The organism is Vibrio sp. Y29_XK_CS5, from assembly GCF_024181835.1.
In the GTDB taxonomy this organism is placed as follows: domain Bacteria; phylum Pseudomonadota; class Gammaproteobacteria; order Enterobacterales; family Vibrionaceae; genus Vibrio; species Vibrio harveyi.
The window spans coordinates 115,344-173,014 of the sequence record NZ_JAMZAM010000006.1; the positions used below are offsets into that span (position 1 = coordinate 115,344).

General features: G+C 44.4%; 48 protein-coding genes (2 of these 48 cut by a window edge). 20 read left to right on the forward strand and 28 right to left on the reverse strand.

Annotated elements, in window-relative coordinates; genetic code table 11:
- A protein-coding gene (gene glpD, locus NL647_RS21205) for a glycerol-3-phosphate dehydrogenase (protein ID WP_050908452.1) crosses the window boundary here: on the forward strand, positions 1-713 show its end. It extends 847 nt beyond the left edge of the window; only the last 713 of its 1,560 coding nucleotides appear in the window; the start codon falls outside the window, past its left edge; it ends in the stop codon at positions 711-713.
- 175 nt (positions 714-888) lie between these two features.
- Positions 889-2,001, forward strand: coding sequence for a membrane-bound lytic murein transglycosylase MltC (mltC, locus tag NL647_RS21210; protein WP_017189193.1), 1,113 nt, complete (start codon positions 889-891; stop codon positions 1,999-2,001).
- Positions 2,002-2,318: 317 nt separating this feature from the next.
- Here mltC and NL647_RS21215 read toward each other — a convergent pair whose 3' ends face one another.
- On the reverse strand, positions 2,319-3,503 hold the full coding sequence (locus NL647_RS21215) for an NnrS family protein (protein ID WP_114320528.1): 1,185 nt from the start codon (positions 3,501-3,503) through the stop codon (positions 2,319-2,321).
- A gap of 249 nt (positions 3,504-3,752) precedes the next feature.
- Between NL647_RS21215 and NL647_RS21220 the strand changes: the two genes are divergently transcribed.
- Positions 3,753-4,304 carry a gamma-glutamylcyclotransferase family protein gene (locus NL647_RS21220; RefSeq protein ID WP_005450884.1) on the forward strand — a complete coding sequence of 184 codons (552 nt, stop codon included), beginning with the start codon at positions 3,753-3,755 and terminating at the stop codon, positions 4,302-4,304.
- A 38-nt stretch (positions 4,305-4,342) separates the two neighbouring features.
- On the opposite strand, the gene NL647_RS21225 is transcribed toward NL647_RS21220, so the two are convergent.
- Both NL647_RS21225 and NL647_RS21230 read right to left on the reverse strand, forming a co-directional pair.
- The gene (locus NL647_RS21225) at positions 4,343-4,957 is read right to left on the reverse strand and encodes an outer membrane beta-barrel protein (protein WP_005450882.1); all 615 of its coding nucleotides are present in this window, start codon (positions 4,955-4,957) and stop codon (positions 4,343-4,345) included.
- A gap of 143 nt (positions 4,958-5,100) precedes the next feature.
- Positions 5,101-5,433 carry a tRNA-binding protein gene (locus NL647_RS21230; RefSeq protein WP_009698684.1) on the reverse strand — a complete coding sequence of 111 codons (333 nt, stop codon included), beginning with the start codon at positions 5,431-5,433 and terminating at the stop codon, positions 5,101-5,103.
- 176 nt (positions 5,434-5,609) lie between these two features.
- Between NL647_RS21230 and NL647_RS21235 the strand changes: the two genes are divergently transcribed.
- The gene (locus NL647_RS21235) at positions 5,610-6,608 is read left to right on the forward strand and encodes a substrate-binding domain-containing protein (protein WP_009698687.1); all 999 of its coding nucleotides are present in this window, start codon (positions 5,610-5,612) and stop codon (positions 6,606-6,608) included.
- 144 nt (positions 6,609-6,752) lie between these two features.
- Here NL647_RS21235 and galM read toward each other — a convergent pair whose 3' ends face one another.
- The 4 genes from galM to galE form a co-directional block, all read right to left on the reverse strand.
- The gene (gene galM, locus NL647_RS21240; RefSeq protein WP_253650658.1) at positions 6,753-7,811 is read right to left on the reverse strand and encodes a galactose-1-epimerase; all 1,059 of its coding nucleotides are present in this window, start codon (positions 7,809-7,811) and stop codon (positions 6,753-6,755) included.
- Between the two features lie 29 nt (positions 7,812-7,840).
- On the reverse strand, positions 7,841-9,001 hold the full coding sequence (gene galK, locus NL647_RS21245) for a galactokinase (RefSeq protein ID WP_253650659.1): 1,161 nt from the start codon (positions 8,999-9,001) through the stop codon (positions 7,841-7,843).
- A gap of 263 nt (positions 9,002-9,264) precedes the next feature.
- The gene (locus tag NL647_RS21250) at positions 9,265-10,317 is read right to left on the reverse strand and encodes a UDP-glucose--hexose-1-phosphate uridylyltransferase (RefSeq protein ID WP_253650660.1); all 1,053 of its coding nucleotides are present in this window, start codon (positions 10,315-10,317) and stop codon (positions 9,265-9,267) included.
- 150 nt (positions 10,318-10,467) lie between these two features.
- Positions 10,468-11,487 carry a UDP-glucose 4-epimerase GalE gene (gene galE / locus NL647_RS21255; RefSeq protein ID WP_050921731.1) on the reverse strand — a complete coding sequence of 340 codons (1,020 nt, stop codon included), beginning with the start codon at positions 11,485-11,487 and terminating at the stop codon, positions 10,468-10,470.
- 456 nt (positions 11,488-11,943) lie between these two features.
- On the opposite strand from galE, the gene mrdA reads away from it, so the two are divergent.
- The 6 genes from mrdA to NL647_RS21285 all read left to right on the forward strand — a co-directional run bounded on the left by mrdA (position 11,944) and on the right by NL647_RS21285 (position 22,750).
- Positions 11,944-13,848 carry a penicillin-binding protein 2 gene (gene mrdA, locus NL647_RS21260; RefSeq protein ID WP_085319946.1) on the forward strand — a complete coding sequence of 635 codons (1,905 nt, stop codon included), beginning with the start codon at positions 11,944-11,946 and terminating at the stop codon, positions 13,846-13,848.
- A 370-nt stretch (positions 13,849-14,218) separates the two neighbouring features.
- Positions 14,219-16,111 carry an enterotoxin gene (locus NL647_RS21265; protein ID WP_253650661.1) on the forward strand — a complete coding sequence of 631 codons (1,893 nt, stop codon included), beginning with the start codon at positions 14,219-14,221 and terminating at the stop codon, positions 16,109-16,111.
- A gap of 234 nt (positions 16,112-16,345) precedes the next feature.
- Positions 16,346-17,332 carry a transcriptional regulator EbgR gene (gene ebgR / locus NL647_RS21270; protein ID WP_005449063.1) on the forward strand — a complete coding sequence of 329 codons (987 nt, stop codon included), beginning with the start codon at positions 16,346-16,348 and terminating at the stop codon, positions 17,330-17,332.
- Positions 17,333-17,675: 343 nt separating this feature from the next.
- Positions 17,676-20,774 carry a beta-galactosidase subunit alpha gene (ebgA, locus tag NL647_RS21275; RefSeq protein ID WP_253650662.1) on the forward strand — a complete coding sequence of 1,033 codons (3,099 nt, stop codon included), beginning with the start codon at positions 17,676-17,678 and terminating at the stop codon, positions 20,772-20,774.
- Positions 20,775-20,777: 3 nt separating this feature from the next.
- Positions 20,778-21,227, forward strand: a complete 450-nt coding sequence (locus NL647_RS21280; RefSeq protein WP_009698695.1) for a beta-galactosidase subunit beta — start codon at positions 20,778-20,780, stop codon at positions 21,225-21,227.
- An 89-nt stretch (positions 21,228-21,316) separates the two neighbouring features.
- Positions 21,317-22,750, forward strand: coding sequence for an amino acid permease (locus tag NL647_RS21285; RefSeq protein WP_005449069.1), 1,434 nt, complete (start codon positions 21,317-21,319; stop codon positions 22,748-22,750).
- Between the two features lie 100 nt (positions 22,751-22,850).
- Here the strand turns inward: NL647_RS21285 and NL647_RS21290 are convergent, their stop codons facing one another.
- On the reverse strand, positions 22,851-23,777 hold the full coding sequence (locus NL647_RS21290) for a LysR family transcriptional regulator (RefSeq protein WP_050902524.1): 927 nt from the start codon (positions 23,775-23,777) through the stop codon (positions 22,851-22,853).
- Between the two features lie 112 nt (positions 23,778-23,889).
- Here NL647_RS21290 and chrA point away from each other — a divergent pair, with 112 nt between their 5' ends.
- The 5 genes from chrA (at position 23,890) to NL647_RS21315 (ending at position 29,021) form a co-directional block, all read left to right on the forward strand.
- Positions 23,890-25,029: a chromate efflux transporter gene (chrA, locus tag NL647_RS21295; protein WP_253650663.1), complete on the forward strand. Its 1,140-nt coding sequence runs from the start codon at positions 23,890-23,892 to the stop codon at positions 25,027-25,029.
- A gap of 209 nt (positions 25,030-25,238) precedes the next feature.
- Positions 25,239-26,330, forward strand: coding sequence for a phosphatase PAP2 family protein (locus NL647_RS21300; protein WP_253650664.1), 1,092 nt, complete (start codon positions 25,239-25,241; stop codon positions 26,328-26,330).
- Positions 26,331-26,571: 241 nt separating this feature from the next.
- Positions 26,572-27,027, forward strand: a complete 456-nt coding sequence (locus NL647_RS21305; RefSeq protein WP_033001634.1) for a TadE/TadG family type IV pilus assembly protein — start codon at positions 26,572-26,574, stop codon at positions 27,025-27,027.
- Between the two features lie 49 nt (positions 27,028-27,076).
- Complete coding sequence (locus NL647_RS21310) at positions 27,077-27,622, forward strand: TadE/TadG family type IV pilus assembly protein (RefSeq protein ID WP_029790398.1); 546 nt, start codon at positions 27,077-27,079, stop codon at positions 27,620-27,622.
- 10 nt (positions 27,623-27,632) lie between these two features.
- Positions 27,633-29,021, forward strand: a complete 1,389-nt coding sequence (locus NL647_RS21315) for a vWA domain-containing protein (protein ID WP_029790397.1) — start codon at positions 27,633-27,635, stop codon at positions 29,019-29,021.
- 153 nt (positions 29,022-29,174) lie between these two features.
- Here NL647_RS21315 and NL647_RS21320 read toward each other — a convergent pair whose 3' ends face one another.
- The 11 genes from NL647_RS21320 to NL647_RS21370 all read right to left on the reverse strand — a co-directional run bounded on the left by NL647_RS21320 (position 29,175) and on the right by NL647_RS21370 (position 39,703).
- On the reverse strand, positions 29,175-30,188 hold the full coding sequence (locus tag NL647_RS21320) for a lipopolysaccharide assembly protein LapB (RefSeq protein WP_050582053.1): 1,014 nt from the start codon (positions 30,186-30,188) through the stop codon (positions 29,175-29,177).
- A complete protein-coding gene (locus tag NL647_RS21325) occupies positions 30,185-31,159 on the reverse strand; it encodes a type II secretion system F family protein (RefSeq protein ID WP_029790394.1) in 975 nt (324 codons plus the stop codon). The genes NL647_RS21320 and NL647_RS21325 overlap by 4 nt, the downstream gene beginning before the upstream one ends.
- 3 nt (positions 31,160-31,162) lie before the next feature.
- Positions 31,163-32,125: a type II secretion system F family protein gene (locus NL647_RS21330; protein ID WP_029790393.1), complete on the reverse strand. Its 963-nt coding sequence runs from the start codon at positions 32,123-32,125 to the stop codon at positions 31,163-31,165.
- A 12-nt stretch (positions 32,126-32,137) separates the two neighbouring features.
- Positions 32,138-33,583, reverse strand: a complete 1,446-nt coding sequence (locus NL647_RS21335) for a CpaF family protein (protein ID WP_029790392.1) — start codon at positions 33,581-33,583, stop codon at positions 32,138-32,140.
- Positions 33,584-33,601: 18 nt separating this feature from the next.
- On the reverse strand, positions 33,602-34,819 hold the full coding sequence (locus NL647_RS21340) for an AAA family ATPase (protein ID WP_029790391.1): 1,218 nt from the start codon (positions 34,817-34,819) through the stop codon (positions 33,602-33,604).
- A gap of 96 nt (positions 34,820-34,915) precedes the next feature.
- A complete protein-coding gene (locus tag NL647_RS21345; protein WP_110415370.1) occupies positions 34,916-35,185 on the reverse strand; it encodes a hypothetical protein in 270 nt (89 codons plus the stop codon).
- Positions 35,175-36,629 carry a type II and III secretion system protein family protein gene (locus tag NL647_RS21350; protein WP_029790389.1) on the reverse strand — a complete coding sequence of 485 codons (1,455 nt, stop codon included), beginning with the start codon at positions 36,627-36,629 and terminating at the stop codon, positions 35,175-35,177. The genes NL647_RS21345 and NL647_RS21350 overlap by 11 nt, the downstream gene beginning before the upstream one ends.
- Before the next feature lie 7 nt (positions 36,630-36,636).
- Complete coding sequence (cpaB, locus tag NL647_RS21355) at positions 36,637-37,383, reverse strand: Flp pilus assembly protein CpaB (protein WP_029790388.1); 747 nt, start codon at positions 37,381-37,383, stop codon at positions 36,637-36,639.
- Between the two features lie 15 nt (positions 37,384-37,398).
- On the reverse strand, positions 37,399-38,724 hold the full coding sequence (locus NL647_RS21360; protein WP_069687445.1) for an AAA family ATPase: 1,326 nt from the start codon (positions 38,722-38,724) through the stop codon (positions 37,399-37,401).
- 43 nt (positions 38,725-38,767) lie between these two features.
- The gene (locus NL647_RS21365; protein ID WP_038898347.1) at positions 38,768-39,310 is read right to left on the reverse strand and encodes a prepilin peptidase; all 543 of its coding nucleotides are present in this window, start codon (positions 39,308-39,310) and stop codon (positions 38,768-38,770) included.
- Between the two features lie 204 nt (positions 39,311-39,514).
- Complete coding sequence (locus NL647_RS21370; protein ID WP_038898346.1) at positions 39,515-39,703, reverse strand: Flp family type IVb pilin; 189 nt, start codon at positions 39,701-39,703, stop codon at positions 39,515-39,517.
- A gap of 314 nt (positions 39,704-40,017) precedes the next feature.
- Between NL647_RS21370 and NL647_RS21375 the strand changes: the two genes are divergently transcribed.
- Both NL647_RS21375 and NL647_RS21380 read left to right on the forward strand, forming a co-directional pair.
- On the forward strand, positions 40,018-40,743 hold the full coding sequence (locus tag NL647_RS21375; RefSeq protein WP_029790384.1) for an AraC family transcriptional regulator: 726 nt from the start codon (positions 40,018-40,020) through the stop codon (positions 40,741-40,743).
- 153 nt (positions 40,744-40,896) lie between these two features.
- Positions 40,897-42,588: an AMP-binding protein gene (locus NL647_RS21380; RefSeq protein ID WP_253650665.1), complete on the forward strand. Its 1,692-nt coding sequence runs from the start codon at positions 40,897-40,899 to the stop codon at positions 42,586-42,588.
- Between the two features lie 74 nt (positions 42,589-42,662).
- Here the strand turns inward: NL647_RS21380 and NL647_RS21385 are convergent, their stop codons facing one another.
- On the reverse strand, positions 42,663-42,872 hold the full coding sequence (locus NL647_RS21385; protein WP_009698710.1) for a DUF1127 domain-containing protein: 210 nt from the start codon (positions 42,870-42,872) through the stop codon (positions 42,663-42,665).
- 99 nt (positions 42,873-42,971) lie between these two features.
- On the opposite strand from NL647_RS21385, the gene NL647_RS21390 reads away from it, so the two are divergent.
- Positions 42,972-43,901: a LysR substrate-binding domain-containing protein gene (locus tag NL647_RS21390; RefSeq protein ID WP_029790383.1), complete on the forward strand. Its 930-nt coding sequence runs from the start codon at positions 42,972-42,974 to the stop codon at positions 43,899-43,901.
- 120 nt (positions 43,902-44,021) lie between these two features.
- Here the strand turns inward: NL647_RS21390 and fusA are convergent, their stop codons facing one another.
- Positions 44,022-46,112 carry an elongation factor G gene (gene fusA, locus NL647_RS21395; protein WP_005449112.1) on the reverse strand — a complete coding sequence of 697 codons (2,091 nt, stop codon included), beginning with the start codon at positions 46,110-46,112 and terminating at the stop codon, positions 44,022-44,024.
- A 217-nt stretch (positions 46,113-46,329) separates the two neighbouring features.
- Positions 46,330-47,709, reverse strand: coding sequence for a DNA repair protein RadA (gene radA / locus NL647_RS21400; protein ID WP_005439523.1), 1,380 nt, complete (start codon positions 47,707-47,709; stop codon positions 46,330-46,332).
- A 151-nt stretch (positions 47,710-47,860) separates the two neighbouring features.
- On the opposite strand from radA, the gene NL647_RS21405 reads away from it, so the two are divergent.
- The gene (locus NL647_RS21405; RefSeq protein WP_005449113.1) at positions 47,861-50,209 is read left to right on the forward strand and encodes a PilZ domain-containing protein; all 2,349 of its coding nucleotides are present in this window, start codon (positions 47,861-47,863) and stop codon (positions 50,207-50,209) included.
- A gap of 57 nt (positions 50,210-50,266) precedes the next feature.
- Here the strand turns inward: NL647_RS21405 and serB are convergent, their stop codons facing one another.
- Complete coding sequence (gene serB / locus NL647_RS21410) at positions 50,267-51,247, reverse strand: phosphoserine phosphatase (protein ID WP_005449114.1); 981 nt, start codon at positions 51,245-51,247, stop codon at positions 50,267-50,269.
- Positions 51,248-51,338: 91 nt separating this feature from the next.
- On the opposite strand from serB, the gene NL647_RS21415 reads away from it, so the two are divergent.
- Positions 51,339-51,944 (forward strand): YtjB family periplasmic protein, encoded by a 606-nt coding sequence (locus tag NL647_RS21415; protein ID WP_009698713.1) that lies wholly within the window; start codon positions 51,339-51,341, stop codon positions 51,942-51,944.
- 91 nt (positions 51,945-52,035) lie between these two features.
- Here NL647_RS21415 and deoD read toward each other — a convergent pair whose 3' ends face one another.
- The 5 genes from deoD to NL647_RS21440 all read right to left on the reverse strand — a co-directional run.
- On the reverse strand, positions 52,036-52,755 hold the full coding sequence (gene deoD / locus NL647_RS21420; protein ID WP_005449118.1) for a purine-nucleoside phosphorylase: 720 nt from the start codon (positions 52,753-52,755) through the stop codon (positions 52,036-52,038).
- A 146-nt stretch (positions 52,756-52,901) separates the two neighbouring features.
- On the reverse strand, positions 52,902-54,122 hold the full coding sequence (locus NL647_RS21425) for a phosphopentomutase (protein ID WP_005449119.1): 1,221 nt from the start codon (positions 54,120-54,122) through the stop codon (positions 52,902-52,904).
- A 68-nt stretch (positions 54,123-54,190) separates the two neighbouring features.
- Positions 54,191-55,519 (reverse strand): thymidine phosphorylase, encoded by a 1,329-nt coding sequence (gene deoA / locus NL647_RS21430; RefSeq protein WP_005449121.1) that lies wholly within the window; start codon positions 55,517-55,519, stop codon positions 54,191-54,193.
- Between the two features lie 98 nt (positions 55,520-55,617).
- Complete coding sequence (gene deoC, locus NL647_RS21435; RefSeq protein WP_005449122.1) at positions 55,618-56,394, reverse strand: deoxyribose-phosphate aldolase; 777 nt, start codon at positions 56,392-56,394, stop codon at positions 55,618-55,620.
- Positions 56,395-56,974: 580 nt separating this feature from the next.
- Positions 56,975-57,671 carry the 3' portion of a NupC/NupG family nucleoside CNT transporter gene (locus tag NL647_RS21440; RefSeq protein ID WP_005449124.1) on the reverse strand. 587 nt of this gene lie beyond the right edge of the window, so the window shows 697 of its 1,284 coding nt (coding positions 588-1,284); the start codon falls outside the window, past its right edge; it ends in the stop codon at positions 56,975-56,977.

Genomic DNA, 57,671 nt, shown 5'->3' on the forward strand with positions numbered 1-57,671 from the left:
CAGATGTGGAATACAAAGGCGATCCGCGTGAAGTCGCGATCTCCGAAGATGAAGTCGATTACTTGATCGATATTGTTAACCAACACTTTGTCCACCAGCTAAGCCGCGAAGATGTGGTATGGACTTACAGTGGTGTACGCCCACTGTGTGATGATGAGTCTGACTCACCGCAAGCGATCACACGTGACTACACACTAGAGTTGGATGCTGAATACGACCACGCACCTTTACTTTCAGTGTTCGGCGGCAAGCTCACGACATACCGTAAGCTTGGCGAAGCGGCAATGAAGAAACTTGCACCTTACCTACCTGAAATGGGTAAAGACTGGACGGCAAACCAAACCCTTCCTGGTGGTAACTTCAGTTGCAGCCGTGAGCAACTTGCGAAGATGATTCATGCGAAATACTCGTGGGCATCAGAAACAATGTTGCTGCGCTACGTGACTCAGTTTGGTACACAAACTTGGGATCTGATGGAAGGCACTAACAGCGTAGAAGATCTTGGTCACTGCTTCTCAGAGCAAGCAAGTGGCGTATATCAACGTGAAATTGATTACTTGATGAATCACGAAATGGCGCTAACCGATGAAGACATCTTATGGCGTCGTACAAAACTTGGCTTATACATGAACGAAGAGGAGAAAATCGCACTGGCAGAATATCTAAAAGAGAAGCTGCAACAAAAGGTCGTTAGCCTCTCACAAGTAAGTTAAATTGGACTCTCCTAATACAAAGCCTGCACCCCGCAGGCTTTTTTTTGGAGCTAAATTCTAATATCAACACCTTCTATCGAAAGCACAAAAAGTTTTAATTTCAGACAATTAACACTCTTACTTATTATTTTCTTCAGTCGGCAATTGCCCTCACCTCTAATTAAATCGGTATCCGATGAAGAAATCGCTATTCCTGAGCTTACTTCTCCTCAGTGGTTGCTCTGTTGCTCCTGAAGAAACACCACCTTGCGCATGTGATGACTACGTACCTCCCTATGTAAAGCCGCCAAGTGCATCTAACCAAGAGAATATCCAACAGTTACTGGCTTACATTGCGCAAAAAGCCAAAGATCGCTGGGGTGAAGATGAGTTCGTCGAAGCGGGAAAACACCGCTACGTGAAATACCTTGATGGTTATAACACCCGCGCTCATATCGACTTCGAAGCGGGAAAAATCTACGTTTCGACAATTTCCCAATACCAGCCAACGGAAAAGCTACAAAAAGCGATTGTACAGACACTACTCATGCCTGCCGATCCAGCACATGCGGAGCTGTTTAGTGACAAGGAAGCGGTATTACGTGGTAAGCCTTTTTTATTGGGGCAAGTTCTCGATCACGATGGAAAACCGATTGAATGGGAATGGCGCGCCAATCGTTACGCAGACTACCTACTCGACAACAAACTGCAAAAGAAAGCCATCAAACACGGCAGTGCTTACTATGTCGAAATCAACATGGTGAAAGATCATCTAGAACAACGCGAATACCAGTACGCTGGCTTGATACGTGACGCTGCAAAACGATATGGTTTATCAGAAGATCTGATTTTCGCCGTGATCAAAACCGAAAGTAGTTTTAACCCTTATGCGGTTTCTCATGCTGGCGCTTACGGCTTGATGCAAGTGATCCCAAAAACAGCGGGTGCGGATGTGTTTAATTTAGTAAAAAACAAACCAGGTATTCCTACCAAAGAATACTTATTCGATCCTGCCAATAACATTGATACTGGTGCAGCGTATTTCTATATATTGAAAAACCGCTATCTACGAGACGTGAAACATCCAACCTCGAAGCACTTTAGTATGATTTCCGCCTACAACGGCGGCACTGGTGGTGTGCTTTCGACGTTTGATAGCGACCGTAAGCGTGCAATGAATGAACTTAACAGCCTCAACCCAACTCAAGTTTATGATGCATTAACCACTCAACACCCAAAAGGGGAAGCGAGACGCTATCTACAGAAAGTTCTTTATTTCCAGAAAGACTTCAGCCAAGGGAATATCTAATTTTACCTAGCCACAAAACGAAAAACGCCGCTTAGTTCCACGGAGGTATAGAACTAAGCGGCCATGTAATTACACGAAAGACACCTATGGGTCTAAAACGTCAATTGGCTAGTTAATCACTCATATTCATACGAGCAATAACAGATACAGAGTATCGAACTCCGCCTTTTCTGGCACGAGCAAAACTCAGATTAGAATTCAACGTTTTTCACATTCTTAATAATTTCCTTACTATTAATGGGTTATTTGCTGAAGCAACATCAAACAAAAAAGCTTAGCATCTCGCCAAGCCCTTCTTCACTTTCATTTTTCTTCGATTATCCCGGATGACCATCCACACGCGGAGTTATCAACATCACACCAAAACGCCACACAAACATACCAAATGCAAGAATCCATAATGCTGCGCTGATATCAATCCAAAAGAACATCTGTGAAGGAGCAAATATCACACCTAAGCTTCTCGCTAACGCCGCAGCAATCACCGCCGCAAACGCGATACTCATGTTCGGACCTTTGTAAATCATACGTCCAGTGTGCCCCATGGTGACACGAGTAATCATTGCTAGGATTAAGCCACCTAGCGCACCAATCGCAAACAAATGAATCAAGTTGTGGTTGGCAAACGCGTTATCCCAGCTGCCACGTAGGATAAGACTTAAAGGCAGACACAAATAAGCCGCATGTAAAGACCAAACAAGTGGCTCGCTCAGAGTCAACCAAGGTTTCCAGCGTAAGAATCGAACCAATTGGGTGATACCAGCAAACAACATCAGCGGCTTCCCAAGTTCAGCAAACGTCACAGGGAAGAAACTCAGTACAAACAACATGACCAATGGTAGGTTGGCGAGCCAATCTAGCCACATCAGCGGTTGAGCTTTTTCAAAGTTGAAACGACGTGCAGTAAAGAAAGGGATTACTCGCCCACCCATGACAGAAAGCAGTAAAGTGAACCACCACAGCATTGCTTGCCACACAGCAGAAGAGGTAAATGGAGGCATACCTTTCACCGTGGCATAACTGGCAAAGTTCGCAAAGATTGCAAGTAAGAATAACGGAACAAAAAATAGGTTACGCCACCCTTTAGCACGATAAACTCGTATGCCGACCTCATACGCTACAAACAGTAAAAACAGCGCTTCAACACTGCTGGTTAACCAAAGTGGTGCAGGCGTCCAAAGTAGAACTCGAGGAGCAAGCCATAACAAAAACAAGGCTAGCAAAGTGTAGTGCTTCGTTCCATTGATCCCCGTCCAGTTTTGTACCGCAGTCAGAACGAACCCCACCACAATCGCCATAGAGAAACCAAACAGCATTTCATGTACATGCCACCACAAAGCCGGAACACTCAACGCGCTAGGCTGCCCTGTTTGAAACATCCATACCCACAACGCAATCGCGATGATGGCGTAAATAGAGCCAAACAGGAAAAACGGTCTAAACCCAAGTCGCAGCCATGCGGGGATTTTTTCTTCCACTTTTTTATCGGTGATATTCAGCATTGTGATGCCCTTACGTACCAATTCGTACTGTCGAAAAACTTAACGTCAGCGATCTTAACACAAACATGCATAAAAAATACATGTTATAAGATCAGACTATCCTTTAGAGGTAAAACATTGCGCCTGATGCCGTGGAGGCATTTCCTCCCAAGAACGTAAAAATGCTGGGCTCAGTAAGAATGACTTAGATATCATATTTAGGTATAACGGATAGAACGGAATTCGTCGAAGTAAAAGGGAACAATCACGATGTATATATTTGGCTACGGCAGCTTAATCAATTCGGCCTCACGTGAGCTTACAGGGCAAACGGGTGAAGCAATTCCCGTTATTGCCCATGGGTTAGTGCGCTATTGGGGCAAAGTCGACGACAGCTATATCTTGTCACCGCTGGTTGTGAATGAAGGCGAAGGGCAAGTGAACGGTGTGCTGCTCGAAGTAGACCACCAAGCGCTGACTGAATTTGACCGCCGCGAACGTGGCTATCATCGTATTCAAATTCGTCCTGAACAAATCGAAACTGACATCAGCTTTAATCCAGATCATGAGATTTGGGTTTACGTGAAAAGCGATCCCCTTCCACCCTGCACGCTCAGCCCAATCATGCAAAGTTATGTAGATACTGTTTTAGCAGGATGCTTGGAAGTCTCTCACGCGTTTGCTGAACACTTTGTTCGCCATACTATAGGTTGGCAACACGCCAAAGAGAATGACCGCCACCAGCCCAAGTATGGCAACCTTGCGGGTGTGCAAGATCATCATTATGAATTAATAGATAACCTGATCAAAAAGGGAGCCTAGTGGCTCCCTTCCATTATTCATATTCGACAAATATCTGATTAGAATTTGTAGTCTAGACCTACGTAAAAGCCATCAAAATCAAAATCTAAATCGCCGCCATTTTCAACATCAATCGTGACCGAAGACGCACGGTAACCACCAGAAACAATCAGACCAGAAGCAAATTCATAACCTGCTTCAGCACCGTAGTTGAAACCAATATCGCTACCATCTGTTGATATTGAGCTAGAAGATGCAGTTGGAACATCCAACTTCAGGTCAACACCCATCACGCCCAAGCCAGCCACAGCGCCTAAGTAGAAACCTGTGCCTGTGAAGTAGTATTTAGGTTTCGCATTAAGATTCGCAGCGTAACCTTCAACTTCAATGCTCGCATTGTGCGCAGTGCCAAACTGATCGATGAAGTATCCGTTCTCTTTAAAGCTGCCAAAGTGAATAAACTCACCCTCAAAAGCTAATACAAACTGCTGAGAGAGCGCCATCTCTTTACCAACAGCGATACCAAAGCCTGTTGAAGACGATGAATCAATGTTCAACTCTGTATCGATCTCAGTGTTATGAATATCCGCACCAATATACCAACCACTATTTGCTTGAACCGACGCTGAAGCAACCACTGCACCTAAAGCCAATAAAGGCAAAACCTTTTTCATTATAATTTCCTATATTTTCATACTGTTAAACAGTTTTAAATCAAGAAAATTATAAATAAAGGTGAATATGAATCAACTCACTCATTTATAAAATGAGACATAAAACATAAGCATTTGTTATATAAATAAATTTAACTTACAGCTTAAACAATTCGCACGCCTGATGGCATTGCGCGTTCCGGTGTCAGTAATACGCTTTCCGACTCATCGTCAGTTTCAGCGCACAGCAGCATACACTCAGAGGTTTCACCACGCATCTTAGCTTTTGCTAGATTACACAGCACTACCACCTGTTTACCCATTAACTCTTCTTCTGTGTAGTACGGTACAAGGCTCGTTACCGTTTGCAGGGTTTTCTCACCGACATCGATCTGCACAATGTACAGCTTGTCTGCATTCTCGTGGCGCGCCACCTCAATAATTTTTCCAGTGCGAATTTCTAACTTTGCAAAGTCTGAGTAAGCGATCGTTTCCATTAATTAAAATCCAAGTAAATTTTACTAAAAAGATAACGTTTACACTATCAGTAAGATTAATAATTACAAGAGGTAAAGATCGCACTTTAGAAAGCAACCACCTGTTAAAATTGCACTTATTACACAATGGGTGTTTAATACTCCGGTTAACGTTTTTAGCCAACGAAAGGTTCCTCATGGCAACAATCAAGGATGTCGCAAAAGAAGCGGGGGTGTCAGTCGCTACCGTTTCTCGTGTGATCAACAAATCACCCAAGGCAAGCCAAACTTCTATCGATGCAGTGACTAAAGCGATGAGCAAACTTGGCTATCGCCCTAACGCGGCAGCACGAGCACTCGTCAGTCAAAGTACCAATACGATGGGTGTGCTGGTGAGTGATGTCTCAGACCCCTTCTTTGGCACCATGGTCAAATCGGTTGATAACGTCGCAAGAGAAAATGGTAAACACATTCTAATTGGCAATGGTTATCACAATCCAGAAGATGAACGACAAGCGTTAGAGCTGCTGATTAATAGCCGCTGTGAGGCGATTGTGATCCACTCTAAAGGCTTATCAGATGAAGAATTGATTGGCTATGCCAAAGAAGTAAAAGGGATGGTATTGATCAACCGCCACATTCCTGAGTTAGCAGAGCGTTGTATCTCTCTCGATAACCGTAAAGGTGCGTACCTCGCAACAGAATATTTACTTCGTCATGGGCATACCAAGATAGCTTGTATCGCTTCTTCACATGACATTGAAGATACCGATGAGCGCTTGCAAGGTTACCAAGCGGCGCTGAAAGACCACAAGATTGAACTGTCGAAAAGTTACGTTGAATATGGTGAACCAAACAGTGATGGTGGTGAAATAGCAATGACCAACTTACTGACTAAATCACTCGAAATCACCGGTGTCGTGGCTTACAACGATTACATGGCAGCCGGGGCACTTGCCGTATTAGATCAAAACGGAATCAGCGTACCAGAGAAAGTCTCTATGGTCGGTTTTGACGATGGTTTAATTGCTCGCTTCGTCAATCCAAGTTTGACGACAATTCGTTACCCAATTGAAATGATGGCAGAACGCGCTGCTCGACTAGCGTTGGCATTATCACGAGATGAACAAGTGGAAGAAGACACGATCATCTTCAGCCCAACCTTAGTTCGTCGCAACTCGGTTGACCGCCTCTAACTCTGCACCCAATCTAAAATACGAAATAAAAAAGCTCTGCTACAGAAGTACCAGAGCTTTTTTGTTTTTAGTTCAATCAAGCTTTTGACCTACTGTAGGCAAAAAGCTCATGGCAAACCAAAAGGCTAAAAATCAATACCTTAACTAAAAAGCAAAGTGAAACGTTGTACTGAATCGATACGCTTGCTCAGGTTCAAGAATACAACTTGGTTGCCCCCACTCAGCATGGTTCGGTGAATCTGGCAAAAACTGAGTTTCTAACGCCAAGCCCGCGTAGTCTTGGTATTCCCCACCGCGACGGTTTGGTGCACCCGCTAACCAGTTACCCGTATACAATTGCATGGCAGGCTTATTGGTCACGACAGACATATGCACTTTTCCATCCGGAGAAACCACCCGCGCAACGGGTTTTGAAACGTCGCGATGAGCATCAAATAGATAGCTGTGATCATAACCTTTCGCTGCAATCTGCTGCTCATCTTGTAAGAAATGCTCCGATACTGGCTTTTCATTTCTAAAATCAAAGCCTGTTCCTTTCACATCTTGCAATGTCCCCAAAGGAATACCGACCTCGTTAGTTGGTAGATATTGATCTGCTGCGATGGTTAAACGGTGAGAACGACAATCCAAATCGGCTTCCGCACCAAGCAAATTAAAGTAAGCGTGGTTCGTTAAGTTCACTGGTGTTGCTTTGTCTGTCTTTGCGAAATACGCAATGCTCACTTGGTTGTCATCAGTCAGGGTATACGCCACATGGGCTTCGAGGTTCCCCGGAAAACCTTGATCACCATCTTCAGACAACAAAGAAAACGTCACTTGCTGTTCGGACTGAGACTCAATGTTCCAGCGACGCTTATCAAACCCTTCCTCACCACCGTGTAAGCAGTTTCCCGCTTGGTTAGTGGAGACTTGAAATGCTTCGCCATTAACCTCAAAAAGCCCATTGGCGATGCGGTTTGCGTAGCGACCAACAGTGACACCCATGTAACACTGTTGATGCATGAAACTCCCCATCGTCCCCACTCCGAGAAGCACTTCGCGCAACTCCCCATTCGCCAAAGGTAAACGACAACTCAGCCATGTCGCGCCAATATCCATAAAGGAAACGCTCATGCCTGTGTTATTTTTCAGTTCGACCACCTTAGCAGGCTCACCATCAAAAGCAGCCTGCTGTGTCATCGTGATGGTTAATGGCTCGGTCATCTCTCGCTCCTACTAAAGCTGCGGTGCGCTTAAAGCACTTCGACTAAGCTAGCGCCATTTTTCGCTTGGCACACGTAGATAGATTCTTTCAACCCCGTTGCTGCTTGGTATTTAGCTTCAACGGTTGCTTTCACGTCATCCACTAATGCAGGCGGTACAAGAGCGACAATACAACCGCCAAAGCCGCCGCCAGTCATGCGCACACCGCCTTGCTCACCGATGACCTCTTTCACCATCTCAACCAAAGTATCGATTTCTTTTACTGTGATTTCGAAATCATCACGCATTGAAGCATGAGACTCTGCCATCAACTCACCCATGCGCTTCATGTCGTGTGCGCGAAGAGCTTGTGCGGCTTCGACCGTGCGATCGTTTTCTGTGATCACGTGGCGAGCACGTTTTGCCACCATTTCATCCAGCTCAGACACTTTCTCGTTAAACTGCTCAATGCTCACATCACGGAGTGCTTTTACGCCGAAGATGCGCGCCGCTTCTTCACATTGCTCACGACGAGTGTTGTATTCGCTGTCTACCAAGCCACGTTTTTTGTTCGAGTTGATGATCACCACTGCCATGTCTTCTGGCATCGATACTGCTTCGGTTTCTAGGCTACGGCAGTCCAATAACATCGCGTGATTTTCACGACCTTCTGCCGAAATCATTTGGTCCATGATGCCGCAGTTACAGCCGACAAATTCGTTCTCGGCTTGCTGACCGTTCAGTGCAATTTCCGCTTGGCTGATTTCTAGATTGAACAGCACTTTAAACGTTTGACCAATCACCACTTCCAATGCTGCCGATGAGCTCAAGCCCGCCCCTTGAGGCACATTGCCGCTCACGGAGATATCCGCACCAGACAATTGGTAACCGCGTGCGAGAAGAAACTTCACCACACCGCGAATGTAGTTGGCCCACATTTTGTCTTGTTGGAAAGTAATCTCTTGAGTGATATCGAACTCATCAACTGCGTTGCCGTAGTCCACCGATACCACGCGCACTAGGTTGTCTTCACGTTTTGCTGCTGCCACAACCGTTTGGTAGTTGATCGCACATGGCAATACAAAACCATCGTTGTAATCAGTGTGTTCACCAATCAGGTTGACACGACCAGGTGCTTGAATAATGTGGCTTGGAGCGTAACCCAGCACTTGTTCAAAAGAGGTTTTAACGTTTTGGATTAAATCAGACATAGTAAAATCTCAGCATAAAATTTTTGTGTGAATTCTCGACAGCTTTCATATCTCGCAATCAGAAACGACATATTTGATTGTCTAATATTTGTCATTCCGGACGAGCCCTAGCGAGCATCCGGAATCTACGTTCAGCGCACTCTGATGGTAAATTCCGTATCACGCCCGTTCCTCGCTGTACGGAATGACATCTTTCGTATTTATCTTTAAGGTCTGTTGACCTTTCGAACAAAATTTAACCGCGAAAGATCAACAGCCCCTAGTTACTGTTCTTTGTAATGCACATCGCTTATGTCACGTAGGCGCTGTGCTGCTTGCTCTGCGGTTAAGTCGCGTTGGTTTTCTGCCAACATTTCATAACCCACCATGAACTTACGCACTGTTGCGCTACGCAGTAGCGGCGGGTAGAACAAGGCGTGCAGTTGCCAATGATCGATATCAGTACCTTCTTCAAAGAATGGCGCGTAATGCCAACCCATTGAGTAAGGGAAAGAACATTGGAATAGGTTGTCGTAACGGCTGGTTAGCTTTTTGATTGCAACCGCAAGGTCATCACGTTGCTCATCGGTTAGCTCACTCATTCGACGAATGTGCGTTTTAGGAAGTAGCATGGTTTCGAATGGCCACGCAGCCCAGTAAGGGACAACAGCAATCCAGTGCTCAGTCTCAACCACAGTACGTGAGCCATCTTTGAGTTCAGCTTGCACGTAATCCACCAGCAAGTTACTGCCATGTTCTTGGTAGTACGCTTTTAAGTTGTGCTCTTTACGCTCAATTTCATTTGGTAAGAAGCTATTCGCCCAGATTTGACCGTGTGGATGAGGTTGAGAACATCCCATCGCTTCGCCTTTGTTCTCAAATGCTTGCACCCACACGTAGTCTTTGCCAAGCTCTTCGATTTGCTCATTCCAGGTGTCAATCACGCCACGAATTTTGTCGACTGGTAGTTCCGGTAGCGTTTTGCTGTGATCGGGAGAGAAGCAAATCACTCGGCTCAACCCGCGTACGCCTTGAGTCTTGAACAAAGGGCTGTCTGACTCAGGTGCATCTGGAGAATCCACCATCAACGCAGCAAAGTCATTCTTAAACACGTAGGTGCCTTGGTAATCTGGGTTTATATCTCCAGAAATGCGCTCGTTCGTTGGACATAGGAAACACTTCTCATCGTAACTAGGCAGTTGATCGATAGACGGTTTCTCATCGGCACCACTCCAAGGGCGTTTTGCACGATGTGGTGACACTAAAATCCACTGACCCGTTAGTGGGTTGTAGCGACGATGTGGGTGATCCACTGGGTTAAATTCAACATTCGACATCTTACTTACTCAACTTTTAAAATTTCTTTCATCTGCATTCCCCAATGAAATTGGAGTTGCTGCTAGGCGGTAAGCTTTCCAATATCCATGAGCATAGGTTTTCTATGTGATTGGAATTGGAAAGTGCAGGCGACAACGCTGCAGCATCAATTACGCGGGGGAATAGCCTTGCGGGTTATTTGACTGCCATTTCCACGTGTCCGCCGTCATTTCAGTAACGCTGCGAGTCGCTTTCCAGCCAAGATCTCGCTCTGCTTTTTCAGTACTTGCCCAACATTCTGCAATGTCACCAGGACGGCGAGGACACAGCTCGTAAGGCACTGGCTTACCGCAAGCCAACGCGAACGCTTCCACCATATCAAGCACGCTAGAGCCTTTTCCCGTACCTAAGTTGTAAATGTGCAAACCGGCTTTATCACCGACCGATTTCAGCGCTGCGATATGACCGTCCGCTAAGTCCATCACGTGGATGTAATCACGAACGCCCGTGCCGTCTGGTGTTGGGTAGTCATTGCCGAATACCGACAGTTTTTCACGGCGACCGACTGCGACTTGTGCAATGAACGGCATTAGGTTGTTTGGAATACCTTGAGGGTCCTCACCCATGGTGCCGGATGGATGTGCACCCACTGGGTTGAAATAGCGCAGTAAAGTAATGCTCCAATCGTTTTCTGCGTTGAACAGATCACTTAAGCACTCTTCCACCATGTACTTGCTACGACCGTATGGGTTGGTGGTTGCGCCAGTAGGTGAGTCTTCAGTAATAGGTACAATGTCAGGGTCGCCGTACACCGTTGCGGATGAACTGAAGACAATGCTTTTCACCCCAGCTTTGCGCATACTGCGTGCCAAAACGAGCGAGCCATTCACGTTGTTATCGTAGTACTCCAACGGCTTCGCAACGGATTCTCCAACGGCTTTTAAACCAGCAAAGTGAATCACTGCTTGGATATCATGCTCAGCAAAAACCGAATCTAAAAAGGCTTCATCACGAATATCACCTTGATGGAAGACGGGTTGTTTACCTGTCAGCGCTTCAATACGACTAAGCACTTCTACTTTGGCGTTACACAAGTTATCGACAATGATTGGCTCCATACCTGCTTCAATCATCTGTACGCATGTGTGGCTACCGATGTACCCCATACCGCCTGTGATAAGAACTTTCACTTTTGCTTCCCCATTGTTGCTGCTCATGCTTGGTAACGATTTGAGCCTATTAACCAAGCAAATTCGCAGATCGCTTAACTGGTTAAAAGTCTACCAACCAAAACCGATCTAGATCCGTGATCAAACTCAAACTTGTGTAAACGTTTCCACAAAATTACACAACACATAAAACTTAATAAGATTAAAGAAAATTTATTCATTTAAGGAATCAAAACGAAAAAATACTAGACAAGATGTATAAACGTTTACATCTTCACAGCAACATTAAAAGGTGACGCGCAACGCAAGAAAGATCAGGCTTCGCTTTAGATCCCTGACATTGCTCTTACAAAACAAGGTGCAAAGCTCGTTACAGTAGCCCCGCCCCAAATGTAACCATTTGTAACAAGACTAAAATCCATGTCTTTTCTTTTATTGGGGCACATTGAGCACAAAGACCAAACCTAAAGGGCATCCATGCTACGCAAGCGAAACGAATTCCGAGACCACAATCAGGAAGTAAGATTGTTTAAAAACCGCGCCATCGTTGCTTTTATCGGCATGGTTATTTTGTTGGGAGGACTGGTTGCTAACCTTTATAACTTGCAGGTTAATCACTTCAAAGATTACCAAACTCGCTCGAACGACAACCGAATCAAGATCCTGCCAATAGCCCCTACCCGTGGTCTTATATATGACCGAAATGGCGTTTTGTTGGCTGAGAACCGTCCTGTTTATAACTTAGATATGATCCCAGAACAGGCGGGCGATCCAGATGCATTAATTGAAAAACTGCGTCACTATATTGATATCACCCCAGATCAAGTCGAATCCTTTAAAAAGCGTTACAAGCACACTCGCCGCTTTCGTTCTGTCACGATCATGAACGAACTGAATGACAAGCAAGTGGCGCGCTTTTCTGTTCATCAGCACGAGTTTAACGGCGTCTTTGTTACCGCAGATCTCAAACGTTACTACCCTTACGGCGAAGAACTGACCCATGTTTTGGGTTACGTTTCTCACATCAACGATCGAGACTTGCGTCGATTGGATGAAGAAGGCAAAGCACAGAATTATCAGGCAACGCAAAACATCGGCAAGTTAGGTGTTGAACGTTATTACGAAGACATCCTCCACGGCACCAAAGGCTACGAGGAAGTAGAGGTAAACAGTCGCGGTCGCGTGATTCGTACGATCAAATATGTGCCGCCAGTTCCCGGAAAAGACATCGTATTGAATCTGGATATTGAGCTACAAGAGTATGTCTACAAACAACTCAACCATCGCCAAGGCAGCGCAGTCGTGCTCGATCCACGCGACAATAGCGTATTAGCCATGGCATCAAGTCCCAGTTATGACCCAAACCCTTTTGTTAACGGCATCTCTAGCAAAGCCTACCGTGCCTTACTCAATGATCCAGCACACCCACTTGTGAACCGTACAACGCTTGGCGTTTACCCTCCTGCTTCTACGGTAAAACCTTTTATGGCTGTCGCTGGGCTTGAAGAACACGTCATCACACCAAGTACCGTGCGCAACGATCACGGTATCTGGCGTATTCCTGGCTCTAAACCAAATTCAAAAGCATGGCGAGATTGGAAACGTTGGGGTCACGGCAACGTGGATGTCACCAAGGCAATTGAGGAATCAGTTGATTCCTTCTTTTATCAGACCGCATTTGACCTTGGGATTGACCGCATTTCGAAATGGATGAATAAATTTGGCTTTGGCTTGCCAACGGGCATCGATATTTACGAAGAAAGCAGCGCAAACATGCCGACACGAGAATGGAAAATCGCACGTCATCGCACCCCTTGGTATCAAGGTGATACGGTGCCTATCGGTATTGGGCAAGGTTATTGGACAGCAACACCAATGCAGATAGCCAAAGCAACATCATTCCTCATTAATCATGGCGAAATGAAAGCGCCACACCTTCTCAAAGCCGTGATTGAACATGGGGAAGATTTCGAAAACCAAGTCGATGTGAAACCAAAAGCGCTGCCTTCTATCGAAGGAGTACCAGAGAAGTTCTGGGATATTCCAATCAACGCCATGCGTTTGGTAAATAATGGGGCTCATGGTTCTGGTCGCCGTGCATTCAGAGGGGCAGAGTACAGCAGTGGCGGTAAGTCAGGGACTGCGCAGGTATTTGGTCTGCGCAAAGACGAAGTCTACAACTCCAAAAAACTCGCAAACCACCTACTCGACCACGCATTGTTTACCGCGTTTGCACCATACGATAAACCCAAATACGTGGCGACCGTGGTTATCGAGCACGGAAATGGTGGCTCTAAAGTGGGCGCGCCGTTCATTCGAAATGTGTTTGATCACTTGCTTGTCCATCACGATAAAGACGACAGCAATAAGGTGAAGTCTTAAATACGCCAGAACAACACCCAATAAACAAAGCCTGAGTGGATGTCCTAGCCACTCGGGCTTTTGTTTGTTTTCCAGCACAACCCCACCCACCTAAATTCTATAAAATACAAAAAATGTGAGATAAATCAGAAGCGAATAACAACGAGAAGAACATCACTATCAATAACCACCCTTTCGTTTGCTAAAACGAAATCATCAATAGCTCACCCCTCATCACTAAGAAAATAAAGTTTTTGGATTTCACTCTTTTTAAATCGAAAGACAATTTGCGCAAATTGGAAAAGCAGAAGATTTGTGACAGCAAGCTCAACGAAAACAGGGATGGTGATTTCAAATGTAAGAGCAATAAATAATCAGTAAGGAAAAATCGATGAACTACAAGACTTTGAAAGCTAGTGGGTTGGCGGTTATAGTCTCGGCAGCTTACATAGGGAATGCGTACTCAATGGAAATAGCCAATGATGCAATGGCAATAACATTTGATAATAACTCAGGTGTCGTGTCATTGATCAATAATAATACGGATGAACAAATCACCCCAACTGAACTTTTCTTCATTACTCTACCGAATGAAACAACACTTCATACCAAAGATTTTAAGTTGGAAAAGTACAAGAAAGATGGTGACAGCATCAATCTCACTTTTGTTCGCAATGATTTTGAAGTGGATGTCACTTTGAACGTAATCAAACAACGATATGTGAGTGTTGATTACAAAATCAAAGCTGTTGGTAACGATCGCAAGATCAAAAAAATCACTTTCTTGCCAACCAAAAAACAAACGCAAGCGCCTTATGTTGACGGTAGTATTAACAGCTCACCAATTATCGCGGATACGTTCTTCATGCTGCCGCGTAAACCGATTGTAAATACCTATGCTTACGAAACGAAAACCAACCTCAATATTGATATTGTCACTCCAATAAGCACAAACGCCCCATTAAAATATACAACTTATATCGGTACGTTTAGCGAAGTCAGTCAATTAAGACGCGACTTCAACAAGTTCATTGAAGCAATGCGACCACGTCCCTACAAACCATATTTACATTACAATTCATGGATGGATATTGGCTTTTTCACTCCTTATACAGAAAGTGACATTAAAGGACGAATGAAAGAGATTTATCATGAGTTGGTGGAAAAACGCGGCGTAGTTCTTGATGGGTTCTTACTTGATGACGGCTGGGATGACTTAACAGGAAACTGGGATTTTGGCTCAGCATTTGCTGATGGGTTTGGGAGCGTAAAAGAGCTAGCCGATTCAATGAATACTAGTGTGGGTTTGTGGCTTTCCCCTTGGGGAGGCTATAACAAGCCACGTGATATTCGCGTTTCACATGCAAAAGAAAATGGTTTCGAAACGGTGGATGGTAAGTTTGCTCTCTCAGGTCCGGTGTACTTCAAAAACTTCAATGACAAAATCACCAATCTGATTAAAAACGAGCATATTTCGTCGTTTAAACTTGATGGAATGGGCAACGCAACATCTCACTTAAAAGGCAGTCAATTTGCTTCCGATTTTGATGCGTCAGTTCAGTTGATCGAGAACATTCACAAGGCCAACGATAAGGTATTTATCAACCTAACGACCGGGACCAACGCAAGCCCATCATGGTTATTCTTCGCTGACTCCATTTGGCGCCAAGGTGATGATATCAACCTTTATGGTGATGGCTCTCCAACACAACAGTGGGTCACTTACCGAGACGCTGAAACATATCGTTCGATTGTCCGTAAAGGTCCATTATTCCCGATGAGTTCGATAATGCTTCACGGTATTGTCAGCGCCAAAAACGCTTATTATGGACTTGAGAAAGTACAATCCGATCAAGATTTTGCCGATCAAGTATGGTCATATTTTGCAACTGGCACACAACTACAAGAAATGTATATTACACCAGATATGCTCAATTCAACTAAGTGGGACACTCTTGCAAAAGCAGCTAAATGGGCAAGAGAGAACGCCGATGTTTTAGTAGATTCACATTGGATTGGTGGCAATCCAACTAACTTAGCGGTGTATGGTTTTGCGTCATGGAATGAAAACAAAGCCGTAATTTCGTTGCGTAACCCATCGGATAAACCACAAAAATATTACTTGGATCTCAATCGTGATTTTGAATTGCCTACAGGCGCAAATGGGCAGTTCAAGCTAAAAATGGCTTACGGTGAAAACAACACAATTCCATCTCACTACACCGACCCAGTAGTTATAACCCTGCAGCCACTACAAACTTTAGTCATCAACGCGAATAAATAACCAGTAACCAAAGAAAAGGCACTGTTATGGTGCCTTTGTTCGCTTTTTCTCAGACCTTAATACCATCAAATACGATAGAGCAACGAGTGCTTAACGTATTCTTCCGGCAGATAACTTCACTTCCCCGATCGCACAGTTTTACTAAAAGTTTGTGCATCCATAAGTAGCTGTTTACAATGGTGGGATTATTGCTTTTCTCACTGGGACAGTGAGCTTTGCCTACGGGAAGTGCACATGGCAACACTAAAAGATATCGCTACTGAAGCTGGCGTCTCACTCGCGACCGTATCGCGCGTGTTAAATGATGATCCGACTTTGAGCGTAAAAGAAGAAACCAAACACCGCATCTTAGAAATCGCAGAAAAGCTGGAATACCGCACCAGCAGTTCCAAAAAAGCCACCAAAGAGGCAAGACAAAAACACCACTTCTTAGCCTTGTATAACTACAAGCAAGAAGCCGAGGTGAATGACCCTTATTACTTGTCGATTCGTCACGGGATTGAAACCCAGTGTGACAAATTGGGCATTACGCTAACCAATTGCTACGACAGCATCATCGATGTAGAAACGCAAAAGATCACCGGAATCCTTCTGGTCGGTAAAACTGACAGCGCCGTGATTCGTAAATTGCCTAAACGTCTTACTGACAGCATTTGCTACATCGACTTCTCTGACAGCGATAGCACATACGACTGTGTTGATATCGATCTTGCGCGAATCAGTAAACAAGTGGTCGACTTCTTTGTTGAACAAGGCTACGAACGGATTGGTTTTATTGGTGGTCAAGATGAACCAAACACTGCAGACATTCGTGAAAATGCATTTGTAGAATACGGCAGCTTAAAAGGCGTGGTGTCAGAAGACGATATTTATCGCGGCGACTTCTCTAGCTTATCTGGTTACGATTTAGCAAAAGCCATGTTAGCAAAAGGCGATTTTCCTAAAGCGCTCTTTATCGCTTCAGACTCAATTGCAATTGGTGTTTTACGCGCGATTCATGAATTCGGTTTGAACATTCCACAAGACATTGCCCTAATCAGCGTCAATGACATTCCAACCGCCCGATTTACCTTCCCACCACTCTCAACTGTGCGCATTCATTCTGAGATGATGGGTATTCAAGGGGTAAATTTATTAGTAGAAAAATACCGCGACGGTCGCGCACTGCCTCTACAAGTGCATGTGCCGAGCAAATTAAAACTCCGCGGCACCACTCAGTAATTCCCTTCACATTATCAAATTTATAAAGCACTGAATATTCAGTGCTTTTTTATTATCCCCTCTTTAAATCTAGCTATTTTTTATCCACTTTACCTAAGAAATCGGCTTGGGATGACATTCCTTTATCCTGATCACATCTTGTTCAATGATCGTCCAATAAAACGTGACCAAGTTAAAGTTAAACGTTTTCACTAATTTATTTTAGTAAAACTTTTACTAATATCTTTTCCTAGATAATTCATCACTCTTTTTCAAATGACATCGGCTGCATTTCTTTTGGATAGCTTCAAGCATTGGACTCTTCCTTTGCCTGCTACCAAACTAAGCCGAGGGGAGAACAAACGTGAACAATTGGGAAAACTTCCTTCACCTGCATGAGAATCGTATGGCACCACGTGCTTACTTCTTTTCTTACGATTCAATTAAAAACGCACAAACATTCCAACGAGAACTGAGCAGCCGCTTCAAACTGCTAAGTGGTCAATGGACATTCAACTACTTCACCAATCCTCTCTTGGTGCCAGAAGAGTTTTACTCGCAAAAAATGGAAGAATGGGGACAAATTACCGTTCCAAACATGTGGCAAATGGAAGGTCATGGCGACCTTCAATACACAGATGAAGGCTTCCCATTCCCTATCGATGTGCCTTTTGTTCCGACAGATAACCCGACAGGTGCTTACCAACGCACGTTCACTCTGGGTGAAAACTGGAACGACAAACAAACCATCATCAAATTTGATGGCGTTGAAACCTACTTCGAAGTTTACGTAAACGGTCATTACGTTGGCTTTAGCAAAGGCAGTCGATTGACCGCAGAGTTCGACATCTCTTCTTATGTACAACAAGGTGAAAATTTACTGTCTGTACGTGTGATGCAGTGGGCAGATTCGACTTACATTGAAGACCAAGACATGTGGTGGACGGCGGGTATATTCCGCGATGTGTACCTTGTCGGAAAAGAGCACGTTCACGTCCAAGATCTGACTGTTCGTACTGATTTCGCCGACGATTACCAAAGTGCTACCTTAAGCTGCCAAGTTGAACTAGAAAACCTATCGACTACGGTTGCGTCTGGTTACACGCTGGAATATGCCCTTCAAGATAAAAGCACTGTGGTTGTAAGCGGTCAATGTGATTCACTGACTATCCAAGACAACAGCCAAACAAGCTTTGCCATTGATGTGGTGAACCCAATCCATTGGACAGCGGAAAATCCATACCTTTACCAACTGTTCATTACGCTAAAAGACGCACAAGGTAATATTGTCGAAGTGATTCCGAAACGTGTTGGCTTCCGAGACATTAAAGTGCGTGATGGTCTGTTCTACATCAACAACCAATACGTGATGCTGCACGGCGTAAACCGTCATGATAATGACCACCTAAAAGGTCGCGCTGTTGGTATGGATCGCATCGAGAAAGACCTGATCTTGATGAAACAGCACAACATCAACTCAGTTCGCACCGCGCACTACCCTAACGACCCACGCTTCTACGAGCTGTGTGACATTTACGGCTTGTTCGTAATGGCAGAAACCGACGTAGAAACCCACGGCTTCGCTAACGTTGGCGATCTCAGCCGTATCACCAATGACCCTGCATGGGAAAGTGTGTTTGTCGATCGCGCAGAGCGTCATGTTCATGCTCAAAAGAACCATCCTTCGATCATCATGTGGTCACTGGGTAATGAGTCTGGTTACGGCTGCAATATCCGCGCTATGTACAGCGCAACTAAGGCGATTGATGACACTCGCTTAGTGCACTACGAAGAGGACCGCGATGCAGAAGTGGTTGACGTCATTTCAACCATGTACTCACGTGCTCAGCTCATGAACCACTTTGGTGAACACCCGCACGACAAACCTCGCATCATCTGCGAATACGCACACGCGATGGGTAACGGACCTGGCGGTCTGACGGAATACCAAAACGTGTTCTACAAGCATGACCACATTCAAGGTCACTACGTTTGGGAATGGTGTGACCATGGCGTATTAGCGCGCGATGAAAATGGTCAAGAGTTCTACAAGTACGGCGGCGACTACGGCGATTATCCAAACAACTACAACTTCTGTATGGATGGTTTGATTTACCCAGATCAAACGCCGGGACCAGGCTTAAAAGAATACAAACAAGTTATCGCACCAGTGAAAATTCACGCGGTGCAAGGCACAAAAGACCGCTTTACCATAGAGAACAAATTGTGGTTCACCAACCTGAATGATTACACCATCACTGCAGATATCCGAGCGGAAGGTGAAACGCTGCGCTGCGTGCAGTTTAAGGTCGAAGAGCTTGCAGCGAACAGCGTACGTGAAATCACGATTAATTTGCCTGAACTGGACGAGCGTGAAGCCTTTATTAACTTCACCGTGCGTAAAGACAGTCGAACTCTGTACAGCGAAGCAAACCACGGCATCGCGACCTACCAGTTCCAGCTAAAAGAAAACACAGCAAGTGAAGCCGAGTTTGTTAACCACAATGCGCAAGCGTTAGTAACAACAGAAAGCCGCTTGGAACACGTAATTGAAGGTCACAACTTCACGCTGATTTTCTCTAAAGTCAACGGCAAGCTGACCTCTTGGCTCGTCAATGGTGAAGAGCTGATTCAATCTGAGCCTAGACTGAACTTCTTCAAGCCAATGATTGATAACCACAAACAAGAGTACGAAGGTTTGTGGCACCCAGCACACTTGCAAATCATGCAAGAGCACTTCCGCACGCTGCAAGTCGAAGCAACCGATGATTCGGTTTCGATCACGACCACCAGCATCATTGCACCGCCGGTGTTCGATTTTGGCATGCGCTGTACCTACCGCTACCAAATCAACGCACAAGGGCATTTGAATGTGGAACTGAGTGGCGAGCGCTACGGCGATTACTCGCATGTTATCCCTGTGATTGGTTTGGATTTGGGCATCAACGGCAGCTTTGACCAAGTCAGTTACTACGGTCGTGGTCCTGAAGAAAACTACCAAGACAGCCGCCAAGCCAACTTGATTGATGTTTACCACAGCACGGTAGCCGACATGTTTGAGAACTACCCGTTCCCACAAAACAACGGCAACCGCCAACACGTTCGTTGGGCATCACTAACGAATCGTCACGGCACGGGGTTGTTGGTGAAACCACAACAAGAAATCAACTTCAGCGCGTGGTTCTACACCAACCAAAACCTGCACGAAGCGCAACACACCATTGAGCTAGAAAAGAGCGGCTACATCACGCTCAACCTTGACCATCAAGTGATGGGACTGGGCTCAAACTCGTGGGGAAGCGAAGTGCTCGACTCATACCGCGTGTACATGGATGAATTCCGTTATGGCTTAACGCTGATACCGCTTCAAGTTGGCGATTGCAGTGCACAAGCCATGGCAAACCATGATTTCGACAATGCGTTCTTCACTCAATCCAATACTCAAACAGCAAACGAGGCGTAATCCATGATCGTGTTAGACAACTTAGACCAATTCAAAGTCGTGTACCGCAATGGGCGTAAATGGCAGCGCTGTGTCGAGGCAATTGAGAACACCGTAAACCTTAAAGATGGCGTGATGTATTCCATCGGAGACTCCTTGGTTTACATGATTCAAGACGGCACAAAACAAACTGAAATGTTTGAAGGCAACCGCCGCTACTTCGACGTGCATTACTACCTTGAAGGTCGCGAAACGGTGGAGTTCGCAGACAAGAAAAACCTACAACCTGAGCAAGCTTACCAAGATGAAACTGACCGCGAGTTCCTTTCCGGTCAAGGGGATACTCGTGAGCTTTGTGAGGGTCAAGTAGCAATTTTCGATAACACCAAAGCCTACCGCTTCCACGGTGATAACCGCGTTAGAAAGGTCGTGCTGAAAGTCACTATCGAAGATGGCTACTTCTTAAATAAATAACAAAAGCAAAGAACAAGAGAAGGGCTGCGCTCACAGCAATGCAAGCCCTTCCTCCCTACAATTCCAACGTGATTCATCGGAGATAGAAAATGTCTGAATCCAAACGTAATACGATAGGCAAATTCGGGTTGTTGTCCCTTACCTTTGCCGCGGTCTTTAGCTTCAACAACGTAATTAATAACAACATTGAGATCGGTCTTGCTTCAGCGCCAATGTTCTTCTTGGCAACCATTTTTTACTTTATTCCTTTCTGTTTGATCATCGCAGAGTTTGTATCGTTAAACAAAGACTCGGAAGCCGGTGTATATGCATGGGTAAAAAGCTCACTTGGCGGACGTTGGGCGTTTATCTCTGCCTACACCTACTGGTTTGTTAACCTATTTTTCTTCACGTCATTGCTGCCACGCGTTATTGCTTATGCGTCATACGCGTTCCTTGGCTATGAATACATTCTGACCCCACTCACCACAACAGCACTGAGTATGATTCTGTTTGCGTTCGCAACTTACGTATCAACTAACGGCGCGAAGATGTTGGGTCCAATTACCTCAGTCACTTCTTCTTTGATGCTGCTACTGACTATGTCGTACATCCTACTTGCTGGCGCTGCATTAGTCGGTGGCGTTCAACCTGCAGACCCAATCACAGTAGAAGCTATGGTGCCAGACTTTAGCTGGGCATTCCTCGGCATTACCACTTGGATCTTTATGGCTGCAGGCGGTGCTGAATCGGTGGCGGTTTACGTAAACGACGTGAAAGGCGGCTCAAAGTCTTTTGTTAAAGTGATCATCGTTGCAGGTATCTTCATCGGCGTACTTTACTGTGTCGCTTCAGTGCTGATTAACGTGTTCGTACCTAGCGAAACACTTAAATACACGGGTGGTTCTGTACAAGTATTTGAAGGTTTAGCGGCGCACTTCGGCTTGCCTGAAATATTGATGAACCGCTTTGTAGGCTTAGTGTCGTTTACCGCGATGTTCGGCTCTCTGCTAATGTGGACAGCGACACCAGTGAAAATCTTCTTCTCTGAAATTCCAGAAGGTATCTTTGGTAAGAAAACCGTAGAGCTAAATGAAAACGGCGTGCCTGCTCGTGCGGCTTGGTACCAATTCCTTATCGTTATTCCACTGATGATCATCCCGACTTTGGGCTCGAACACAGCGCAAGATCTGATGAACACGGTCATCAACATGACGGCTGCGGCTTCAATGTTGCCACCACTGTTTATCATGTTGGCTTACCTAAACCTACGCCTAAAACTGGACCATCTAGAACGTGATTTCAAAATGGGCTCTCGTATGACAGGTATCGCTGCGGTTTCTGTGCTTATCGTTATCTTTACTGTGGGCTTCCTAGCGTCAACCTTCCCAACTGGCGCAGACATCATGACGATTATTTTCTACAACGTTGGTGGCATTGTGATTTTCCTTGGCTTTGCTTGGTGGAAGTACAGCCAATACGAAAAATCACTCGACCAAGAAGAGCGCGCCAAAGAAGCAGCGCCAGCAACTCAAGCAATGTAAGCCTTACACATAACGCTTGATAGCACCTGACCACATTCGTCAGACCAAGGGCACCCATCGGTGCCCTTTTTTATACCCAAGTAACCTCGAAATGCTAGGTTCAGCGAGAGTGCGTTGAAGTAACGATATCTGCCACCAGCTGACGTAGCCACATCCCTTTGTCTTCATTGTTACGACTGGTGTGCCACAGCATAGCAATATCAAAATCGGCGACGGCGATCGGTGGCTGCACTGACACTAAGCCATCTGAAAATCCGTCTGCTGATGCCATTTTTTCCGGCACAATGGCAATCAAATTACGTTGTTTAAGCAGATTACGGATCGTCAAGAAGTTACGAGAAGCCACTGTTACCTTGCGGCTTAAACCATGTTCCGCGAGTTTTTTGTCTACCTGGGTACTTAAACTGCCATCCGGGCTCACCAAGGCTTGTTCAATATTGGCAAATGCTTCAATCGATAATTCAGTCTCACCGTTTAAAACCTGCTTATCGCATAGGCACACATGCTTTTCAGTGTAGAGATATTGGCTATCAAAGTTGTCATCGAGTACGGGCATGCTACCAAGAATGACATCGAGCTTGTCGTGTTCAGTAATCGCGACATAGTTGCTACGATTAACATTGATAAAGCTGATTTGCGCTTCCGGCGCGCGCTTGCGGATTTCATCATAAAGCAGAGGGGCGAAGATGAACTCAGCATAATCGGTAAGACCAATGCGACACACGCCAGTGTAGTTTTCTGGCTGAAACTCGGACTTAGTCAGCAAGTCTTTGGCAATGGAATCCAGTAGATGATGCACTGTTGGCGCAATATGATGCGCGTGCTCAGTCGGATCCATTTTATGTCCTTTACGCTCAAACAGAGGGTCATCAAACAGCACACGCAAACGCGATAAGCTGTGGCTCATGGCGGACTGACTGACAAAACTCTTCTCGGCAGCCAAACTCACACTGCGATAGCGATACAGATAAGAGAAGGTCACCAACAGATTCAAATCGATGTTACGCCACTGAATATCATCTTTCACAAATCACCCAATCCCATTTCATTCATAGATGAAATTAAAACTATTAATTTGAGTCATCTTAGTACATTTCATACAGTAACTGGAGTGTTATTGGAGATTTAACAGGCTCAATATGTTTACCATTTTTAAAACCTTTTTTTGGCTCGGTTGGATCAGTTTCGGTGGTCCTGCTGCACACATCGGTTACTTCCGCCAAACGTTCGTAGAAAAACTCAAGTGGATTGATGATAGCGAATACGCACAAATCGTGGCGTTGAGCCAATTTTTACCGGGACCAGGGTCAAGCCAAGTTGGCTTTGCATTAGGTTACAAACGCGGAGGTCTGGGCGGCGCTTGTATGGCATTTCTTGGATTCACGCTGCCTTCGGTGATCATCATGTTGGCACTTGCAATGGTGAGCAGCCAAATCACGGATACGGCACTGTTCCAAAACATCGTACACGGCTTGAAGTTACTGGCTGTTGTGGTGGTCGCCGATGCGACATGGGGAATGTACAAAAATTTCTGCCAAAGCAAACTAACAGCGGGATTGTGTGTAGCAACCGCAATAGCGCTATTAGTTGCACCTAGCATCATGACACAAATGTTGGTCTTAGTAGTGGCAGGTTTGATTGGTACTCAATACCTAAAGAAAGAATCGACCACACCAGCAGAGCCGTTCAAACCAACTATCGCTCCACTCGCTCTGTTTGCCGTACTTCTTGTTGGCTTGCCTTTGGTGGCTCACGCTCTACCGATGCTGGGGTTATTTAGCGACTTCTTCCAAGTCGGCAGTTTAGTGTTTGGTGGTGGTCACGTGGTTCTTCCATTGCTGCAAAATATTGTTGGCGATCAGCTCAGCCAAGATGCGTTCCTAACGGGCTACGCAGCAGCACAAGCTGTACCTGGACCGATGTTTACCTTCGCAACTTACATTGGCTATGAGCTATCGGATACACCAATTCTAGGGGCGCTAGTTGCAACACTTGGTGTCTTTCTTCCGGGCTTTTTGCTGTTACTTGGCGTGCTGAAAAACTGGCAAGCTCTAGCTGGCAAACCTGCGGTATCTGGCGCAATTAATGGCGTGAATGCCTCAGTAGTTGGTTTACTCTTAGCGGCACTTTACCAACCAGTATTCACTAGTGCTGTGATTGCTCCGATTGATATCGCGCTGATCATTGCAGGTTTCTACCTACATAAAAAGCTCAATCTATCTGTACTTTGGATGATCGTATTCTTTGTCGCAGCAGGCATTGTGACCGGCATGATGTAGATAGTGGCACAGAGCACTGCATGCGCAGTGCTTTTTCATCCCTACTCTGGCATTACCGCATTAACATAACCTATTAATTTTATTTAAAAACTTCCATTTTCATTACTATTTAAATTTTCCTCATCAAACTTTAATCTTCATTAATCAAATTACCACCTCTAACTACGACTATACTCAATAGCAACGTTTTCATACTAGGTTAATAATATATGGAAAATGAGTGTGTAAAGTCTGAGGTTAATTTATCTACAAAATTACATCGTTTCTTGAAAGAGATTCAATCTGATCTTAAAGATGACAAGCTCATCTATTACTTTATTATTCTCTCTTCAGTCATTACCTATATTATTTCTTTTTTTTCTCCAGGTGGAATAACATTTTCTTTTTTTACCTATTTGGGAATATTGGGTATTTCCATGTTTGTTTTTTTAAATGCATGGGGAATATATTATTACTTCTATCTTTTATTCAAGCTAGAGCCTCACCCGTTAAAGGCATTTTTTTACAAAGCTAAAAGTTCGTTAACACCAATAAATAGACCATTATATATACTTTTCTTGATCATTGCTGTTCATGTAACTTTCTCTTCTTTCACTTATTTGAAGTCTATTATCCCTTTTCTGCATGCTTTCAAATATGATGAACTCTTTGCAGATATAGATCGTTTATTACATTTTGGCATAGACCCTTGGATCATAACGCATACTATATTTAGTAGTCCGTGGATGAGTCTAATTATTAATATTTTTTATAACCTTTGGTTTTTCTACTTTCTTGGTGTTCTTATTTATTTTATCTGTTCTCAGTCAAACCCTAAGATTAGGCTCCAGTTCATTCTTTCTTTTTTGTCTTGCTGGATGATATTTGGCGCTTTATTAGCAACCTTACTTTCCTCTGCTGGTCCATGCTTCTATGAAGCATTACTAGATGATGCACGATATGGTTTATTGATGGATAGGTTACACTCTCAAAATGATTATATATTGAAATACATCGACATGCCCCTGTGGGCTCTAGGAACTCAAGATTCGCTTTGGAATGATTATGTAAACAATGAAAGTGGTGTAGGTTCTGGAATATCTGCAATGCCAAGTATGCATGTCTCTATTGCAACGGTTTCCGCCCTAGCACTATATCAGGTAAAAAAAACAGTCGGACTATTTGCTTGGATATTCACTGCTATTATTCAAATCGGGTCTATACACCTTGCATGGCATTATGCTATCGATGGTTATGTAAGTATTGTCATAACCATATTACTTTGGAAATTAGTCGGAAGATATTTAAAAATGACTAAATAACCCATGTAAAAATACAATAATTCTCACTTTTGATACTGAGACCATTAATAAATAAACCATTGATTAAACTACTTATTCAAATTCGAAAAGTCATTAATCTACTGCTATACCTAAGTATGGGACAAATATTATTATCGCGTTAGAACTATCTATTTGATTTTAGGTGATTTTGATTCACCTTTCGCCAAATTTTTACATCTGGCGCTGTAATACCGGAAAGTTAAGGGTAAGGGGCACAGTTATGGTGGTAAGAAAGATACGCCAGATCGGCACCGCTTTAATTGAATTCACGATAGTAGCCTTCTTTTACATGATCATTTTCTTCACTATTGTCGATTTCGGAGTGTTTGGTTACGTCAAGTTGACAATGCAACATGCAGTTAGAGAAGGTGCTCGGTATGCGATCACTGGGCGGACTGACTTAGATCCGAATAACAGTAGCGACCGTAGCGCAGCCGTTATTGCAAAAATTGATAATGCATCCGACGGTCTTTTATCCCGAGTCACCAACACCAGCAACATTCGCGTCGAAGACATCGATGGAAACAGTGTTGCTGGATTTGGACAACCAAGACAGCTCATTTCCATTCATCTGGATTGTGAGTGGCCAAGCTTCAGCCCTTTCATTCGACCATTTGTCCAAAATGGTCATTACAAGTTCACCGTAAGCTCAGCAATGAAAAACGAGGCATTCTAGCACGCCTTTTCTGCTAAACAGCAGTTCTAGAATGAACAAGGATAAGAACATGTTCAAAGCACGACGAAAACAAGCCAAAGGATTCGCATCGATAGAAATGGTCATCATTGCACCTTTGATGCTCATTGTTGCGATGGGTATATTTGAGTTAACTCAGCTACTTCAAGCCAACAGTATTGTGGTTAATGTAAGCCGAGAAGGAGCAAGTCTGATCTCCCGTAGCAGTACGGAAACCCCACAAGAGGTAATGGATGTTGTCGCCTCAACGTCCTCACCGATAGATCTCTCCACTAAAGGAGCAATCTACATCAGCCTTGTTGTTGGGAGACAAAACCAATCTCCCTACCTCTCACGACAAATTCGTTGGAATCAATCTGGTCTTACAATTGCCAGCCAAGTATGGTCAAGTTGCGGCTCATGGCAGAGTAACGGTGAGTGCAATCTTGGAAGTCCAAAACCAGCATTATCAAATTTTCCGATAGCACTAGACGATAGTGAGATTGTTTATGTCGTTGAAGTTTTTTACGACTACGACCCCGTTTCTACATTTGTTTTTGACAGCAGCTTCACCATAGGTGAAGTCACTTATTTGTGAGGTAGTCGCTATGATGAATGTCACAAAAAACCACCGCAAGTCTAAAGGGCTAGTAATTTGGCTAACCGTCATCGCCCTTCCTTTCTTTTTAATGATTACCGGTCTAGCACTAGATTCTGGTCGAGCCTATTTAGTAAAAGCCAAACTCTTCGCCGCTTTAGATGCGGCCGGTATTGCTGCAGCTCGAGCGGTGGCAAATGGGGAATCTGCCGCGAGAGCAGCGGCAAACAAATATTTCTCTGCCAACATTCCAACCAACTACCTCGACAGCAATCCATCATTAGGTCAGATTAATTTTTCCACAGATGCATTTGGCAATGTTTCCATCAATCTGAACGCGTCGGCTAGCTTAGTGAATCCATTCTTGAGTGTGTTTGGTTATAGCAATTGGGACGTGAGTGCTGAGGCTCAAACCATTCGCAGACCGGTTGATTTAGTCTTGGTTGTAGACAACACAACCTCACTACGTTCTGGTTCGATAGGCGATGTAACTCAAGATGTGATTGATCGGTCTAAGTCGTTCGTAAAAAACTTCAACGAAAACTTCGACCGAGTTTCTATCGTGAAGTACGCATACGGCGCGGAAACTCCAGTGACGTTTAACAGCACCAGAGGGCATTCACGACAAGCTTTGATAAGTGCCATTGATAGTTTTACGTTTGGCTCTTTCTCTTCTCCACAATACACGAATGCCTCTGAAGGTCTGTATCGCGCTCTTGATGGGATACGCAATGTTTCCAACCCTGCCAACTTAAAGGTGATAGTGTTCTTTACTGATGGGGCACCAAACACGTTCTCAAGCCGTTTCCGGTTTGTTGGTGAAACGGGCTGGCATAGAGGCTCTATTCGCTCGGGGGATAGTACGTCAAACGGGACCCCTAGAGGACTTTGGCGACATAACCGAGTGAATACGACGGCATCTAACGGTGATTATCATGGCTCGAATATTGACGATAAATTAAGACGCTTCCCCGACTACTATAATACCCATAGCGTTAATGCCTCGGAGTTCAGAGTACTTAACCCAACTCATCCTGTACGTCCTGTCGCTCAGTACAATCCAAATTCTCATACTGCGGCTCAACTTTATCAGCGGGTCAATCGTATTTCCCGCAACTTAGTCGAAGATATGGCGGAAAAAGCCAGACAAGAAGACATCTACGTGTTTACCCTAGGTCTAGGTTCGTCTCTCACCAGTTTTTCTGGTCCCGATATGGAGAAAGGGGAAGACCTATTGTTACGTATGGCAAATGATCCGAGTATGCTCAGTCGCCCAAGCCTTTCTAGCGACTTTAAGCCAACACAACTGCAAGGTGTGTACTGTCACGCGGTTGATGAGGAAGCATTAGGTCCTTGTTTCGACCAGATGCTGGATGTCATTATTCGCCTAACACTGTAGAGTCTGACAACCCGAGCGCGGATGAATGTATAGGTAACTGCCGTTCTAACTGACTTTGCACAAATAGCTTCTAGGAAGCATAAAAAAACAACTCACCAATGAGTTGTTTTTTATGTTCATAATCCAAAAGTAGGATAAATCAAAAATAGCGACTTACCACGCCGCTGGTTTATCTTTCTTTCTCACTTCAGTTAATGCTCGAGCAAGGTTTTCGTTCGCTACTTTGTAATAGGATGGTTTCTTGTCAATCGCTTGCTGAAGGTACGGAATGGCTTCATCAGGTTTACCTTGAAGCATTAAGAAATAACCGACATTATTGAGTGCTTCAGCATCTGACATTTGACGCTTGAAAAGGCTCAATGCACGCTGGCTTTCTCCCCTTGCAAGATAAATCAATGCCAGATTATTAATTGCTCGCTCATTGTCTGGGTCATATTGAAGAGCCGTAGCGGTCACACGTTTTGCACTTGCATAATCACCACTCATGTAACGTGAATAGCCCATATTAACTAACCCTTTAATTGAGGTTGGATTAGCTTCTAAACATTTCTTGAAAAACTCTTGCGCAATATCGTGCTTTCTTTTGACATCAGAAAAGACCCCTAGCCCCATATAAGCAACAGCAGGCGAGCTACTATCAATGGCAAGCGACCGTATCGTCTCAATGCTATTGGAATCACTCACAGTGGTGCTAGAGTTCAATCGTTTTTGGTCTTGATTTATCGCTTGGACAAAATACTTCTTCGCATCGTTCATTCTTCCTTGCTTCGAATACAGCAGCCCCAACTCTGCCATGGCAGCTGCATTTTCAGGATTGTTTTCAATTGACGCGAGAAACGCCTTTTCTGCCAGTTGATCATTTTGACGCGCTACGTGTATTTGCCCTATCGTCATGAGTGTTTTGTCATGGTACTGCTTTTCTGGATAACTCAACGACCGAATGTATTCGTACAGTGCAAGGTCTAAATTCTGCTCTCGTAGTGCAACATCACCTCGCATAATAGCTTCTTTCTCGGTTGATGGCGGTGCATCACTGGACAAGCTATCTATTGGCTTGCCCGAATACAGCGCAGCATTGAAATCATCGCTTGGCTCTGGTGAGCTCGTACATCCGACGGTCGCTAACGATATGCACAGAGTTAGGGTCGTAAGTTTTAGGTTATTCATAGACTTGCTCCTGGTGCAGACAGTGCATCAAGGACAATCAAGATGCCTGGTCCTAGTGCAACAATGAAAAAACATGGCCAAATAAACAGCAACATTGGGAACAGCATTTTTGTAGGAATCTTAGCGGCAATTTCTTCTGCTGCTTGTTGTCGTTTATCTCTAAAATCGTCGGTATAGGAACGTAAGGTCTCCCCCAAACTACCACCGATTTTAGCCGCGTGGGTTAACACAGAGACCAAACCAGACAGCTCCACCAGCCCAGTTCTAGAAACTAACTGAGCGAGGGCATCTGGCATCGTGACCCCTGCTTGTATTTTGGTACACACGGTATCGAGCTCATCTGCAAATTCCGGATGAGAAACGTACAACTCCCTTGTTACCCTGTTTAATGCTGCGTTAAAACCCAAACCTGATTCTGTACATACAACCAACAGGTCTAAAGCATCTGGTACACCATTGCGTATTTTTCTCTGACGCTCCTTTTTCATATGCTCTAACAATATGTTCGGTAAGAAAACGCCAATAAACACAGCGGTAATAATGAACAAGTTCTGAAACGAACCACCAATATCTAAATAGTAAATGCCAAACGCAATGATCAAACCAAGCAAAGCAGAAAGTCCTTTCAGTGCGTAAAACACTGACAAGGCACTCTTATTATGAAATCCAGCATGCATCAATTTCTGTATGTAGGTTTCTTTCTCCTTTTCACTACCCTGAGCAATGTAAGGGCTGAGTGAATCTAACGTGTGAGCAAACTTAGCCGCTGTTGTGTCTTTGCCAGTATTGCCTGAAGTATTAATATCTCGAACACGCTTATCTAACGGAGAACGAAGACCAAAAACAATAAAACCTACAGTGAACGTAAACGCCATTGTGGTTAGCAGAACAAGCCCATAAAACAGATATTGAGCATTAGTATCGAAGTTCAATATCATATTTTGCCAATATGTTAGGTTCAAATATTCCATAATTTATATCTCGATACTGACAATTTTCTTTATCCAAACCGCACCAATTGCAAGTAGGATCACGCCGATGCTGATCATGTTTAAACCCCGAGGATCGGCATACAAAGGTTCGATATATTCTGGGTTAAAAATCTTCAGACCTAAGAACAAAATAAAGGGAGATAAGGTGAGTATCCATGCGGATAAACGACTCTCTGCAGACAAGGTTTTTATTTTTCGTTCTAGCTTAAATCTTGCTCGTAGCACTTGAGATACATTTTGCAGGTTCTCTGTTAGATTCCCCCCAGTCTCTTTTTGCAATAACACGGCACTAGAAAAAGCCAGCATGGAGATCGTTGGCACTCGTTCCGCCATCTGTAAAATCGCTAAACGCAGGTCATAACCAAAATTAAGCAAGTTGTACGTGTTTTGAAATTCGATACTGATAGGTGGTGACATCTCTTCTCCAACTTCTCGAAATGCTTTAACGAGAGGCTGTCCACCTTGTAACGAACGGCGAATAATATCCAAAGCTTCCGGTAACTGCTCTTCAAAAAGGGCTAATCGCTTTTCAACTCTTCTTTGTACGTAAAAGTAAGCACCAGACATAGATAGGAAGAAAAGCGCAACGCAGATATACCATTCCTGTTTGAGCATGATGCCAACAAGGGAAAAGGCGAAGCCCACTAATACAACGGTCATCAAAAAACTTGCGACGCCAACCTTCAAACCTGCTAGTTCAATGACTCTTCTTATATCGGCGAAGAAGGAAAAACGAACTAAGAATTGATCCGTTGGGGAGAGCTCTTTTCGGTAGTGTTCTTTAAGTAAAGATAAACTTTGTTCATCTACATTTCGGTTCTGCTTGAGCCGGTTAGACAGCTCTCGGTGCTTACTTTTCTTACCTACAACAGGAAGCAGTAATGCTTGAGAAATCAGTAATACCGCAGCAAAGAGCAAGATGAGTGAAATCGTAACTTCATCCATGATAGATCTCCTCTAGCTATGCTCATCGGTAAAGAGTTCAAACGGTAAGTTAAACCCTCTTTTTGCTAGAGCATCATGTGCTTGTGGAACCACTCCTGTGGCAACAAAGTGTCCAAGCACATTACCTTCACTATCAAGCCCCTGACGCTCAAACTTAAAGATTTCTGACATGGTGATCACTTCTCCTTCCATGCCGTTGATCTCTTGCACACTCACCATGCGACGTCGACCATCTTCTTGTCTTTCCATTTGAATGACCAAGTGAATCGCGGAGGCAATCTGCGAGCGGATATTCTTTGTCGAGATATTCCAACCAGCCATTGAGAACATATTCTCAATTCGACTTAATGCATCTCTTGGTGAGTTAGCATGTATGGTCGTCAGTGAGCCGTCATGACCTGTATTCATTGCAGCTAACATATCCACGGCTTCACTACCACGAACCTCACCAACTACAATTCTATCTGGGCGCATACGCAGGGAGTTTTTCACTAGCTCACGCTGCCCTATCTCGCCTTTTCCTTCTAGGTTTGCAGGTCGAGTTTCTAGACGAATAACATGAGGTTGTTGAAGTTGAAGCTCGGCGGAATCTTCAATTGTGATGATACGTTCATCTCTTGGGATGTAACCAGATAGGATGTTTAAGGTTGTGGTTTTACCTGAACCTGTACCACCAGAAATAAGAATGTTCAGTTCGCCTTCTACCGCTGCCTCAACAAATGTCGCCATTTGCGGTGAGAGCGTGCCAAAGTCTAAAAAGTTCGACATTTTGAGTCGTTCAACGGCAAAGCGTCGAATAGACACGGAGGGACCATCAAGCGCCAAAGGAGGGATAATGGCATTGACGCGAGAGCCATCAAGTAAGCGCGCATCAACCATAGGGGAAGATTCATCGATTCGGCGCCCTACTTGGCTCACAATCCTATCAATGATGTTCCGCAGATGGCGATCATCAAGAAATGTGTAGGGGGTCTTCTCAAGTTTCCCCCTACGCTCTACAAAAACATTCTTGGCTCCATTAACCAAAATATCAGAAACCGTGTCATCACTGAGTAGAGGCTCCAAAGGGCCTAAGCCAAATACTTCGTCTTCAATTTGTTTTATAACTCGCTTTCGACCTTCAGCGCTGAGCGCTTGTGAAGGATCATCATTCATCATTTGAAGAATGGCTTCATGCAAATCTTTCTTCGCCTGTTCCTGACCTAAATTCGAGAGCAATCCCAAGTCCAATGTTTCTAACAGTTGTTTGTGGTAATAGTGCTTAACCGCTAGCTCTTGTTCCAAGGCTCGTTTTGCCTCTTCAATGGCTTGTTCTTTAGCTTGCTGGGCTTCAAGCTTCTTATCAACACTCGCAGTCTCCTGAGAAGGTTCAACCCCTTCTAGTGCTTTCGTTTTGTCGTCCTCTAAATTCGCTTTATGCTCGAAGTCAGGGTTTAAATTTTTACGTTTAAAGAACATCGTTATCTCCCAAGTTCCCTATGAAAACAGCTTGCTAAACCAGCCTTTTTCCACTTTTTCAGGGGGTACGATTTTGTGAGAAAAGTCGATAATGGAGCGGGTAATAAAGCTTCTTTTTTTAGTACTCACAAATGGCTTGCCTAAATTGGCGCTGTCGATTGCCACTTTAAAATCATTTGGTACCAGATGAAGCTGCTGCCCTTTGAGTGCATGTTCGATGTCTCCGATCTTGATGCTTTGTCTTTTTTCATATCGATTGACGATCACTTCGATGATCTCTTTTTGCAATCCATACTCAAAAGCGAGGGAGTTCAGTAATCTTGCACTGTTTCTTACCGACACTAAATTTTGTTGAGCAACCAAAAAAACGCGCGTCGCAGGAGCAATGGTCGATGCAAACACATGGTCAACTCCTCGCGACAGATCAATAATGGTGTAAGGATAAAAACGCCTTAATATCGGTAATAACCGACCTATTCTTTTTGCCTGCTCAAAATCATCAGCTAAATTTTCATGCTTAAAGCTGAGTATATGTAAGCCAGATTCATGTTTATGAACGAGAGAACCGAGAGACACCTCATCGAGGTCTTTCGATATCGCGATGGCATCCGAAATGCTGTAGGCAGGCTGAACATTTAAATAGTCAGGAATGACACCAAACTGCAGATCGATATCGAGCAGCAAAACTTTATTTTGGTGGTAACTGGCAAGTTCAATTGCAGAATTAAGCGCCAGCGTTGTCGCCCCCATACCACCTTTCGAATTGATAAAAAGAAACAACTCCCCAAAAGACAAGCTGTCCAATTTCTGGGTTGCCGTTTTCTCTAGCATCGGCATCATGCCCGAGATGGTAATCTCCCGAGACAGAAAATCACTGGCGCCGATACGCAGAGCAGTTCTGAGCATCTCGCTATCACCTTCATCACCAAAAACGATTAATGATGATTCGTGCTCACCCCAAGAGAAGTTGTATTGCTGCATCTCTTGCATCTTTTGCGCCCAACCATCACCAGCTTCGACGAAGATAAGATCTGGTGCAGCAAGGTTGTGTAAAAAGGTTTCGCTAACGTTATTCAAAGAGCAAAAGTCGAGATGTAAGTTACGGCATTTAGCGAGTTCAGACTTCATATGAAGATGAAATGCTTCACTCGAATACACTACCCACACTTTCAAATTTGTCTTCAATCTATTGATTGTTGGCTCACTTTCCGGCTGCATAAAAACGGTTTCACCCATAACTCACCCTTCCATACTGGTGCGTATGCTTCATAAAAAATCACGACGTCTTTGCTTGTTCTTTTTATTCGATTAGTACGCTCTACCGTCACTCGTTTAATTAAACTCCTCAAGCACTTTGCTTGAGCGTGTAGATAGATCATCCGTATCCTTGCCAACATATTGGTCGTAAGACTGCTGCATCTTTTCACCAACACCTTCAGGTACGAGCCCCATGTTTTCTTGCGTCGCTGAAGGGTTATAAGTTTGCAATGTTCTTAGATTGGTTACCGACTCTCCGAGAGGTTCGCTATGGCTGCATCCTGATAAAACTAATATCGCAGTGACAAACACTGGCGCAATCCATCTTGTTGTTTTATAAGTCATGTCCAAATACCCCCTCACTGCCGCCATCAACTTGAATGACCACGCTATCCTCTTCTTGACGCTGAATAGACTCTGATTGTGGTAAGTCTAGATAAGCCCCTCGTCCTAATAAGTAGTACTCGAAGTCATTCGGAGTAACGAATGCATCGGTTGGTAAAGTGACACGCTCTCTATCTATTGGAGTGGCAAGGCGAGGTGTAACAAGGATTACGAGTTCGGTTTCACCAGAGACAAACTCTTGACTGTTAAACAATTGACCCAGTACCGGAATGTCTCCAAATCCCGGCATCTTATTACTGATATCTCGAGCGTTTTCACTTAATAGACCCGCAATCCCAATAGTTTGTCCGTCGGCAAGCTCAAGTGTCGATGATGCACTACGTCGGGTAATTGGAGGGATAAAATAGGTCGCGTTGGTTTCAGTAGGATCAATAGTCAATGAACTGCCGTTTGCAATCTCACTGACATCAACAGCCATGTTTAAATTGATTTTTTTGTCGCTAAGAACGGTAGGAATGAACTTCAAACCAACACCATATTCTTTGTACTCAATGACGATACCGTCATCGTCAGGAACAGGAATTGGGAACTCCCCACCAGCGAGAAACTCGGCTTTGGAACCACTCAGTGCAGTGAGGTTAGGTTCTGCCAATACTTTCGCCACACCGTTTTGTTTTGCTATATCTAGTGCAAAAGAAAACAAGGTATTTCCATCAATAAACGAGCCTAACAGCCCATAATCGCTCGCAACGGGAATATCAAAGATAGGCGTTCCATTGAATACACCACCAGGTCCGGCAGTCGCTCCCCAAGAGAAATTAGAGCCCGATGTCTGGAAGAAATGGAAGTTAGCATCAAATTTCTTTACTAAGCTTCTTTGAACTTCGGCAACAGTAACCTCTAGCATCACTTGCTGCGCACCACCAATCGCCATCAGGTTGATAACACCAGTATCTTCTACAACTTCATTCGATGAGCCTTTTTCCTTATCAACGGATCGCCCACCCGAATAACTTTCAGCAATCCTCATCGCGGTGTTCATTCTGGCTTGATTACTGACTAAGCCACTTAAAACAACGCGATTTTGAGCGCTATGGACTTCGATTTTTTCATCAGGAAGAAACTCGTAAAGTTTGGCTTTTAAACTGTTTAAATCATGAGTTACTTCAACATTAATGGATTCAATCAATTGTCCTCTGGAATCCCACGCCATAAGATTTGTAGCGCCAAGTTTTTTACCAATCAAAAACACTTCGTTCGAGCGAAGCATGACGATATCAAGTACCTCAGGATCGCCCAAAGATACTTTTCTTGCCTTACCAGACAGGACAACGTGTGTGGATTTGTGATGAGGTACAACGACGGTTTTTCCTGTCGGTGCAGCTCCATATGCCCCAAATGAGAAACAACATAAGGCAATCAAATACGTTATTATTTTGTTCATATTAACCTCAATTGCTCACTCTAATATTAGACGTTTCCGTACCTCTAATGATGGTTACGCTCGGTTTTGGAACATAACGGCGCACTTTCTTGTCCACAGCATGTGGATTTCTCAACGCCAATTGCAGTCCACCTTTTGATTGAGCCGTCATCAGTTTTTCAGCCTCTTTTGGGCTAACTTCTAGCGTGACAGCACGAACAATGACTGGAGAGTTTTCTTCTGAACGAGAAGTTTGGTCTACCGCAAGCACCCTAATGTTCTTAAGCACTGTAGACGTGTTAACAATATTTTTTTGGTACTGGATCGTATTTAAAATATCGACCTTATTCCCAGGCAATAGAAAACCGGCAACACCAATAACATCATCTACCCTGATAGTAACTGCTCGTTTGTCTTCTGGGATTAGCGAAGCCAATGTGACGCCCTCTCCGGGCAATGTGAACCTGAGACGGTGAACCACCTCATCTTCGTAAATCGTATTCGCAACAACTTGTCCTACTAGCTCACTTTTATCTGTGTAGTTGTTTTCGTTTATCCAATCTTTTTCCATCAGTTTTAGAGTTAAGTCTTTGTCTTGGACGACAGTACCTGCGGGAATTTCAGTCGCCGCCACGACAACAGGATGACGCTCAATTTCTTCAATCTGAACGGTTGGCTTTTGATTTGCTTCAAGCCACTGTTTGGCAAAAAAGACCGCCCCCAACCCAAATATCACTGACAAAATAAGTAGTAAAAACACCTGTTTACTTCCCATTTTCCTTGTCCTCTATTAATCCTCGGTAAAATACACCTTCCACGCCCTCTCCAATATTTCTGACGTTATAATTGGTGAATATTCCTCAAATTTGATCATATCTTGGCTGATTCCCACCAGGTCTTTCGGTAAACAGGGATAAAACGCAACCTTATTTTTTTGATGTAGATTTAGTACCGTATCTAAAGCATCACTCTCTAATCCTAATGCTTTCTGTTTTGCTGTTTTCAACCACAATTCTTGATATTCATCTTTAAGAATAGGATCGAATTTAATTTTGTACCCAAGCCTTCTTAGAAAGGCAGGGTCGCTTATTTTCTCTGGCGTAAAGTTAGTAGAAAATGCCAGATTTAAAATAAATGGCGCAGTAATTTGTTGACCGTTTGGCAATGAAAATTGGTCGAAAAAATATTCCATTGGCACAATCCAACGATTAAGTAGCGCATCCACTGGAACAGGCTGTCGTCCTAGGTCATCAATCACCAAAATACCGTTATTCGCCATCATCTGCAGTGGCGCCAACCAAACTCTGTTGTGCTCTGAATGGTTCACTTCCAACATATCCAGAGTAAGTTCGCCTCCGACTTGAATATTTGGACGTTCACACAACACCCAGCGATTGTCATATTGCTTTTTATATAGAAATTCTGCTTCTTCAAAATGCCCTTCAACTTTGACATGATGCTGAGGCGAGAACACTTTGATCACATTACCTAAAGCATATACCGCAAAAGGAATATAGACTGAGGTATTTAATGCATTGATAATCTTAGAAGCGACAAACGTTTTACCCGTACCAGCTTCTCCATATAGCAACATTGCACGACCAGAGTTAATAGCGGGTCCCAGCAAAGGCACTAAACGGTCTGCACCATATACATCACTGAGTGCGCTCTCTACCGCTTGCCTAGAGATCGCTTTCGATCGTAAGTCTTGCGCCTCGACGATTTCACAATAGTGCGCAAGAGACACTGGCACAGGTCCAAGATAAGGGTCTTTCACAAAAGCAATTTCTGCTGCCTTTCGTCCTTTCTCAGACAACGAATAACGAATGTGATTGTGAGAAATGCTGGCTTGAAAGCCATGTTCACTAGGTTGAAAAACTTCGATCTCTGAGCGAGCTCTCAACGTTGCAAGAACTGTTTCAACAACGCCTATGACAACCCCTAAAAGCTTAGACAATTCAAGCAAATCAGATTTGGGATAGGCTGCCAAATGTTTTAATACCAGGTTTTCTACAACGGCCTCAGGCACGCCTAAAGCGTCACACGAGGTTGGTACAGGAATAGGGTCAATGTGAGGGGTCAAGTCTCCAGAATGCAGTTTTTTTCGAATATCCATGGAGATCCCTCGAATAAAATAGATTAATCCAGACTGTTAATCTTTAATGAAAGTAACTAAACATAGCGAGTCCAATAACCACTGATGGAGCAAAAGGCATTGTTAAATTATTCTTGTATCTCACGTGGGTATGAAGGTTAGTAGATCCTTTCTCTTTTTGACTTTCTATTCCTCTCAGTATCCATCGATTAAAAAAGTAGTTTTTTGCCAAAAAACTCACTTGCTCTCCGCTTTGAGAAATACTGTAGAAAAGATATAACGATCCGACTATCCCACCAGCAACAACAATATATACACTGGATTCAACAAGATTACCCCAACCAACATATGCACCAACAACAAATAAAAGTTTTACGTCGCCCGCAGACATCGCTCTGAGAAAAAATAAAATTAACCCAAAAACAAAAAGGGCAATCGCACCATACATTGAATACAATATTTCGTTGTAATCAATTGGTGGAATCAAGAGTTTAACAACAAGAAATAGAAGCAAAAGAATGAGTAGGTTATTATGTATTCTATGCCATCGTATATCATTGATAGCAATCATAATCATAACAACCCAAAAAGGAGCATAAATATCCATACTTTTGCTCTATCCCCTCTTTATATCATTGATATTATTGAGCCGACTGTATTAGCTAAATCCACCCACAAGCTTGCGAAAGCAACACTTAGGAAGAAAACTAATAAAGCTGCCCCAATTATATATTCAACAACAGTCAAACCTTTCTGTTTATAGTAGTGTGAATTAGCCACAACTAGTTTCTTGGTCAATGGTTTAATATTTCTACGGAGCTGAGCTCGAAGAGATAGCACTTACAATATTGCCAAGCTTGGTGCTCAATGTACTACTAATGCCCCCGAAAATAGTCGATAAACCGAATACAAGCATCGCCGCGCCGATTACGTATTCGATAACAGTTAAACCTTCTTCATCTTTCAAAAAAGCTTTGCAGCTATCTACAAATTTGCTCATGACAATCACTCCCTTGTCTTAACTTGATAAACAGGTCAATTACCTGTCCTTTAAAACTTAGAGGGCGATTTTCATTGTGGGTAGGACTTTTTTGCCAAGCACTAGCACTTTCTTGCTAGAGACGCCTACAAAGTGCATGTGTAGCAAATTTGAGACAAACCAAGCAAGATATGTGACACCTTTCACACTTGAAGTCTATTTATATAAGCCTAAGCTTAATAAACGAAAGGTTGAGTTTTTTGATCTCAGGAATAGAGATCTAATTTTAGTTTTACGGCTCAAATTGTATAAAGTTCACAATTCATGGAATCATTATGGAAGAACAGGTTAAGGCATACTGGCTCGGTAAAACTGTTGAATCTCTCCCGAGCACTTTTCGCTCAGAGCTTCTAACCTTTTTCTCTGTTATCGAAAGTTATAACGACATTTCAATCCTAAGCGACAAAGAGTTCACCCACTTCTTTTACTATGCTGAGCCAAAGCATGAGCATTTACATAAGAGCATAATTACTCTTTGCGAGAACCTTGATAAAAAGTTACTCGTGATCCACGACAAGACCAATCCCATCACTCTCCCACCTGAACACATTACAGCTGAGTACTATCACGTTGAATCAAATAATGCTTCAGAATGGTTGTCACAGATAAAGCTCAGATACTTTTCCACCACCATGTCTAGTGAAGCAGTACTTTCAGGTGATTTAGTATTAAAGAAAAATGGCAAGCCTAACTTTTCTGATGTAGTTAGCTATATCGCGAACAATGCACACAAAGATCTAAGAGAGGAAGAAGCCGCAGCACTTTGCCATTATTCCCCGAATTACTTTTCTAAACTCTTTCACCGAAAAGTTGGAATGTGTTTTCGCGATTACATCACGGAAAAGCGCATCTCTCTTGCCAAGAAAATGCTTACAGAAGAAGACTCAATGAAAATTGCCTATATTGCGTATCAATGCGGTTACCGTGACGTCTCGTATTTTTCTCGCATCTTCAAAAAGAAAACCGGACTTTCACCCGCAAGCTATCGGCAACAGTTTTAAAGAATGACGACTTGGGCAACTTTGCCTTCTCTAACGCAACCTTTCCCACAGATTTCATCAAAATGCATTCCCGTATAATGATTTAACATGCTAAAGTTAACAATGTTTTAACAACTATAAATACAAACGAGAGAAGACATGGAGTCATCTACAATGAATCAGCCTAACCTAGAACAGACCGCTGGTTGCGCTCTCCCGCCGCCAAATGAAATGATCCTTAAATGGGCAGAGGAACGCCCAAATGAGGTTTACTTAAAACAAATCATTAATCGACAGTTTGTTGAATTTACTTATGCCGAGGTCGCCGATAAGGCGCTTAAATTTGTTACCGCTCTGCGCAACTTGGGGGTTCAACCCGGTGAAAAAGTCGCATTGGTTTCGAAGAACTGTGCCGAATGGTTTATCTGCGATTTAGCCATGATGCTTGGCGACTACGTGAGTGTGCCAATTTTCCCGACAGCTGGCGCTGACACCATTGAGTACTGTGTTACCCACAGCGAAAGTAAAGCACTGATTGGAGGTAAGTTAGATGATCCAGCGGCAACGCAACAAGTGATCGATTCAATGCCAGATTTAATTAGCATTGCACTTCCTTACGATACTGCGCCGAAATGCCAATATCAGTTTACTGAGATTATTGCCGACGTAGAGCCAAGCGCAGAGCGTCCACAACACCATGATGACAAGCTTATGTCTCTCGTGTACACCTCAGGTACGTCAGGGCTGCCGAAAGGGGCAATGCTGACATACGGCGCGTTCAGTTGGTCTGTTCAACAACTGATCAATCACATTGGCATCCAAGAAAACGATCGATTGTTCTCTTATTTACCACTCGCTCATATCACAGAACGAGTTTACATCTTCGGTTCATCGATTATGGGTGGCGTAACGACGGCTTTCCCTGAGTCACTCGATACTTTCATTGAAGATGTCAAAATGCATCGCCCGACACTCTTCATCTCTGTACCGCGATTGTGGACGCTGTTCCAGCAACGTATTCAAGACAAACTTCCTCAGAAAAAGCTCAATATTCTGCTGAAGATCCCATTCGTTAATTCACTGATTAAGAAGAAATTGGCGGATGGTCTCGGCTTAGATCAAGCCCGCGTCCTTGGTTGTGGTTCTGCCCCAGTGTCGCCAGCACTGCTTGAGTGGTACCGCAGTGTTGGTCTAAACATCACTGAAGCTTGGGGGATGACAGAGTCTTTCGCCTACAGCACACTAAACTACCCATTCCGCGCCGATAAGATTGGCTCTGTGGGCAATGCCGGACCAGGTATTGAACTTAAGATCGCTGACGATGATGAGATCATGGTTCGCGGCAAAGGGCTGTTCTCTGGCTACTACAAAAATGACATCGCGACACAAGAGTCGTTTGACTCAGAAGGATGGCTTCACACTGGTGACATCGGTTCAATAGATGCGGATGGTTACCTCACCATTCAAGGTCGTAAAAAAGACACCTTCAAAACTGCCAAAGGTAAGTTTGTTGCTCCGGTTCCTATCGAGAAGAAACTGTTTGAGTATAGCCGCGTCGAAATGATGTGTTTGATCGGCTTAGGCTTGCCAGCACCCATTTTATTAGTTGTGCCACATGACTTCCCGAACTTTGATAAAGAACGTTACGCCCGCACCACACGCAAGGTTGTCGCTCGCATGAACCAAGAACTTGAATCGCACGAGCAAATCAAAGGGGTGTTGATGATCCAAGACCCGTGGAGTATTGAAAACGGCATTCTAACACCGACCTTGAAGATCAAACGCCACGTTCTTGAGCAGAAATATCATGAAATCGGACACAACTGGCCAAAAGGCGAACTGGTTGTATGGGAAGAAGATTTATAATCTCTTACTCACACTCCGAGAACCAACAATTCAAACGCTCCCATAAAGGGAGCGTTTTTCATTTTCGACGATGATCAATCACGCCAAAATGGTTTCTGAATTTCCTTTTGGACTTCAGTTTCGTTGTAGCCGATATCATCCAAAAGGTGGTGAGGTAACTCAGACAAATGACGGCGTGTACGGTAGTTTTTTCTCCATACGGCTAATTTAGAAAAGATATACTGAACTAAGCTCTTGCGTGGCTTCGATGCTAAGTGACCACAGGTTTGCGTTGCATTGTTCATATACCCTCCTTGATTCATTCACATTGACCACTTAATAATCAGTGACTACCCTGTTATTCTCAAACGATAGAATCTGACATTGAGTTAAGGAAAACTAATGTGAAAGAACGCATGCCTCCGCTACAAGGGCTGTATTATTTCTACATCGCGGCAAAGGAAGGCAGTTTTAAAGCGGCTGCCAAATACTTATTTGTCACACCAGCAGCGATTAGCCAACAGATACGTCAATTGGAAGAATTTCTGGGTACCGACTTGTTTGTGCGCCAACATCGAAAGATACTGCTCACCGCAGAAGGCGACTTGCTGTTTGCCCAAGCCGAACGAGGTTTCAATCACCTCCAACAGGGTGTGCGATTAATTAACCAAGATCCCAACCCAAATCATCTCTCCATCTCAACACTGCCTTCTTTTGCTCATCATTGGTTAGTACCAAGGATTGCTGCATTTCGACAACGACATCCAGATATCTCGCTACTCATGGAGCCAACGAATGAACTGGTTTCATTTCAAGATAGCCAGATAGATCTCTGTGTCCGTTATGGTCATGGATACTACCCGAATCTGGAATCACAATGGCTGATGGATGAAGTCTTCTACCCTGCCTGCCATCCCATCTACCAAAAAGAGCATGGTATCTACAGCGTCCAAGATTTAAATAAAGCAGAGTTGATCGAAGATTTATGGCCGGACTTAGACTGGAATATGTGGCTCAACACATTAGGTCATAAAGCGGCAAAACCAACGCTCAAGTACAGTGGCTCGCATTTGGTTTTAGAAGGTGCTCTTTCGTTGCAAGGCGTAGCGTTGGTCAAGCACAGCTTGGCTTATCGATACATCCAAGAAGGAAAACTGGTAAGAATTGGTGACATAGGCATTCAGCCTAAGTATGCCTATTACCTTTGCGCGCCGACAGGATATTTGAAGCGTCAAAAAACACAGTTATTTAGTCAATGGATAAAAGAAGAGATTGCTGAATTTGAACGCAGTACCGTTCGAGACTTTGAAACGATTCAATTAAAAGAAGAATGAAGTAAGCAATAAATTTTGGAAAACATCAGCTCCGTTCAGATAGACAAGTAAACAGATGCTAGATAGTAAAAAGCCCCGCACTAGGCGGGGCTTTGATGTCTTACAGAGTTAACTTAAGAATTACTTCTTAGCGTTACGCTCTTTAACGTCAGCAATTACTTGCTCAGCAACGTTGTTTGGACATGGCGAGTAGTGTGAGAACTCCATAGAGAACTGACCACGGCCAGAAGTCATAGTACGTAGAGTACCGATGTAACCGAACATTTCTGATAGAGGTACATCACCCTTGATACGTACGCCAGTAGTACCAGCTTGTTGGTCTTTGATCATACCACGACGACGGTTAAGGTCACCGATTACGTCACCAACGTGATCTTCTGGAGTGAACACGTCAACTTTCATGATTGGCTCAAGAAGTTGCGCGCCAGCTTTAGGCATAGACTGACGGAATGCGCCTTTAGCAGCGATTTCGTAAGCGATAGCTGAAGAGTCAACTGCGTGGAAGCCACCGTCGAATAGTTCAACTTCTACGTCTAGAGTTGGGAAGCCAGCTAGAACACCGTGTTCCATCATGCTAGCGAAGCCTTTCTCTACTGCAGGCCAGAATTCTTTAGGTACGTTACCACCAACAACTGTTGATTTGAACGTGAAGCCTGAACCAGTTTCGCCTGGTTTGATACGGTAGTCGATCTTACCGAACTGACCAGAACCACCAGACTGCTTCTTGTGCGTGTAGCTGTCTTCGATTGCTTGAGTGATTGTTTCACGGTAAGCAACTTGAGGAGCACCTACTTCTAGCTCAACGCCGTAAGTACGTTTTAGGATATCTACTTTGATATCTAGGTGAAGTTCACCCATACCACGTAGGATAGTTTCGCCAGATTCTTCATCAGTCTCTACTTGGAATGATGGATCTTCTGCAACCATCTTACCGATCGCGATACCCATCTTCTCGCTGCCGCCTTTATCTTTAGGCTTAACTGCGATAGAGATTACTGGATCTGGGAAGATCATTGGTTCTAGAGTACATTCGTGCTTAGGATCACATAGAGTGTGACCAGTTTGAACGTTCTTCATACCAACTACAGCGATGATGTCACCAGCTTGAGCTGAATCGATTTCGTTACGCTCGTCTGCGTGCATCTCAACCATACGGCCGATACGCTCAGTTTTACCAGTTGCAGAGTTAAGGATTGTGTCACCCTTCTTCATGCGGCCTGAGTAAACGCGGATAAACGTTAGAGCACCGAAGCGGTCGTCCATGATCTTGAACGCAAGCGCTTTTAGTGGCTCGTCTGCAGATACTTTTGCTACTTCGCCAGTTGGCTCACCAGTTTCTGAATCTGTTAGAGGCTGTGGATCAACTTCTGTTGGTGATGGTAGGTAATCTACTACCGCGTCAAGAATAAGTTGGATACCTTTGTTCTTGTACGCTGAACCACAGTAAGTTGGGAAGAATGCTAGGTCACGTGTACCTTTACGGATACAACGTTTGATGTCTTCTAGAGATGGCTCTTCGCCTTCTTCTAGGTAAGCCATCATTAGATCTTCGTCTTGCTCTAGAGCAGTTTCGATTAGCATTTCACGGTATTCAGCCGCTTTCTCAACTAGATCAGCAGGGATGTCTTGAACTTCGTAGTTCTCTGGCTGGCCAGACTCGTCCCATACGTAAGCTTGTTGGCTTAGTACGTCAACAACACCTACGAAATCTTCTTCGATACCGATAGGTAGAGTCATTACTAGTGGAGTAGCACCTAGAACGTTTTGTACTTGGTCAACAACTTTGTAGAAGTCTGCGCCCATACGGTCTAGTTTGTTAACGAAGATCAGACGAGATACGTGTGATTCGTCAGCGTAACGCCAGTTAGTTTCTGACTGAGGCTCAACACCACCAGAACCACAGAATACACCGATACCACCGTCAAGTACTTTTAGAGAACGGTAAACTTCGATAGTGAAGTCAACGTGTCCAGGAGTATCGATGATGTTTAGACGGTGATCGTTCCAGAAACAAGTTGTTGCTGCAGACTGGATTGTGATACCACGCTCAGCTTCCTGCTCCATGAAGTCAGTAGTAGTTGAACCGTCGTGAGTGTCACCGATCTTATGGATCTTACCAGTTAGCTTTAGGATACGCTCTGTAGAGGTAGTTTTACCCGCGTCTACGTGAGCAAAAATACCAATGTTTCTGTATTTTGATAAATCAGTCATTGTCTTACTCTGTTAATAAGGTATAAAGTGCGCGCAGAGTATATCACATTCTGTCAATACTGATACCCTTGCGTGCGGATGGAAGAAAAAAAATTTTAACGTCGATTTTCCGTCCTCAAATAATAGTCAAACTTCGCAATATGTGTGCTTAATTCGACAATAATGAGGACAGATTCAACATTATTGTTACCCCTAGAATTGGGGCACAAGATAGCGTTTACAACTCATCAAATGCTTCGATAGCTTCCGATAGTTTTTTCACGCCGTGGATTTGCATACCAGGAATACCGCCCTTGGGCATATTCGCTGCAGGAACGATTGCTTTCTTAAAGCCGTGCTTAAACGCTTCATTCAAACGCTCTTGCCCACTTGGTACAGGTCGAATCTCACCCGCCAAGCCCACTTCCCCAAACACCACCACATCTTTTGGTAGTGGACGGTCGCGGAAACTCGATAAAAGCGCCATAACTAACGCAAGGTCAGCACTGGTCTCTGTGACTTTGACGCCACCAACGACATTCACAAATACATCTTGGTCTGCCATTTGTAGACCACCATGCTTATGCAGTACCGCTAGTAATAAAGAGAGACGGTTTTGTTCTAAGCCAACCGCGACACGACGTGGGTTTGCCAGTTGTGAATAGTCTACTAGCGCTTGAATCTCTACTAGTAGAGGGCGCGTACCTTCCCAAACAACCATCACGGAGGAACCCGACGTCTCCTCTTCACCACGAGAAAGGAAGATCGCCGATGGGTTGTTCACTTCTTTTAACCCTTGCCCTGTCATGGCAAAAACACCGAGCTCGTTCACCGCACCAAAACGGTTTTTGTGACTACGAAGCGTACGGAAACGGCTATCAGTCCCACCATCTAGCAACACGGAGCAGTCAATAATGTGCTCAAGTACTTTAGGTCCCGCAAGGGTACCATCTTTTGTTACGTGACCAACAATAAAGACAGCAACATTGTTTTGCTTTGCGTAACGCGTCAAGGCGGTTGCCGATTCACGTACTTGAGCGACACTCCCCGGTGAGGATTGAACATCAGAAACGTGCATAACCTGTATCGAGTCGATAACCATAATGCGTGGTTGCTCTTTCTCTGCAATTTGACAGATCTTATCGACATTCGTTTCTGACAGCATCTTTAAATGCTCTTTTGGCAAACCAAGACGGGAAGCACGCATCGCAACTTGCTGAAGTGATTCCTCACCCGTTACGTACAGCGTAGGCATTTGCGCCGACAACAAACACATGGTTTGTAGAAGTAACGTTGACTTACCTGCCCCTGGGTTACCACCAATCAAAATCGCCGCACCAGGAACCACACCACCGCCAAGTACACGATCGAGTTCTTTAAACCCACTGGTGAAACGCGGCACTTCTTGCAGATCAATCTCGGAAAGCGTCTGAACTTTTGATTCCGTCGCTGAGCCTGCATAACCAGATAAGCGTTCATTGCGCGCTACCGTTGGCGATGCAGCAATACGAACTTCAGTAATCGTGTTCCATGCACCACACGCATTACACTGCCCCTGCCAACGTGGGAAATCTGCGCCACAATCATTACAAACATACGCTCGTTTTGCTTTCGCCATGATGCCTCGATCTTTTCAACACTCGGTTTTTTCAACAAATGTGACCAAGCACTGCCATGTCTGACCTTATTGGACATGAACTCTTGATATACTCAAGTTTTGCTTTGCTTAGCCGATATAATTCGAATAACGACATACTTTAACAGAAATAATGCAGCAATCTGAAATTCTCTCGCTCGCAGAACGACTCATCCCAGTTTATGGCTCTGATGACTTTGACTTCGTCCTTGGTCAATTGACCGAGGGGGAACCGCCATCGGCCAAAATTCTTGTAAAGATGGAACTCAACCGTGTCATGGCACCTTGCAAGAAAAGCATTGATTTGCGAGGTAGAGTGAAAGGTGAATGTCGTGAATACTTATTAGATGGCATCCCTCATTGGTTGGATGACGTCGCTTTCAACGCTTACCACAAAAACTTAAAAAAATTCGGTGCTTACACTGAAGGCATGTGGGAAGCCTTGGTCAATACACGTAACAACTTTCGTGTAATGAGTAAAAACAACGGTAAGAATGAAGAACAATCGCTGACCGACCCTAAAAGTCCATTCCTTGCCGAACCGGTTCATCTTGGTTACGACTTAAAGCGCCAAGAAAAGCGCTTAAAAGTACAGTCTCAGGTAGAAATCATTCGCTCAAAAAGTCAAGTGATCCACGGCCTGAGTATTGACCTTTCTAGCTCTGGAGCAAAATTCAAAGTCCCTAGTGCATTCAAATACAGCTTGGGCGAAGTCATTCAAGTTACCTTTACCGAGTTTGCCAGCAAATCTCAGGTTGCCGGCGTTGAAAAGCCAATCACTTATCGTGTGCTCGCAGTGGATGACTGCTACGAGAACGATGCTGTTCGTTATCTAAGAACCATTCGCTTGACCGAGACCAATGTCGTTGCTCGCTTGATTGATGAAGCTCTCAACAGCGCTGCAAAACGTGCTCGTCATGATAACCAAGATAAAATCATTCGCGCTCGCACGCGTGGTTACGAACATATCGCCCTGAAGCACACCAGCAACCTCCCTCTGTTTTTTGAAGGCAGCGAACTCAAGCTCGCAATGCTGACACCAAATAACCAAAAGATGTGGCAATACTGGCATGATGAGCGTAACCAGCAAGTATTTGGTTCGTTGTTCAATCCGAAAAGGATGGCTTCGTTAATTGCGCCAGGGGTCAAAGGGGCTACCAACGTGCTCTATTCCTTTACTCATGAGCATGACAACAAAACGTACTTCTATTCAATGCTGCGCCCAGAAGCGACCAGAGAGCAGCGTCAATTGTTCTGGCACCTGGGAGCCAAACGCGCCAGTTGGCGTGCTTTCCGCATTTCGATTTTTGAACTGTCTCAACAAGAAAAAGAAGACCTTGCTGCGTTTTCTTCTGAGTTAGCCGAAAGTTCGCAAAAACTGACCCACGTAGGCATTTTGCAAGAAATTGCCGATGAGAAGTCTGGACAGGATTATTTGCTTACTGAAAAACCTCGCGTGCCCGCGAATACACTTAATGCTTTTCGCCATCCACGTAAGATCATCGGCAATCCAAAAGGTATTTACTTTGACGCCCAATCTCGTCGAAAAGAGCCCCGTTATCGCTTCAAAACCCCTTTAGTGCTTAATACCGGAAGTGCGAAAGCTGCAGGCTTTACCATGGATATCTCTAAGCGAGGCTTGGGCTTACGCTTGGATGAGCCGACGGAATTACGTTCAGGGCAAGAAGTACGCATCAACTTCCGAGAGCTACAGTTATACGATAAGAAATTGCCTCTTTCAGAAGTCCCTTATCGGATTATTCGGGTGAGTCCCGATGGTCGTAGCGTGCAACTTGTCATAGATGAAGACAGCAAAACCATGCGTGTTATTGCTTTCTTCAATAGCATTATCGAGCACAACCAAGACAAACTCATCCCACAAAAAGAGATGCTGCCAAGTAACGCATTGTTGGAAAGGCTGCACAGTGTCCTACTCTCACGTATTTTGAGTACGCCAATCTTTATTAGTAAAAGCGCAGCCTCTTCGGTGAAAACTCCCGTTATTGGTGTCAACTTCCCATTAGCGAAGCACATCGAGTTATATGCGCGCCTTGGTCACAATCAGCAGTTCTCTCTCGAACCATTATTTAAGGGACGATCTAGCACTCTGATCGCCGAACCAATTAAACGTATTGATGGCGCTCAGGCGAGACATCAAGATGTTTACATCAGCGTGGCGAAAGTTGGCAGCAAAATCACTGGGCTAGAGTCAAAGCTGCAACAAGATTTTACCAGTGTCAAAGAACGTATTCAGTTCATAAAGAAAGCCCGCATGATGGGTGAGTTTTACGCAACCCGTATTTCTACCGCGCCAATCTTTGATCCGATGACTTCTTTGCTGCGCCAGGACTTGAGTGATTTAACCCAATTTGGGGTTCATCAAGCCAGTAAACTAGAAAAAGAGCTGACCGCACTAGTTGGCTACAGCGAATTTGAAGACATTACTGAAGAAGTGATCGTGCGATTAGAACTGACTGAATAACAAAACACCGCCAAACTGGCGGTGTTTTTCTATCGTGTTTCGTCGTGAAAACCCAGATTATGGTTTCGCTTTCCAACTGATTTTCTGCTGCTTAACTAAAGCGCCAGAAAGAATACACAGCACACCACCTAGACCTGCGAATCGAACGGCAGTTTGCGCTTGCTCTTCAACTTTAGGTTTAGCGTGATAAGCCACACCCAGCCCTGCAGCAGACATCATCACCAGATCATTTGCGCCATCACCGACTGCGACGGTATTGTGTTGCTCAATCTCGTACTCTTCTGCAAGCTCTACCAAAATGTCAGCTTTGGTTTGGGCAGATACAACATCGCCAAGCACTTCACCCGTCAATTTGCCATCAACAATTTCTAGTTGGTTGGATTGCGCAAAATCCAATCCCACTTTGTCTTTAATAAAGTCGGAGAAGTAAGTGAATCCACCAGAGGCAATCGCAGTCTTCCACCCCAATGCATTGAAGGTTGTAATCAACGCTTCGAAGTCTGGCATGAATGGCAGTTGGCTTCGTACCTGCTCAAGAATGGCTTCATCAGCCCCTTTCAGCTTACCAACGCGCTGACGTAAACTTTGTTCAAAGTCCAGCTCACCTTGCATGGCTCGTTCGGTGACTTCGGCGACTTCTTCGCCTACACCGGCAAGTTTGGCAATCTCGTCGATACACTCGATTTGAATCGCAGTTGAATCCATATCAAACACAACCAAACCCGGCGCAGAAAGATCCGGTACTTCGTTTAAAGAAGCGTAATCCAGATTTAAGCTTTTCAGAATGGTTTCATGCTCTGGCGTAAGGTTACCCGCCATCAATGCCACTTCATACTGACCTACCTTCCAAGTATCTAAAATTGGGTTGTAGAAGCCGGTAAAAAAATCGATGTCTTCAAAATTGCGAGGCTCAAGGTGCTCACCAAATACAATCCAGTTAGCCTTGGCTTTATCGAGCTGAGTAGCAAAGCGAGTTTCGGGTAGTCGTTTTAAAAGAGTCGTATGCCTTCTGATAGGCAAGCTTTTTGACGCGTCCATGTATATAATCCCTTGTGACTTTGCTAAAACGTTACCTCAACAAGCTAAAAAGGCAAGTCTTTGTTTTGTTTTGAATGGACGAGTAAAGAGCATGAGTGAATCCTTATTCTCAGTAAGGAATGCCCTACGAATTCTGGCGCTGATACTGCTGTGTGTGATGCTATTTGTCACCATCAAAAACAGTGTCGTCATCAGTAAGGGTAATGAGAAGATACAAGCGCAGCAGCTTGAAACCCTGACCAAAGTTTTGATTTCACAGGCGTCGTTATCTGCCAGTGAAATGATCATAAATAAAGACCAAGAACGTCTGCTTAAACTGACGAATCAGTTAGCACAAGACCGTCTGGTATTCGATGCGACCATCTATGACGCGCAAGGTGTGCGTCTTGCATCCAGCAAAGAAGCGCTGTCTGTACGAGAGGTACTTGGATTAGATACGCCACTTGCGACAGCGTCGATTGGACGTCAGCAGCTCGTTGAACCGGTACTGGCAGATGGCGCAGTGATTGGCTTTGTACGAGTGACTTTTGAAACCGGTCGTGTAACGGCAATCTCTGATCATCACTACCGTAAAAGTGATCGTTACATGTACATGATGGTACTGATGAGCTTTGCATGTGGCATGCTGTTCATCATGATTTTACGCAGACAGCCGATCCGCCGTAAAAAAGGTGAAAACCTATTGCTAACCAAGTAGTTCAAAAACCAATTTATCAAAATAAAACAGCCCGCATGATGCGGGCTGTTTTTTTATGCTGATAAGCAAAAGAATAGAAGGCTGTTCGCCCTTACTCTTCATCACCTAGCAATACTGAATCAAGTGCGATTAGCATCATGTCGTTGAACGTAGTTTGACGTTCGTCTGATGTGGTTTGCTCGCCAGTTTTGATGTGGTCAGAAACAGTACAGATAGTCAGAGCTTTCGCGCCGTACTCAGCAGCAACGCCGTAGATACCAGCCGCTTCCATTTCAACACCTACGATACCGTACTTGTCCATTACGTCGAACATTTCTGGATCTGGCGTGTAGAACAGTTCTGCTGAGAACAGGTTACCTACTTTTACGTCTACGCCGCGAGCTTTCGCTGCTTCTTCTGCTGCGCGAACCATTTTGTAGTCAGCAATAGCGGCAAAGTCATGACCTTTAAAGCGGATGCGGTTAACTTTAGAATCAGTACAAGCGCCCATGCCGATAACAACATCACGTACTTTGATATCTTCGTTCACTGCGCCACAGCTACCTACACGAATCACTTTCTTCACACCGAAGTCTTTGATTAGCTCAGTCACGTAGATTGAACATGATGGAATACCCATACCGTGACCCATTACTGAGATCTTACGACCTTTGTAAGTGCCGGTGTAACCGAACATATTACGAACGTCACATACTTGAACTACATCTTCAAGGAAAGTCTCTGCAATGTATTTAGCACGTAGCGGGTCACCTGGCATTAGAACGACGTCTGCGAATGCACCCATTTCTGCGTTGATATGTGGAGTTGCCATGTTTCTTTTCCTTAACCTGTCTCTAGCGATCCGCACTGCTACTGGCGGTTTTGGCTAGAATATTCTCATTTCCGACAAGCAACATTTTCATGCTGCCAACATAAAACTAGGAGCAATCAAGCTCCTAGTTTTCAAAACCTACCTAATTATAGGAAGTTCTTACCGTAATCCATTGGTGATGTACCGAAGTAACTTGCCAATGTTTGACCGATATCTGCAAAGCTATCACGACGACCTAGTGAGCCCGCTGGTACTTTCTTACCATAAACAATCACTGGAATGTGCTCACGAGTATGGTCAGTACCAGGCCATGTTGGATCACAACCGTGGTCTGCCGTTAGGATAAGAACATCGTCTTCTTCCATTAGCTCTAGCACTTCGTTGATGCGACCATCGAAATACTCAAGTGCCGCAGCATAACCCGCTACGTCACGACGGTGACCGTACGCTGAGTCGAAGTCTACAAAGTTAGTGAATACGATAGTGTTGTCACCCGCTTCTTTGATTTGCTCTAGTGTTGCTTCGAACAGTGCAGGGATACCTGTCGCTTTCACTTTCTTAGTGATGCCGCAGTTCGCGTAAATATCAGCAATCTTACCGATAGAAACCACATCACCTTGCTTCTCATCAACTAGCTTCTGAAGAACAGTTGCTGATGGTGGCTCAACAGACAGGTCACGACGGTTACCCGTACGTTCAAATTGACCTTTACCAGGACCAATGAAAGGACGCGCAATAACACGACCGATGTTGTAATCTTCTAGTTCTTCACGTGCAATTTGGCAAAGCTCTAGCAGACGGTCTAGACCGAAAGTCTCTTCGTGACATGCAATTTGGAATACAGAATCAGCAGACGTGTAGAAAATTGGCTGACCTGTCTTCATGTGCTCTTCACCAAGGTCATCCAATACTTGAGTACCTGATGCATGGCAGTTACCTAGGAAGCCGTCTAAACCCGCACGCTCAAGGATACGGTCAGTCAGCTCTTTCGGGAAGCTGTTCGCTTTATCAGTGAAGTAGCCCCAATCAAACAGAACAGGCACACCAGCGATTTCCCAGTGACCAGATGGAGTATCTTTACCTGAAGAAAGCTCTGCTGCGTGACCGTACGCACCAATGATTTCTGCATCTGCGTCTAGGCCAGGTGCGAAGCGACCTGTTGACTCTTTATGTGCCATTGCCAAACCTAACTTAGATAGGTTTGGAAGACGAAGTGCGCCTTTACGTTGATCGTTATCTGCTAAGCCTTGCTCACACTGGTCTGCAATATGACCTAATGTGTCTGAACCTACATCACCAAATTGTTCTGCATCTGCAGCTGCGCCGATGCCGAATGAGTCTAGTACTAAAATAAATGCTCTTTTCATTGCTCGTTCCTTAGGCCCACTCGGCTTCTTATTATGGTTGAGTAGGCCTTGTGTAATTACTTATTCGATTAAAGATCTTCTGCACGGATTTGACGGTAAACCTCTGGAGTTGGTGTGTACTCACCACCTACAGTGATTGCACTGCGAAGTGCTTTAGCGGCTTCTTCCCATTGCTCTTCAGTGCGAGCATGAATAACCGCAAGAGGTTTATCGCTATCTGCTACTTCACCTAGACGGATGAAGTTATCGAAACCAACTGCGTAGTCGATTTCATCTGTCGCAACGCGACGACCGCCGCCCATTGAAACAACAGCCATGCCGATAGCACGAGTGTCCATCGCAGATACAACGCCAGTTTCTGTTGCGTATACAGGTTTAATAATTTCTGCTTTTTCTAGGTAGTTATCGTAGTTTTCTACGAAGTCCGCAGGACCACCTAGACCAGCAACCATCTTACCGAAGCACTCAGCAGCTTTGCCGTTGTCTAGCGCTTCCATCAGTTTTGCACGTGCGTCTTCTGTGTTCTCAGCAAGTTTGCCAAGTACCAGCATTTCTGCACATGACGCCATTGTTACTTCAAGTAGACGTGGGTTACGGTATTCACCTGTTAGGAAGCGAACCGCTTCACGTACTTCCACTGCGTTACCCGCAGAAGACGCCAAGACTTGGTTCATGTCCGTTAGGATAGCGGTTGTCTTAGTGCCTGCACCGTTTGCTACCGCAACGATTGATTTTGCTAGCTCTTCAGACGCTTCATAAGTTGGCATGAATGCACCAGAGCCAACTTTTACGTCCATCACTAGAGATTCAAGACCAGCAGCAAGCTTCTTCGATAAAATCGACGCCGTGATTAGTGAAATGTTGTCTACAGTAGCCGTGATATCGCGAGTCGCGTAAACACGCTTATCCGCAGGAGCAAGATCACCCGTTTGACCGATGATAGCCACACCAGCATCTTTGGTCACTTGGCCGAATACATCGTTTGTTGGCGTGATGTTGTAGCCAGGGATAGACTCAAGCTTATCCAGCGTACCGCCAGTATGGCCAAGACCACGACCAGAGATCATTGGTACGAAACCACCACATGCAGCCACCATTGGACCAAGCATTAGAGAAGTTACGTCACCCACACCACCGGTAGAGTGCTTATCGACAATTGGACCACCAAAGTTCATGTGGCTCCAATCGATAACCATACCTGAATCACGCATTGCACACGTTAGTGCGATACGTTCTGGCATCGTCATTTCATTGAAGAAGATTGTCATAGCAAATGCAGCGATCTGACCTTCAGATACACTGTTGTTCGCTACGCCTTGAATGAAGAAGTTGATTTCGTCGGCTGTTAGAACTTCGCCGTCACGTTTTTTACGGATAATTTCTTGTGGTAAATACATTAGTGCCTCCCAAGCTCATTTTGAGCCATGGTATAAGTAGGATAGAAGAGGTTTGGTAGCACCAAAGTTGGTGCTACCGTTCAGACGTATTGTTGGAATTAGTACGCTGTTGGATCAGCGACTTCGTCCGATACTTCTAATGTATTTAGTAGGTTTGTAAGCAGGCTAGACGCACCGAAACGGTAATGACGAGCATCAACCCAGTTATCACCTAGGATTTCGTCAGCCATTGCTAGGTATGCCGCTGCATCTTCAGCAGTACGCACACCACCTGCTGGTTTGAAACCAACAGTTTCTGCAACACCCATGTCACGAATAACTTCAAGCATCATGCGAGCGTATTCAGGCGTTGCGTTTACTGGCACTTTACCAGTTGAAGTTTTAATGAAGTCAGCACCTGCTTCAATACAGATTTGAGATGCTTTCTTGATTAGCGCTTCTTCTTTAAGTTCACCAGTTTCGATGATCACTTTAAGAAGGATGTCACCACAAGCTTCTTTACATTGCTTAACTAGCTCGAAGCCCACTTTCTCATCACCTGCCATTAGAGCGCGGTATGGGAAAACTACGTCAACTTCGTCTGCACCGTAAGCGACAGCCGCTTTTGTTTCAGCAACAGCGATTTCAATATCGTCGTTACCGTGTGGGAAGTTCGTTACTGTTGCGATACGAACTTCTGGCGTGCCTTGCTCACGAAGTGTCTTCTTAGCAATAGGAATAAAGCGAGGGTAAATACAAATTGCAGCTGTGTTGCCTACTGCAGATTTCGCGTCATGACATAGTGAGATCACTTTTGCATCAGTGTCATCATCATTTAGCGTAGTAAGGTCCATAAGTTTCAGTGCACGTAGCGCTGCTGCTTTTAAATCGCTCATTTCTATCTCCGATCAATATTCAAAAAATTCACTACTCAGCCTCACATCACTTCTCTAACTATAATCAACAAGTCGAGACAGTGTGAGAAATTGGCTAAACAGTCTATTTATGAACGGACTTGGTTCCCTGAAGACTCGGCATATACTGCGAAAAAGTCATATGCCAATTGCTATCCTTGTCACCGCACAGTACCAGTTTGGCCTATGGCACAACAATCTATGATTGCGGTGTCTTTAATATCACATCAAACAATAAAACGCTTGTTTGATTTGATATTGAGGGCAATTCATTTGCCCATCGAGTATGTAATATTCACTCTATGATTAAGTGGTTATCATAACCACGATCTCGTGATTACTACATTATAGATATTCACCGCAAAACTGTAGCACCAAATAGAGCGCAAACGGTTTGTATCTCAAAATTTTCCAGCCCCTATTCCACCGACTGCGTAAGCCACTCACGTAGACCTACGTGCGGTTAAGTTTTCAGGTCCAAAAAACGAAAAATGCCCCGCAGCAATCTCTTGCTACAGGGCATGGTTTAAAACGGCGTCTATATATTAAGAACCGATTCTAATTAAAATGCTGCAAGGCTAAGGCAGAAGCCTGCGATAGTCGCTGCCATTAGGTTAGACAACGTACCAGCAAGAACTGCTTTAATACCCATGCGAGCGATATCTGAACGACGGTTTGGTGCAAGGCTACCTAGACCACCAAGTAGGATCGCGATAGAAGAAAGGTTCGCGAAGCCACATAGTGCGAATGAGATGATAGCTGTAGTCTTCTCAGACATTACTTCACCAGTTGCCGCAACTACTTGAGCGCTGTCACCTAGGTAAGGTGTGAAGTTCAAGTAAGCAACGAATTCGTTAATAACTAGTTTCTGACCGATGAATGAACCAGCAACAACTGCTTCGTCCCAAGGAACACCGATTAGGAATGCTAGTGGAGAGAACGCGTAACCTAGGATTAGTTCTAGAGTCAGTTCAGGCATACCGAACCAACCGCCGATGCCACCTAGCATACCGTTAACAAGCGCAATCAGACCTACGAACGCGATTAGCATTGCACCAACGTTTAGTGCTAGTTGTAGACCAGAAGCCGCACCGCCCGCTGCTGCGTCGATTACGTTAGCTGGTTTGTCGTCGCCACCGTCCATTGCTTCTTCGATGTCTTCGTGAGGCTGATCAGTCTCTGGGTGAAGAATCTTAGCGAATAGTAGACCACCTGGTGCTGCCATGAATGATGCTGCTACTAGGTACTCTAGAGGTACA

What these genes read in the sequence shown, in the direction of transcription:
- NL647_RS21325 (WP_029790394.1), bottom strand. Translation starts at nt 31,159, where the DNA reads ATGGAATATTTGAACCTAACATATTGGCAAAATATGATATTGAACTTC.
- NL647_RS21305 (WP_033001634.1), top strand. Translation starts at nt 26,572, where the DNA reads ATGGTGGTAAGAAAGATACGCCAGATCGGCACCGCTTTAATTGAATTC.
- NL647_RS21250 (WP_253650660.1), bottom strand. Translation starts at nt 10,317, where the DNA reads ATGTCGAATGTTGAATTTAACCCAGTGGATCACCCACATCGTCGCTAC.
- NL647_RS21380 (WP_253650665.1), top strand. Translation starts at nt 40,897, where the DNA reads ATGAATCAGCCTAACCTAGAACAGACCGCTGGTTGCGCTCTCCCGCCG.
- NL647_RS21385 (WP_009698710.1), bottom strand. Translation starts at nt 42,872, where the DNA reads ATGAACAATGCAACGCAAACCTGTGGTCACTTAGCATCGAAGCCACGC.
- galM (WP_253650658.1), bottom strand. Translation starts at nt 7,811, where the DNA reads ATGACCGAGCCATTAACCATCACGATGACACAGCAGGCTGCTTTTGAT.
- NL647_RS21235 (WP_009698687.1), top strand. Translation starts at nt 5,610, where the DNA reads ATGGCAACAATCAAGGATGTCGCAAAAGAAGCGGGGGTGTCAGTCGCT.
- mrdA (WP_085319946.1), top strand. Translation starts at nt 11,944, where the DNA reads ATGCTACGCAAGCGAAACGAATTCCGAGACCACAATCAGGAAGTAAGA.
- NL647_RS21340 (WP_029790391.1), bottom strand. Translation starts at nt 34,819, where the DNA reads ATGGGTGAAACCGTTTTTATGCAGCCGGAAAGTGAGCCAACAATCAAT.
- NL647_RS21230 (WP_009698684.1), bottom strand. Translation starts at nt 5,433, where the DNA reads ATGGAAACGATCGCTTACTCAGACTTTGCAAAGTTAGAAATTCGCACT.
- fusA (WP_005449112.1), bottom strand. Translation starts at nt 46,112, where the DNA reads ATGACTGATTTATCAAAATACAGAAACATTGGTATTTTTGCTCACGTA.
- NL647_RS21335 (WP_029790392.1), bottom strand. Translation starts at nt 33,583, where the DNA reads ATGTTCTTTAAACGTAAAAATTTAAACCCTGACTTCGAGCATAAAGCG.
- NL647_RS21375 (WP_029790384.1), top strand. Translation starts at nt 40,018, where the DNA reads ATGGAAGAACAGGTTAAGGCATACTGGCTCGGTAAAACTGTTGAATCT.
- NL647_RS21265 (WP_253650661.1), top strand. Translation starts at nt 14,219, where the DNA reads ATGAACTACAAGACTTTGAAAGCTAGTGGGTTGGCGGTTATAGTCTCG.
- cpaB (WP_029790388.1), bottom strand. Translation starts at nt 37,383, where the DNA reads ATGGGAAGTAAACAGGTGTTTTTACTACTTATTTTGTCAGTGATATTT.
- NL647_RS21360 (WP_069687445.1), bottom strand. Translation starts at nt 38,724, where the DNA reads ATGGATATTCGAAAAAAACTGCATTCTGGAGACTTGACCCCTCACATT.
- NL647_RS21300 (WP_253650664.1), top strand. Translation starts at nt 25,239, where the DNA reads ATGGAAAATGAGTGTGTAAAGTCTGAGGTTAATTTATCTACAAAATTA.
- NL647_RS21220 (WP_005450884.1), top strand. Translation starts at nt 3,753, where the DNA reads ATGTATATATTTGGCTACGGCAGCTTAATCAATTCGGCCTCACGTGAG.
- NL647_RS21330 (WP_029790393.1), bottom strand. Translation starts at nt 32,125, where the DNA reads ATGGATGAAGTTACGATTTCACTCATCTTGCTCTTTGCTGCGGTATTA.
- radA (WP_005439523.1), bottom strand. Translation starts at nt 47,709, where the DNA reads ATGGCGAAAGCAAAACGAGCGTATGTTTGTAATGATTGTGGCGCAGAT.
- deoA (WP_005449121.1), bottom strand. Translation starts at nt 55,519, where the DNA reads ATGTATTTACCACAAGAAATTATCCGTAAAAAACGTGACGGCGAAGTT.
- NL647_RS21320 (WP_050582053.1), bottom strand. Translation starts at nt 30,188, where the DNA reads ATGAATAACCTAAAACTTACGACCCTAACTCTGTGCATATCGTTAGCG.
- NL647_RS21315 (WP_029790397.1), top strand. Translation starts at nt 27,633, where the DNA reads ATGATGAATGTCACAAAAAACCACCGCAAGTCTAAAGGGCTAGTAATT.
- NL647_RS21415 (WP_009698713.1), top strand. Translation starts at nt 51,339, where the DNA reads ATGAGTGAATCCTTATTCTCAGTAAGGAATGCCCTACGAATTCTGGCG.
- NL647_RS21345 (WP_110415370.1), bottom strand. Translation starts at nt 35,185, where the DNA reads ATGACTTATAAAACAACAAGATGGATTGCGCCAGTGTTTGTCACTGCG.
- galK (WP_253650659.1), bottom strand. Translation starts at nt 9,001, where the DNA reads ATGTCTGATTTAATCCAAAACGTTAAAACCTCTTTTGAACAAGTGCTG.
- chrA (WP_253650663.1), top strand. Translation starts at nt 23,890, where the DNA reads ATGTTTACCATTTTTAAAACCTTTTTTTGGCTCGGTTGGATCAGTTTC.
- NL647_RS21370 (WP_038898346.1), bottom strand. Translation starts at nt 39,703, where the DNA reads ATGAGCAAATTTGTAGATAGCTGCAAAGCTTTTTTGAAAGATGAAGAA.
- NL647_RS21425 (WP_005449119.1), bottom strand. Translation starts at nt 54,122, where the DNA reads ATGAAAAGAGCATTTATTTTAGTACTAGACTCATTCGGCATCGGCGCA.
- deoC (WP_005449122.1), bottom strand. Translation starts at nt 56,394, where the DNA reads ATGAGCGATTTAAAAGCAGCAGCGCTACGTGCACTGAAACTTATGGAC.
- NL647_RS21215 (WP_114320528.1), bottom strand. Translation starts at nt 3,503, where the DNA reads ATGCTGAATATCACCGATAAAAAAGTGGAAGAAAAAATCCCCGCATGG.
- NL647_RS21225 (WP_005450882.1), bottom strand. Translation starts at nt 4,957, where the DNA reads ATGAAAAAGGTTTTGCCTTTATTGGCTTTAGGTGCAGTGGTTGCTTCA.
- NL647_RS21405 (WP_005449113.1), top strand. Translation starts at nt 47,861, where the DNA reads ATGCAGCAATCTGAAATTCTCTCGCTCGCAGAACGACTCATCCCAGTT.
- NL647_RS21280 (WP_009698695.1), top strand. Translation starts at nt 20,778, where the DNA reads ATGATCGTGTTAGACAACTTAGACCAATTCAAAGTCGTGTACCGCAAT.
- deoD (WP_005449118.1), bottom strand. Translation starts at nt 52,755, where the DNA reads ATGGCAACTCCACATATCAACGCAGAAATGGGTGCATTCGCAGACGTC.
- NL647_RS21310 (WP_029790398.1), top strand. Translation starts at nt 27,077, where the DNA reads ATGTTCAAAGCACGACGAAAACAAGCCAAAGGATTCGCATCGATAGAA.
- serB (WP_005449114.1), bottom strand. Translation starts at nt 51,247, where the DNA reads ATGGACGCGTCAAAAAGCTTGCCTATCAGAAGGCATACGACTCTTTTA.
- NL647_RS21350 (WP_029790389.1), bottom strand. Translation starts at nt 36,629, where the DNA reads ATGAACAAAATAATAACGTATTTGATTGCCTTATGTTGTTTCTCATTT.
- NL647_RS21285 (WP_005449069.1), top strand. Translation starts at nt 21,317, where the DNA reads ATGTCTGAATCCAAACGTAATACGATAGGCAAATTCGGGTTGTTGTCC.
- NL647_RS21365 (WP_038898347.1), bottom strand. Translation starts at nt 39,310, where the DNA reads ATGGATATTTATGCTCCTTTTTGGGTTGTTATGATTATGATTGCTATC.
- mltC (WP_017189193.1), top strand. Translation starts at nt 889, where the DNA reads ATGAAGAAATCGCTATTCCTGAGCTTACTTCTCCTCAGTGGTTGCTCT.
- ebgR (WP_005449063.1), top strand. Translation starts at nt 16,346, where the DNA reads ATGGCAACACTAAAAGATATCGCTACTGAAGCTGGCGTCTCACTCGCG.